This window comes from Candidatus Margulisiibacteriota bacterium (genome assembly GCA_041650635.1).
Lineage (GTDB): Bacteria > Margulisbacteria > WOR-1 > JAKLHX01 > JBAZKV01 > JBAZKV01.
The window spans coordinates 1-56,399 of the sequence record JBAZKV010000004.1 but is presented as its reverse complement, the minus strand read 5'-3'; the positions used below and the strand labels follow the sequence as shown (position 1 = coordinate 56,399).

The 56,399-nt window shown below is 49.3% G+C and carries 62 protein-coding genes and 1 pseudogene (1 of these 63 running past the window's edge); 40 read left to right on the top strand and 23 right to left on the bottom strand.

The features are described from left to right. The 5 genes from WC490_01830 to pfkA all read right to left on the bottom strand — a co-directional run. Positions 1-412: the 5' portion of a flavin reductase family protein gene (locus WC490_01830; protein ID MFA5097351.1), read on the bottom strand. The gene continues 110 nt to the left of window position 1, outside the view; 412 of the gene's 522 nt are visible here — the first part of the coding sequence; its start codon is at positions 410-412; its stop codon lies beyond the left edge, outside the window. Positions 413-446: 34 nt separating this feature from the next. After that, complete coding sequence (locus tag WC490_01825; GenBank protein MFA5097350.1) at positions 447-2,219, bottom strand: hypothetical protein; 1,773 nt, start codon at positions 2,217-2,219, stop codon at positions 447-449. Between the two features lie 119 nt (positions 2,220-2,338). Further along, on the bottom strand, positions 2,339-2,755 hold the full coding sequence (locus tag WC490_01820) for an EamA family transporter (GenBank protein MFA5097349.1): 417 nt from the start codon (positions 2,753-2,755) through the stop codon (positions 2,339-2,341). Then, positions 2,752-3,042, bottom strand: a complete 291-nt coding sequence (locus WC490_01815; GenBank protein ID MFA5097348.1) for a YunC family protein — start codon at positions 3,040-3,042, stop codon at positions 2,752-2,754. Before WC490_01815 ends, WC490_01820 begins: the two co-directional genes overlap by 4 nt. A gap of 2 nt (positions 3,043-3,044) precedes the next feature. Further along, positions 3,045-4,007, bottom strand: a complete 963-nt coding sequence (pfkA, locus tag WC490_01810; protein ID MFA5097347.1) for a 6-phosphofructokinase — start codon at positions 4,005-4,007, stop codon at positions 3,045-3,047. 48 nt (positions 4,008-4,055) lie between these two features. Here pfkA and WC490_01805 point away from each other — a divergent pair, with 48 nt between their 5' ends. Beyond that, entirely contained in the window at positions 4,056-4,259 is a 204-nt protein-coding gene (locus WC490_01805) for a 4Fe-4S binding protein (GenBank protein ID MFA5097346.1), read from the top strand. On the opposite strand, the gene WC490_01800 is transcribed toward WC490_01805, so the two are convergent. Continuing rightward, positions 4,231-5,181: a radical SAM protein gene (locus WC490_01800; protein MFA5097345.1), complete on the bottom strand. Its 951-nt coding sequence runs from the start codon at positions 5,179-5,181 to the stop codon at positions 4,231-4,233. The genes WC490_01805 and WC490_01800 overlap by 29 nt on opposite strands. Before the next feature lie 30 nt (positions 5,182-5,211). On the opposite strand from WC490_01800, the gene WC490_01795 reads away from it, so the two are divergent. Continuing rightward, positions 5,212-6,915: an NAD+ synthase gene (locus WC490_01795; protein MFA5097344.1), complete on the top strand. Its 1,704-nt coding sequence runs from the start codon at positions 5,212-5,214 to the stop codon at positions 6,913-6,915. A 1-nt stretch (position 6,916) separates the two neighbouring features. Here the strand turns inward: WC490_01795 and WC490_01790 are convergent, their stop codons facing one another. Further along, the gene (locus WC490_01790; protein MFA5097343.1) at positions 6,917-7,657 is read right to left on the bottom strand and encodes a hypothetical protein; all 741 of its coding nucleotides are present in this window, start codon (positions 7,655-7,657) and stop codon (positions 6,917-6,919) included. Positions 7,658-7,680: 23 nt separating this feature from the next. Between WC490_01790 and WC490_01785 the strand changes: the two genes are divergently transcribed. Genes WC490_01785 through WC490_01765 form a run of 5 tightly spaced genes read left to right on the top strand, consistent with a single transcriptional unit; the run spans position 7,681 to position 10,922 of the window. Beyond that, the gene (locus tag WC490_01785) at positions 7,681-9,435 is read left to right on the top strand and encodes an AMP-binding protein (GenBank protein ID MFA5097342.1); all 1,755 of its coding nucleotides are present in this window, start codon (positions 7,681-7,683) and stop codon (positions 9,433-9,435) included. A 43-nt stretch (positions 9,436-9,478) separates the two neighbouring features. Continuing rightward, positions 9,479-9,715 carry a phosphopantetheine-binding protein gene (locus WC490_01780; GenBank protein MFA5097341.1) on the top strand — a complete coding sequence of 79 codons (237 nt, stop codon included), beginning with the start codon at positions 9,479-9,481 and terminating at the stop codon, positions 9,713-9,715. Between the two features lie 3 nt (positions 9,716-9,718). Next, positions 9,719-10,450 (top strand): lysophospholipid acyltransferase family protein, encoded by a 732-nt coding sequence (locus tag WC490_01775; GenBank protein ID MFA5097340.1) that lies wholly within the window; start codon positions 9,719-9,721, stop codon positions 10,448-10,450. A 54-nt stretch (positions 10,451-10,504) separates the two neighbouring features. After that, positions 10,505-10,660 carry a DUF5668 domain-containing protein gene (locus WC490_01770; protein MFA5097339.1) on the top strand — a complete coding sequence of 52 codons (156 nt, stop codon included), beginning with the start codon at positions 10,505-10,507 and terminating at the stop codon, positions 10,658-10,660. 58 nt (positions 10,661-10,718) lie between these two features. After that, entirely contained in the window at positions 10,719-10,922 is a 204-nt protein-coding gene (locus WC490_01765) for a DUF5652 family protein (GenBank protein MFA5097338.1), read from the top strand. A 1-nt stretch (position 10,923) separates the two neighbouring features. Here WC490_01765 and WC490_01760 read toward each other — a convergent pair whose 3' ends face one another. Then, a complete protein-coding gene (locus WC490_01760) occupies positions 10,924-12,117 on the bottom strand; it encodes an MFS transporter (protein ID MFA5097337.1) in 1,194 nt (397 codons plus the stop codon). A gap of 70 nt (positions 12,118-12,187) precedes the next feature. Here WC490_01760 and WC490_01755 point away from each other — a divergent pair, with 70 nt between their 5' ends. Both WC490_01755 and WC490_01750 read left to right on the top strand, forming a co-directional pair. Next, positions 12,188-12,850: a hypothetical protein gene (locus tag WC490_01755; protein ID MFA5097336.1), complete on the top strand. Its 663-nt coding sequence runs from the start codon at positions 12,188-12,190 to the stop codon at positions 12,848-12,850. Next, a complete protein-coding gene (locus WC490_01750; protein MFA5097335.1) occupies positions 12,837-13,982 on the top strand; it encodes a hypothetical protein in 1,146 nt (381 codons plus the stop codon). Before WC490_01755 ends, WC490_01750 begins: the two co-directional genes overlap by 14 nt. Here the strand turns inward: WC490_01750 and WC490_01745 are convergent. Continuing rightward, positions 13,972-14,397, bottom strand: a complete 426-nt coding sequence (locus WC490_01745) for a hypothetical protein (GenBank protein MFA5097334.1) — start codon at positions 14,395-14,397, stop codon at positions 13,972-13,974. The two genes, WC490_01750 and WC490_01745, sit on opposite strands and share 11 nt — an antisense overlap. A gap of 77 nt (positions 14,398-14,474) precedes the next feature. Between WC490_01745 and WC490_01740 the strand changes: the two genes are divergently transcribed. Next, entirely contained in the window at positions 14,475-15,119 is a 645-nt protein-coding gene (locus WC490_01740) for a histidine phosphatase family protein (protein MFA5097333.1), read from the top strand. A 2-nt stretch (positions 15,120-15,121) separates the two neighbouring features. Here the strand turns inward: WC490_01740 and WC490_01735 are convergent, their stop codons facing one another. The 3 genes from WC490_01735 to WC490_01725 form a co-directional block, all read right to left on the bottom strand. Continuing rightward, the gene (locus WC490_01735) at positions 15,122-15,532 is read right to left on the bottom strand and encodes a hypothetical protein (GenBank protein ID MFA5097332.1); all 411 of its coding nucleotides are present in this window, start codon (positions 15,530-15,532) and stop codon (positions 15,122-15,124) included. A gap of 75 nt (positions 15,533-15,607) precedes the next feature. Continuing rightward, the gene (locus WC490_01730; GenBank protein MFA5097331.1) at positions 15,608-16,165 is read right to left on the bottom strand and encodes a GNAT family protein; all 558 of its coding nucleotides are present in this window, start codon (positions 16,163-16,165) and stop codon (positions 15,608-15,610) included. Next, positions 16,158-16,691, bottom strand: a complete 534-nt coding sequence (locus WC490_01725; GenBank protein ID MFA5097330.1) for a GNAT family protein — start codon at positions 16,689-16,691, stop codon at positions 16,158-16,160. Before WC490_01725 ends, WC490_01730 begins: the two co-directional genes overlap by 8 nt. 140 nt (positions 16,692-16,831) lie before the next feature. On the opposite strand from WC490_01725, the gene eno reads away from it, so the two are divergent. Then, on the top strand, positions 16,832-18,106 hold the full coding sequence (gene eno, locus WC490_01720) for a phosphopyruvate hydratase (GenBank protein ID MFA5097329.1): 1,275 nt from the start codon (positions 16,832-16,834) through the stop codon (positions 18,104-18,106). Positions 18,107-18,118: 12 nt separating this feature from the next. Then, a complete protein-coding gene (locus tag WC490_01715) occupies positions 18,119-20,374 on the top strand; it encodes a sodium-translocating pyrophosphatase (protein MFA5097328.1) in 2,256 nt (751 codons plus the stop codon). Positions 20,375-20,426: 52 nt separating this feature from the next. Here WC490_01715 and WC490_01710 read toward each other — a convergent pair whose 3' ends face one another. After that, the gene (locus WC490_01710; GenBank protein MFA5097327.1) at positions 20,427-21,476 is read right to left on the bottom strand and encodes a hypothetical protein; all 1,050 of its coding nucleotides are present in this window, start codon (positions 21,474-21,476) and stop codon (positions 20,427-20,429) included. 56 nt (positions 21,477-21,532) lie between these two features. On the opposite strand from WC490_01710, the gene WC490_01705 reads away from it, so the two are divergent. The 12 genes from WC490_01705 (at position 21,533) to WC490_01650 (ending at position 31,958) form a co-directional block, all read left to right on the top strand. Beyond that, positions 21,533-21,775: a hydrogenase/urease maturation nickel metallochaperone HypA gene (locus WC490_01705; protein ID MFA5097326.1), complete on the top strand. Its 243-nt coding sequence runs from the start codon at positions 21,533-21,535 to the stop codon at positions 21,773-21,775. After that, positions 21,772-22,803: a 4Fe-4S dicluster domain-containing protein gene (locus tag WC490_01700; protein ID MFA5097325.1), complete on the top strand. Its 1,032-nt coding sequence runs from the start codon at positions 21,772-21,774 to the stop codon at positions 22,801-22,803. Before WC490_01705 ends, WC490_01700 begins: the two co-directional genes overlap by 4 nt. Beyond that, positions 22,803-23,663 (top strand): FAD/NAD(P)-binding protein, encoded by an 861-nt coding sequence (locus WC490_01695; GenBank protein ID MFA5097324.1) that lies wholly within the window; start codon positions 22,803-22,805, stop codon positions 23,661-23,663. The genes WC490_01700 and WC490_01695 overlap by 1 nt, the downstream gene beginning before the upstream one ends. Continuing rightward, on the top strand, positions 23,650-24,417 hold the full coding sequence (locus tag WC490_01690) for a cytochrome B (protein ID MFA5097323.1): 768 nt from the start codon (positions 23,650-23,652) through the stop codon (positions 24,415-24,417). Before WC490_01695 ends, WC490_01690 begins: the two co-directional genes overlap by 14 nt. Next, entirely contained in the window at positions 24,398-25,771 is a 1,374-nt protein-coding gene (locus WC490_01685) for a Ni/Fe hydrogenase subunit alpha (protein ID MFA5097322.1), read from the top strand. Before WC490_01690 ends, WC490_01685 begins: the two co-directional genes overlap by 20 nt. Next, the gene (locus WC490_01680; protein MFA5097321.1) at positions 25,755-26,222 is read left to right on the top strand and encodes a hydrogenase maturation protease; all 468 of its coding nucleotides are present in this window, start codon (positions 25,755-25,757) and stop codon (positions 26,220-26,222) included. The genes WC490_01685 and WC490_01680 overlap by 17 nt, the downstream gene beginning before the upstream one ends. 75 nt (positions 26,223-26,297) lie before the next feature. Then, the gene (locus WC490_01675; GenBank protein ID MFA5097320.1) at positions 26,298-26,468 is read left to right on the top strand and encodes a 4Fe-4S binding protein; all 171 of its coding nucleotides are present in this window, start codon (positions 26,298-26,300) and stop codon (positions 26,466-26,468) included. Then, positions 26,468-26,710 carry a glutaredoxin domain-containing protein gene (locus tag WC490_01670; GenBank protein MFA5097319.1) on the top strand — a complete coding sequence of 81 codons (243 nt, stop codon included), beginning with the start codon at positions 26,468-26,470 and terminating at the stop codon, positions 26,708-26,710. The genes WC490_01675 and WC490_01670 overlap by 1 nt, the downstream gene beginning before the upstream one ends. A gap of 40 nt (positions 26,711-26,750) precedes the next feature. Next, entirely contained in the window at positions 26,751-28,523 is a 1,773-nt protein-coding gene (locus WC490_01665; GenBank protein ID MFA5097318.1) for an adenosylcobalamin-dependent ribonucleoside-diphosphate reductase, read from the top strand. A 100-nt stretch (positions 28,524-28,623) separates the two neighbouring features. Then, positions 28,624-29,070, top strand: coding sequence for a transcriptional regulator NrdR (nrdR, locus tag WC490_01660; GenBank protein ID MFA5097317.1), 447 nt, complete (start codon positions 28,624-28,626; stop codon positions 29,068-29,070). A gap of 26 nt (positions 29,071-29,096) precedes the next feature. After that, on the top strand, positions 29,097-31,424 hold the full coding sequence (locus tag WC490_01655) for a vitamin B12-dependent ribonucleotide reductase (protein MFA5097316.1): 2,328 nt from the start codon (positions 29,097-29,099) through the stop codon (positions 31,422-31,424). A 3-nt stretch (positions 31,425-31,427) separates the two neighbouring features. Continuing rightward, positions 31,428-31,958, top strand: coding sequence for a cob(I)yrinic acid a,c-diamide adenosyltransferase (locus WC490_01650; GenBank protein MFA5097315.1), 531 nt, complete (start codon positions 31,428-31,430; stop codon positions 31,956-31,958). Between the two features lie 3 nt (positions 31,959-31,961). On the opposite strand, the gene WC490_01645 is transcribed toward WC490_01650, so the two are convergent. Then, entirely contained in the window at positions 31,962-33,410 is a 1,449-nt protein-coding gene (locus WC490_01645; GenBank protein MFA5097314.1) for an alanine racemase, read from the bottom strand. 129 nt (positions 33,411-33,539) lie between these two features. On the opposite strand from WC490_01645, the gene WC490_01640 reads away from it, so the two are divergent. Continuing rightward, the gene (locus WC490_01640; protein ID MFA5097313.1) at positions 33,540-34,886 is read left to right on the top strand and encodes a sodium:alanine symporter family protein; all 1,347 of its coding nucleotides are present in this window, start codon (positions 33,540-33,542) and stop codon (positions 34,884-34,886) included. Here the strand turns inward: WC490_01640 and WC490_01635 are convergent, their stop codons facing one another. Together WC490_01635 and WC490_01630 are read right to left on the bottom strand one after the other, a co-directional pair. Further along, positions 34,887-35,312: a PPC domain-containing DNA-binding protein gene (locus tag WC490_01635; GenBank protein ID MFA5097312.1), complete on the bottom strand. Its 426-nt coding sequence runs from the start codon at positions 35,310-35,312 to the stop codon at positions 34,887-34,889. A 32-nt stretch (positions 35,313-35,344) separates the two neighbouring features. Then, positions 35,345-36,394: a hypothetical protein gene (locus WC490_01630; protein ID MFA5097311.1), complete on the bottom strand. Its 1,050-nt coding sequence runs from the start codon at positions 36,392-36,394 to the stop codon at positions 35,345-35,347. A 61-nt stretch (positions 36,395-36,455) separates the two neighbouring features. Between WC490_01630 and nth the strand changes: the two genes are divergently transcribed. The 11 genes from nth to rseP are packed head-to-tail and all read left to right on the top strand — an operon-like array spanning position 36,456 to position 46,911. Continuing rightward, a complete protein-coding gene (gene nth, locus WC490_01625) occupies positions 36,456-37,094 on the top strand; it encodes an endonuclease III (GenBank protein ID MFA5097310.1) in 639 nt (212 codons plus the stop codon). Further along, positions 37,091-37,459, top strand: coding sequence for a DNA polymerase ligase N-terminal domain-containing protein (locus WC490_01620; protein MFA5097309.1), 369 nt, complete (start codon positions 37,091-37,093; stop codon positions 37,457-37,459). Before nth ends, WC490_01620 begins: the two co-directional genes overlap by 4 nt. A gap of 42 nt (positions 37,460-37,501) precedes the next feature. After that, positions 37,502-39,289, top strand: coding sequence for a tRNA uridine-5-carboxymethylaminomethyl(34) synthesis enzyme MnmG (gene mnmG, locus WC490_01615; protein MFA5097308.1), 1,788 nt, complete (start codon positions 37,502-37,504; stop codon positions 39,287-39,289). Between the two features lie 26 nt (positions 39,290-39,315). Then, a complete protein-coding gene (locus tag WC490_01610; protein MFA5097307.1) occupies positions 39,316-39,777 on the top strand; it encodes an OmpH family outer membrane protein in 462 nt (153 codons plus the stop codon). Position 39,778: 1 nt separating this feature from the next. Then, on the top strand, positions 39,779-40,726 hold the full coding sequence (gene lpxD, locus WC490_01605; GenBank protein MFA5097306.1) for a UDP-3-O-(3-hydroxymyristoyl)glucosamine N-acyltransferase: 948 nt from the start codon (positions 39,779-39,781) through the stop codon (positions 40,724-40,726). Further along, a complete protein-coding gene (locus WC490_01600; protein ID MFA5097305.1) occupies positions 40,723-41,904 on the top strand; it encodes a glycosyltransferase in 1,182 nt (393 codons plus the stop codon). The genes lpxD and WC490_01600 overlap by 4 nt, the downstream gene beginning before the upstream one ends. Then, a complete protein-coding gene (locus WC490_01595; GenBank protein ID MFA5097304.1) occupies positions 41,901-42,638 on the top strand; it encodes a hypothetical protein in 738 nt (245 codons plus the stop codon). Before WC490_01600 ends, WC490_01595 begins: the two co-directional genes overlap by 4 nt. Continuing rightward, positions 42,639-43,433, top strand: coding sequence for a UDP-3-O-acyl-N-acetylglucosamine deacetylase (gene lpxC / locus WC490_01590; protein MFA5097303.1), 795 nt, complete (start codon positions 42,639-42,641; stop codon positions 43,431-43,433). Then, positions 43,426-44,721 (top strand): acyl-ACP--UDP-N-acetylglucosamine O-acyltransferase, encoded by a 1,296-nt coding sequence (gene lpxA, locus WC490_01585; GenBank protein MFA5097302.1) that lies wholly within the window; start codon positions 43,426-43,428, stop codon positions 44,719-44,721. The genes lpxC and lpxA overlap by 8 nt, the downstream gene beginning before the upstream one ends. 4 nt (positions 44,722-44,725) lie before the next feature. Then, on the top strand, positions 44,726-45,868 hold the full coding sequence (gene lpxB, locus WC490_01580; GenBank protein MFA5097301.1) for a lipid-A-disaccharide synthase: 1,143 nt from the start codon (positions 44,726-44,728) through the stop codon (positions 45,866-45,868). After that, on the top strand, positions 45,868-46,911 hold the full coding sequence (gene rseP, locus WC490_01575) for an RIP metalloprotease RseP (protein MFA5097300.1): 1,044 nt from the start codon (positions 45,868-45,870) through the stop codon (positions 46,909-46,911). The genes lpxB and rseP overlap by 1 nt, the downstream gene beginning before the upstream one ends. 104 nt (positions 46,912-47,015) lie before the next feature. Here rseP and folD read toward each other — a convergent pair whose 3' ends face one another. From folD to rpmH, 7 genes and pseudogenes are all read right to left on the bottom strand, one after another. Further along, on the bottom strand, positions 47,016-47,849 hold the full coding sequence (folD, locus tag WC490_01570; GenBank protein MFA5097299.1) for a bifunctional methylenetetrahydrofolate dehydrogenase/methenyltetrahydrofolate cyclohydrolase FolD: 834 nt from the start codon (positions 47,847-47,849) through the stop codon (positions 47,016-47,018). Positions 47,850-47,928: 79 nt separating this feature from the next. Further along, positions 47,929-49,296 carry a tRNA uridine-5-carboxymethylaminomethyl(34) synthesis GTPase MnmE gene (mnmE, locus tag WC490_01565; protein ID MFA5097298.1) on the bottom strand — a complete coding sequence of 456 codons (1,368 nt, stop codon included), beginning with the start codon at positions 49,294-49,296 and terminating at the stop codon, positions 47,929-47,931. Between the two features lie 4 nt (positions 49,297-49,300). Then, positions 49,301-49,933: an RNA-binding cell elongation regulator Jag/EloR gene (jag, locus tag WC490_01560; GenBank protein MFA5097297.1), complete on the bottom strand. Its 633-nt coding sequence runs from the start codon at positions 49,931-49,933 to the stop codon at positions 49,301-49,303. A 23-nt stretch (positions 49,934-49,956) separates the two neighbouring features. Then, on the bottom strand, positions 49,957-50,598 hold the full coding sequence (locus WC490_01555; GenBank protein ID MFA5097296.1) for a YidC/Oxa1 family membrane protein insertase: 642 nt from the start codon (positions 50,596-50,598) through the stop codon (positions 49,957-49,959). Between the two features lies 1 nt (position 50,599). Continuing rightward, positions 50,600-50,809, bottom strand: coding sequence for a membrane protein insertion efficiency factor YidD (yidD, locus tag WC490_01550; GenBank protein MFA5097295.1), 210 nt, complete (start codon positions 50,807-50,809; stop codon positions 50,600-50,602). Next, positions 50,806-51,120, bottom strand: a pseudogene (gene rnpA, locus WC490_01545) (ribonuclease P protein component). Before rnpA ends, yidD begins: the two are co-directional and overlap by 4 nt. Before the next feature lie 7 nt (positions 51,121-51,127). Further along, complete coding sequence (rpmH, locus tag WC490_01540; GenBank protein MFA5097294.1) at positions 51,128-51,268, bottom strand: 50S ribosomal protein L34; 141 nt, start codon at positions 51,266-51,268, stop codon at positions 51,128-51,130. A gap of 244 nt (positions 51,269-51,512) precedes the next feature. Between rpmH and dnaA the strand changes: the two genes are divergently transcribed. The 4 genes from dnaA to WC490_01520 form a co-directional block, all read left to right on the top strand. Next, complete coding sequence (gene dnaA / locus WC490_01535; protein MFA5097293.1) at positions 51,513-52,883, top strand: chromosomal replication initiator protein DnaA; 1,371 nt, start codon at positions 51,513-51,515, stop codon at positions 52,881-52,883. Positions 52,884-53,116: 233 nt separating this feature from the next. Next, a complete protein-coding gene (dnaN, locus tag WC490_01530) occupies positions 53,117-54,256 on the top strand; it encodes a DNA polymerase III subunit beta (protein ID MFA5097292.1) in 1,140 nt (379 codons plus the stop codon). Positions 54,257-54,265: 9 nt separating this feature from the next. After that, complete coding sequence (locus WC490_01525) at positions 54,266-54,580, top strand: DUF721 domain-containing protein (GenBank protein MFA5097291.1); 315 nt, start codon at positions 54,266-54,268, stop codon at positions 54,578-54,580. Beyond that, positions 54,573-56,399 (top strand): DNA topoisomerase subunit B (locus tag WC490_01520; protein ID MFA5097290.1); only part of this gene is annotated, 1,827 nt, incomplete at its 3' end. The genes WC490_01525 and WC490_01520, both read left to right, overlap by 8 nt.

Genomic DNA, 56,399 nt, shown 5'->3' with positions numbered 1-56,399 from the left:
CTTCCCCGGTTACTTCACCGATAAAGAGCGTGTGGGTGCCGGTGTCGCATTGGCTGACAACTTTTGCGCTTATTATAGCGGCCGAATGATCCATGACCGCCGGGCATCCATTTCCCAGCATCTTGTAGCCGGTATCCTTGAACTTATCCGTGTCCCTGCCGCTCTTAAAGCCAAACTTGCCAACAAAGGTCATCGGGGCATCTTGAGAGAGAATGGAAACCGAGAACGCTCCGCTTTCAGAAATATATTGGTGAGTAAGGTTCTGTTTATTTATGCATACGGCCAGCTTGGCCGGTTCTGAGGTGACCTGGAATACCGTATTGGCGATCTGCCCGTTCAGTTTGCCCGCAGAAACAGAGCTGACCACATACAGGCCGTAACTTATCCTATGGATAGCCCTGGGGTTTGCCATACAAGATTGAAATAATTATACCATGAGAGGGCAGTTAGGGACGCAGCGTTCCTGAAAGATCATCGGCAAGGTTAATTATAACCGCTCCGCCCTTTAGAATACGGTTCATGTCATGAGCAATGATCTCGAGCTGGCCTCTGACAGAGCCGATAACACCATGATCATCCATATCCCTAACGGCTTCCCCTAATAGTCTTCTAGCTTCTTCCCTAACCGCCCTGGAAAGCACTTCCCTTAAGGCCAGATCGTTTTCTAGCCCGGGACATTCGAGGCACGCCTCGTTCCAAAAAAGCGCCCAGTTCTTAAGGATGAGCCGGAACCTAACATCAGGAGCGAACTTCTGCAGATCCATTGCCCTGGTCTCATAATCAATGAACACAACTTCTCCGCTCTTTGATAGTATTATGTTCTTAGAAGTCGGGTCCCCGTGCACAAAATCCTGCATATGGGTAAGGTGCAAAAGCGCTATCGCCCTGCTGTTCTTGTGCCTGCCTTCTTCCGGCGTCATTTTGGCCCCTGCTTCGGAAGGAAGGTACATCCTGTCGATGTATTCGTAGCAGTAAAAATGGAGCCTTCTTTTGCTGTCCGGAATGGACCTTGAATATATCCTCGCATATCTTGCTCCCGGGACCCGGATGCCCGAAAGCCTCCTTATCAATCCTGCCCGGACATCAAGCTCCTCATCGCTAAGCACCTGGGGCGCCTGGGGATGATAGGCCTTAACCACAACATGTTCCCCGCTCAAGCGCTCCATTAAAAAACATCTCGCTTCTGTTCCTTCGCCTTCGGCAAGGCGACCTTCATTAAGCAGGCTCATCATCCAAAACTTGCGGCCGCCTTCCATGGGCTGTATCGGGAGAAACAGCTTGGAGCCGGAGGTTTCTTCAAAATCCTCTTGAGTAGAAAGCGACATTCGTGCTATTTTGCGGGACAGGGCGTAGTTTGCCGCCGGGTCCATCCAGTCTTGAAGGCCAAAGAACAGCATTCCTCTATTCAGCACATCGTGCAAAGCATGCTGGCCCAGTAAGGTTCCCGCGTTGAGCCTGATCAGTTTTTCTGTCTGGTCGGGGAGGGCTTCTGTGTTACTTAAACGGTACTCGTACGCAAGCTCCCCAATAAAATCCTCTGCAAATTGCTCCGGGTCAAAGGGTTCCGAGTATTTGAAGATGTTGAACATTGCCGGCTGGAGCCCCCTGGTTTTCCATCCCGCTCCTCTTAAAAAAACATGGGTATCGACCCGTGCATCAGTTGAAACAGGGCGCCCAAGGTCGTCGGTAAGAATTATGCCGGGATCATGATATGTGTCTTCCAAAAAGTCTTCCGCCCGGTCCGCGCAGCTTGTACCGCCACTCCATCTCATCATGGCAAAAAGCTCCGCGTCTTCATGGAATATCCCTATGAGTTTTTCCGCCGTCGAAGGCCCAAAAAGGATCGACTTGCTCACCAGCGCCACTTTTTCACTGCCGACCAGGCCGGCCAGTCCCCAGATAAGAGGATCATTACGGATAACATAGTAGTCCGCATCCACCGCTGTGCTCTTCCACTCCGCAAAAAATTCACTAAAAATACGCGGGGCGCTTTCAAGCCCTCTAAACTCGGCCCTTTTGATCCTGCCGAGCACCCTATCCCTAAGCTCGGTCTTGACGGGGATCCCCTTGACTTTATAACCAAAGATATCTCTGACCCCTATTCCTTGGAGATCAACCGAAAAGACTATGCTGCCGTTTTGCCGCCTAATATCGGTGATAGCTGCCCGGTAAGGACCTATCGCCCTGCCAGGGCCTACTTTTGTTGCCAGTATGTCCATCAATGGTTTCTCTATAAAAATGCGGCCGGATTTCATCCCGGCACAAAAGAATTACGAAGATCTTCCTGCCAGCCATTCCAACAAACTGGCATTAACAGGTTCTGAGGTGTATATGACCTTTACTTCAGCAGCCATATCCCGAGTATCACGCACAGGCAGCCTGCTATCTTGGCTGGGGTGATCGCTTCCCCAAGGAGGATGACGCCCAGAATAAAGGCGACCAGTGGATAGCTGCCGGAAATAGGAACGACTTTTGACACATCCCCGATCTTAAGGCTGTGGTAGAAAAGCACCTGGGCAACAAAGCTTGCCAGAAAACCGCCTGCCATTATGAGGCCGATCGATCTAAGGTCCGCACTCCGCAGTTCATGAGGCTTGATCATAAAGAAACCAAGGAATATAAGCCCGAGAAGTACCGCCAGGCTCCTGTAAAACAATCCGGTCAGCGGCTCAACCCTGGAAAGGCCAAGCTTTTCTAGTATAGGCGCAATGCCCCAGATGACCGAAGTAAGAACGGCAAGCCAGTAATAATTCATAATTTTTCAAGGGCATCCCTGCCAGTCATGCCTTCTTGAAGGCCCCCCGCCTTTGCGCAGGAATTGGCCTCCACCACCGGCGAGTCAAGGAGCCCCTGCATATCCGTTATGGGTCCTTTGGGGGATCTTACTTTGGCCGCGGGACAGCCGAATTTGTCAAAAACATTGACATCGAACAGTCCGCAGCCCACAAAGCCTTTGTCCGTCTTTGCATAGACCATGGTCACGCCAAAAAGAGGTACAACATCGCCCTGCGCGGTCTTGTTTGATAGTTTTATGTCCTGCACTGCTATATCGCCAGTATCTTGGTCAGACGGTAGCTTTCAAGGTCTATCTCTTTTTTGGACCTCAACACTTCGTCTATTGGGAAAGAAGTAATGCTGTGGCAGGTTATGGACACCATGCGGTTGAATTTCCCCTCGAGCAAAAGCTCCACTGCGTGCGCGCCAAATCTGCACGCCAGCTGCCTGCTAAAGGCCGTCGGGGCTCCGCCTCTCTGCATATGGCCCAGCACCGCTATCCTGACATCAAGGCAGGTCTTGTCCCTTATCTCCTGCGCCAGTTTGGCTTCATTTCCCGCGCCTTCGGCTTTTACAATAATGCTGCTGCACTTGCCTCTTTTGTGCCCTTTTTCTATCTCTTTTATCACTGAAGCGGCCGAATATTTGGCCTCAGGGATAAGCACCACCTCGGCTCCTGATACAAGCCCGACTTCCAAAGCTATGAATCCGTGTTCCCTTCCCATTACCTCAACTATGAATATCCTCTCGTGGGATGTGGCGGTATCACGTATCTTGTCGATAGCTTCGACCGCGGTATTCACTGCAGTATCAAAACCTATTGTATAGTCCGTTTTTGGAAGATCATTGTCTATGGTTGCCGGTATCACGACACAGGGAACTTTGAAGTCCCTGTACAGGGATACCGAAGCATTAAGAGAACCGTCGCCGCCTATTATTACCAGAGCATCTATCCCGTTGGTCCTTATGTGTTCAACGGCCCTGCGTCTGGCCGACCTTTTCCTGAACTCAGGACACCTTACAGTATGAAGAATCGTGCCTCCCCTGTTGATTATGCCGCTGACCGAATTAACTTCGAGCTCTCTTATTTCACCGTCTATCAGGCCGGCATAACCACGCTCCACTCCCATTACCTTAAGACCGTTGTAAACCGCCGTTCTCACTACAGCCCGGATGGCAGCATTCATGCCGGGAGCATCTCCGCCCGTGGTTAACACCGCTATTTTCTTTATCTTCATATTGAAAATAATTATACACCCGTTCGATGGTAAAATAAATATATGAGAAAACTGGTGGCCATAATAGAGCCCTCAAAATGCACGGGCTGCGGCATCTGCGCGGATATGTGCCCGCCAAAGATCATCAAGATAAAGGACGGCACGGCATCTATTGATGAACTGGTAAAGTGCGACGGACTCGGCGGCTGCGCCAGGCTCTGCCCTTCAAAAGCGATCACTATGGAAGAAAGGGATTTTCCCTCTTAAAGTCGGGAAGCAATTCTTTTCTTGACTCCAATTCCTGAATTAGATAGTTCTCCATTTTCAGGTCCTGTGCCGCTTTTACCGCCTCCCAGTATTCTTCCGGATGCAGAGGTCTGTTAAGTTCTTCGTACTCTCCCGCTCTGTTTTGAGGGCTATACTGGCTCATTATACTTATCCACAACTCCCTGGATATTGTGGATAAGTATTTGACGGCTTTCTTGCTGTCCGATATCCCGTTCGGCAGGACCAGATGCCGCACAAGAAGTCCTCTTACTGCAATTTCATTTTCATCAAATCTCAAATTCCCGACCTGTCTGAACATTTCCTTGATACCGGCCTTTGCTGTCTCAACATAGTTCTCCGCATTCGAATATTTCGCTGCTTTTTCATCGTCATAATATTTAAAGTCGGGCATATATACATCAATTATCCCGTCAAGGATTTTCAACAGCTCAAGACTGTCATATCCGTTGGTATTATAAACGATCGGGATCTCTAAACCTTTTTCAAAAGCGATCTTTAACTCCTGCAGTATCTGCGGCATAAAATGGGTTGGGGTAACAAGGTTAATATTGTGGCAACCTTGGGATTGGAGGTTTAACATGATTTCATGTAGGGGCAGGTCGCGACCTGCCCCTACAATATGATTGCCGCCCTGCGATATCTCCCAGTTCTGGCAATAAACACACTTCATAGTGCATTTTGAAAAAAATACTGTCCCGGAACCTTTTTCCCCGGATAGGAACGGCTCTTCGCCGTGATGAGGGCAATAAGAAGCAACTTCAATATCGGGTGCGGCCCCGCATTTTCCTATCTCTCCTTTAAGCCTGTTGACCCCGCACCGGTGCCCGCAAAGACGGCAGGAAGCCAAGATGCCGTTTGCTTCCTTCAGCCGCCTCTTTATCAGGTTTGCTTTTGACTCCACTGTTGTATATCATTATATCAACCGCAAGACATGAAAAAAGACAGCAGAAAAAAAATAAGGATAGCCCTTTGTCAGATGAACGCCCTGGCCGGCGGCATCGACAGCAACAGGGACAAGATCGGTGCGAATCTTGAAAAATGCAGGGAGGAAGGCTGCGATCTTGCGGTATTTCCCGAACTTGCCGTAACAGGGTACCCTCCCGAAGACCTGCTGCTAAAAAAGGGCTTTGTCGATGACAATCTTAAGGCCCTCAAAGACATATCGTCCAAATGCGAAAAGATAACCGCAGTTGTGGGGTTTGTCGATCACCGGAACGGGAAGCTGTTTAACTCGGCTGCTGTTGTACACAACAGAAAGGTGGTTGCGGTCTATGATAAGATCTGCCTGCCAAATTACGGCGTTTTTGACGAAAAGCGCTATTTTTCCCAAGGGAAAGCTTCCTGCATAATAGAACTTGACGGATTTTCTTTTGGGCTTCTTATCTGTGAAGACCTCTGGGACGAGAAAGGTCCGGCCAAAAAGCTGGCATCATCCGGAGCGGACCTCTTATTGTCCATAAACGCTTCCCCCTATTCTGTCGGAAAATGGTCGGAACGCGAAAAAGCAGCAAAACAGCTTTCAGTAAAAACGGGGAATTGTTTTGCTTATCTCAATCTTGTCGGGGGCCAGGACGAACTTGTTTTTGACGGACATTCCTTTATTTTGGACAGAAAAGGCAAAGTGGTCTCAAGAGGCAGACAGTTCGAGGAAGACATCCTTGTTTATGATATAGAAGCTTCGGACAATAAGACAAGGAGGGGCTCCGGAATAAAAATTGTTGGGATCAAAAGCAAGAACTTCCCTCTCAAGACCAGCATAAAAGTTTCCAACCCGGAACCGCTTCCAAGGACAGCGGAGGTCTATAAAGCGCTGTGGCTCGGACTCCGCGATTATGTCAAAAAGAACGGCTTCAAGAAAGTGGTCCTTGGCCTTTCCGGAGGTATTGATTCTGCTCTGGTTGCCGCCGTCTCAAAGGACGCACTGGGAAGCGATAATGTAAAAGCCGTATTCATGCCGTCGCAATACACCTCACAGCAGAGCGGAGAAGACGCTTTTGCAGTGGCAAAGAACCTTGGGATAGAATGCCTTGAATTGCCGATCTCAGATATTTTTGCGCAATTTATGAAGTCGCTGGCAGGCCCCTTTTCCGGCACACAGGCCAATATAGCGGAAGAGAACCTCCAGGCCAGGATAAGGGGCAGCCTGCTCATGGCCTTCTCGAACAAATTCGGATATCTGGTGCTTGCAACAGGCAATAAGAGCGAGGTCAGCACAGGATATTCGACGTTATACGGGGACATGTGCGGAGGGCTTTCTGTAATAAAAGATGTGCCAAAAACGCTGGTCTATGAGCTTGTTAATTACAGGAATTCCGTGGGAAAGGTGATACCGGAAAGCATTATAAACAGGCCTCCAACCGCAGAGTTAAAACCGGATCAAAAAGACCAGGACACGCTGCCTCCCTATGATGTGCTGGACAGGATAATCGAGGGGTATGTGGAAAAAGACATGGGCATCGAGGAGATTGTAAGGGCAGACGGCCGTCTGCCCCAACCAATCGTGAAACATACTATATCCATGATCGACCGCAGCGAATACAAACGCCGGCAGTCGGCACCGGGGATCAAGATAACCCCAAAAGCTTTCGGCAAGGACCGCAGGATGCCGATAACTAACGGGTATAACAAAGTTTAGCTCAGCGCTCGGCCAAAACCCTCGAAGCCCTTTCGAGTACCGCCCCTACTTGCGGACTTTCCAAAAGATGATCCGGGAGCATTTCTGCAACACTGATGGCTTCCCGCACATGAAAGCCTGTTCTTTGCCACCCGATCCCCTCAAGCGCCTTTGCAGCAAACTCTTCCCCGATGCAGGGAAGTCCCAGAACGGCTGCTTTTTCAAGATTATGAACATTAAGGGAACCCATGGCCTCAAGAATATTGTTTTTGTCCATTCTTTGGAACAATTCGTTTCTTAACCCCGAGGGCAGTTCTCTGCAGCCGCAGACTTTGAGCCCGAAAGGCACGGTAGAAGACACATAACCTTCCAGGACGGCATCCCAGTTCTTATCGCAACCGTAATGCCTGAAGATCCTGGATATAAGCCCCCAGGATTCTCTAAGATGAACATACGGCCTCCATCCGATCACGCCGAACACATATTTTGTTGTGTCAAAAGTACCGACAAAAGAATGAAGCAGTTCGTCCGGCAGCAGGCTTATGACCCTTCCTGCATTATCCCTTTTGCGATGTTCAAAAAAGAATTTAAGAGCGATTCCCGCAAGCTCCCTGTCGCGCAAAACACTCCCGGACAGCCTCCCCGAAAGCAGGTCCCCTGCCAGACGCGGGTCTTCAGACTCAAAGGCGCTGCGCAGCTCGTGTCTTTGCCTCGTGATCGCTGCTTGCCGGCGGTCCCTCATTATACTGATTATGTAACGCATACCGTTTCTTTGTCGACATTCTCTTGCCCGGATTTCATTTTGCCTATATAATGCTGGTCATGGACAACATCCCGACCATACCTGAAATGCTTAAAGCTTCGGCTGAAAAATTCAGGGGCCTTACGGCTCTGCAAATGAAAGACCCTAGCGGAAATTACAGAAAGATCAGCTACCTGGAATTTTATGGCTCCCTGCAAAAGATAAGTTCTTTCCTCTTTGATTCCGGGATAAAGCACGGCGGCCGTATCGCCCTGCTTTCGGAGAACCGGCCCGAATGGCCGATGGTCTATTTTGGCGTTACCAGTATAGGGGCAATAATAGTACCTCTGGACCCAAAACTGGAAAGCGAAGAGCTTTTCAGCCTTTTGTCGGATTCAGGGTCGGAAATAGTGTTCTGCTCGGGAGAACAGGCTCAAAAAATAGAAAAATTAAGACCGCGCCTGCCTTTGCTTAAAAAGGCCGTGAACTTAGATGCAGACATCGATAAAATCCTTACCTTGCCCCTTGACCCGGCTCGACTCCGCTCGCCGCAAGCTTGCCCCCTGCCCCTTGCCGCCGTTGCCCCCGACGACATCGCCGCCATCATCTATACTTCTGGAACCACCGGAAATCCTAAGGGCGTAATGCTGAGCCACAAGAACATAATGTCAAATGTCATCGGCATTGACCCGCTGTTTCATATGATCGGCCCCGGAGATAATTTCCTCTCCATCCTTCCCAACTATCATACTTTTGAAACAACTGCCGGAATGTTCTGTCCTATCTTCAAGGGAGCCTCTATAACCTATGCGGAGAGCCTAAAATCCTACCACCTGCTTAACAATATGCAGGAAACAAAGGTCACGCTTATCTGCGGCGTGCCCCTCCTTTACAAGCTTTTTCTGGACGGCATCAAAAGACAAGTCGAGGAAAAAGGCATTGCCGCCAGGGTCCTCTTCCGGGTATTTCTATGTATTTCTATGTATTTCAAAGTATTTCTGCGCATTAACATCGGCAAACATTTGTTTGGCTTCATTCAAAATAAGTTCGGCGGCCACATCAAGTTCTTTGTCAGCGGAGGCGCCCCTTTAGACCCGAAGATCATAAAGGAATTTGACCTGATGGGATTTACCATACTGCAGGGCTATGGGCTTACAGAAACTTCGCCTATACTTGCAGCCTGCACTATGGACAACAATGTTTTCGGATCGGTGGGCAGGCCTCTTCCTGGAGTAGATATCAAGATACACGCTCCCAACCGCGAGGCCGTAGGAGAGATAATGGCCAAAGGCCCCAACATAATGAAGGGTTATTACAATGATCCCGGTGCCACCTCAGAAGCCATCATGGACGGCTGGTTCCGCACAGGGGACTTGGGCAGGCTGGACGCAAAAGGCAATCTTTATATAACCGGCCGGTCAAAAGACCTGATAGTCCTGGGTTCCGGCAAAAATGTCTATCCCGATGAGGTCGAATTCGTTATCTCAAAAAGCCCTTTTATAAAAGAGATCTGCGTATTCGGGTCAAAGATAATGTCCGGTATAAGGCAGGGGATGGAAGAGGTGCATGCCGCAATTGTGCCGGACATGGACAAAATGGCCGACTGGGTCACCAAAAGAGGGCTGGAGCTGAACGACTCAACTGTCAGGACGGTTATTGGAGAAGAGGTTGAGAACTGGGGAAAACTCTTGACTCCTCACAAAAGAATTGCTAGATATTATATTGCCGAAGGCGAACTGCCGAAGACCGCAACAAAAAAAATAAAAAGGTTCGCGGTCAAGGAAAGTTATTCAAAATAGGAAAGTACGGGGTGCCGCTTGGGGCATCTCAAAAGGAGGCCTTATGAGCGACATCGAAAAGGAGATCAAAGGGCTTGTTTCCAAAGTGGTCAAGATACCGGAAGATAAGATAGACCCGAACGCCGACCTGTTCAAGGACCTGGGGGTAGACTCCCTGCTCGGGGTGGAGATCTTTGCGGCGCTCGATAACAAGTATCATATCGATATACCGGAACAAAAGCTGATCAAGATCAAGACCCTTAACGACATAATCGCCATAGCAAAAGAACAGATCAAGTAGGTCATGGGGACCTCTCAAGACACTTCTTCGCACTGGCGCAGGCTGCTAAAGCTGGATGAGCCGCTGCCCAAGGATTTCGAAAAACACCTTGCAGGATTCGGCTCATCGCTTAGGCCGCGCATCCACGGCTACCTGGGAAAAGTGGCAAAGAGGGACTTTGGCCTCAAAGGGATTGGGATAGAGAACCTCCCGGACCGGGCTCCTTTCATAATCGCTTCTAATCACTCCAGTTCGCTCGATTTCCCTGCAATATATCTGTCCCTGCCGAAGGAATTAAGAAAAGATGTAGTGGTCATGTACACTTCTTTCTTTGACAGGATCTTTCCCATAAAAATGGCCATAAAAGCACTGATAGACTCTTTTTCGGTAGAACTTGACGGCAATTTCTGGCAGGCCCTTTCCATGGCGGCAAGGGTCTTAAAATACGGAAAGATAGTCTATATTGCTCCGGAAGGTCAAAGAAGCTGGGACGGCAAACTCCTGCCTTTCAAGGTGGGTGTTGGAGCCCTTTCCGTAGAGACCGGCATCCCAGTTGTCCCCGCATATGTTAAAGGAGCCCACGAAGCTCTTCCAAGAGGCACCGTAATCCCCAAAAAGCACCCTATCAGCGTTTCTTTCGGAAAGCTTATCGATCCTTCCTCCTTTGCCGAAAAAAAGTCGGAAAGACCGGCCTATGAAGTTTACCGGGACTTTACGCAGATATTGCGCAAAGAGATAGTCGGACTTTCCCGCTGAGGCTTTACAGGCATTTGCGGCTGAGATACAATATTTGCTCAACAGGAGGTCTATATGAACAAAAGATATTTTTGGGGCGGGCTGGTTCTGCTGATAGGAGCGATCCTTCTGCTGGAGGCTATGGGTATCCTGTCAGGAAATATCTGGAGATATCTCTGGGCCATTCTGTTGATCGTGATCGGTTTCGGGATAATGTTCCCGGATAAGTAGATTATCGGTCTGGTATAGTCGGGGCGAGTAATTATTCGCCCTTACAAGGAGACTTAAGATCTTAGGATTATCAAAAGAGGTTTGGCTCTTCATTCTTATAGGCTGGTCGCTTCCCTGGAAGGGCGTGGCTTTGTGGAAGGCTGCCCGCAACGGCCAGACAGCCTGGTTCATAGCCATACTCACCATAAATACCCTGGCACTTCTGGAGATATTGTACCTGCTCTTTTTTCAGAAAAAACGCAGCTCTGACACCGAAGTTTAGGCTAACCCTTCCCATAGCGGACCGCCAGGGCAAAGGCAGGTATAAGACTGAAAAGCCCCCCTATCATCAAGGCGAACGGGGCTCCAAAGTATTGAGCTGTTATACCCGCTTGGAACCCGCCTATAGGCATCAGCCCCAGGAATGATAGCGTATAAAACCCCATTATTCTTCCGCGCATCCGGTCGGGGACCTCTTTTTGAAGTACGGTATTTACACAGGCGGCCTGCGAAACTATCCCCCAGCCAAGGACCGCAAGAAAAGCGCAGGACAGTATGAAAGATACCGACACAGAAAAGGCTATCAGGGACAGAGAGACCACTATCGTGCTGAACACAATATACTTTATGAAGTTTATCCGTGAACTGTATTGAGCCAGCATAAAAGCCGAGAGTAGTGCCCCCATGCCTCCGGCGGACATCAGCAGCCCCAGCCCCTGGGGCCCTACTTTTAGGATGTCCTTGGCAAAGACGGGCATTAAAACAGCGTAAGGCATAACAAACACTGAGGTAAAGGCCACCAGAACCATTAACAACAGCGTTTTTTTATCCCTGTAGATGTATCTTGCTCCCTCAAAAAAGGGCTCAAGCATTCCCGAAGTCCATTTTGTGGCCGGGGAAAAATCGCCCTTAATTAGCACGAGCCCTGCCATCATTATAAAAAAGGTTATTGCGTTAAGATAAAAGCAGTCTTCTATCCCAAAAGCTCCGATTATGAACCCTGCCGCTGCCGGGCCTACTATCCTTGCTGCATTAAATGCTATCGAGTTAAGCGCTATTGCATTGGGCAGAGCTTTTTTTTCGGTAAGCTCAACAACAAATGCCTGCCTTGCCGGCGAATCCACGGCATTTGCCAGCCCAACGACAAAAGTTATAAGCGCAAGAGATGCAAAACTGATCTGCTCTGTCGATATCAAAAAGCCCACCAGAAATGAGCTCATGGCAAAAACGAGCTGAGTGTACCAGAGGAGCTTTTTTTTGTTCACATGGTCCGCTATCACTCCTCCGAAAGGGGTAAGGAATAATATGGGAAGCCCTGCGATGGCATTAAGCACGCCCAGGAGCAGCTTTGAACCCGTAATTTCATACACAAGCCATCCCTGTGCCACCATCTGCATCCAGGTGCCCGCAAGGCTGAATATCTGGAACGACCAGAATATCTTGAAGTTTTTGTACCTGAAAGATTCAAATGCCCTCATGTTTTTCATGATACTCTTTTTGGCGCTTGAAATCCATTGACCTCATTTTCGATAAACACTTAGGGACTTTATGACAAGCGCACCCAGGATCAACCCGCCGACGACACAACGCTTGCTCCCTAGGGGAGAGTGCGATGCCGTATTATTAAGGGTCTTTTCCGCTGTAGAAAGAAAGCCTTTTCTCTGCTGGCAAAGACCGGACGGCACAAGGCCGGCGGCCCGTTTTTCACTACCGGAGCATCCCGAATTCCGGCTGGCGCTTCCGTTCGTGGACCTGCTGCCGGTCGATATCGGCCAGTTCGGCAGCGACATCGCTTCGGTGTTCCACGATTTCAGGACTTTTGATACGGACATATTGATGCCTCCCGATTATTCACTTGGCCGTTTTTCTCTAAAAGTATTCGATCCGTATTCCACAGGCGTTCCCGCCCTAAAGTTTGACGAGATACATTCAAGCACGGCTTTCAGGCACATTAAGCCGCGTCCTCAAAATCCTTACCGGGAATGGAATTATTGGGGAATAAGGTCGATCATTGGGACCGCCGTAGAGCTTGGGATCTCCGAGTTCTTTGCATCGACCCCCGAGACTATCGCTGACAGATACAGGCGGATCAAGATAATGGAGAACAATTTGCAGGACAACTATTTGACCCCTTTCCGTTCCGGGTGGGACCTTGTGACCATCATGGAAATGGGGAAAGAGGAAAGGGCCTGGCATTATGAGGGCAGCTAGCTATTCTTTATTAAAGGAGCGCCTGGCCAGGGCAGACTTTCTGCTTAAGGCTTCCGCAAAAGGACTGGAGGCTTCTTCCTGGATAGGATCCCGGTCCGCCTTTGTCCGGGGTCTTTCTCCCTTAGCGGAAGGTATCGGCGCCTGCCTTGAAGACCGGGGTAACAGACCCCGCTGCTTGGCAATGCTTGACGGTTTCGAGTGCCTGGTTTCGTTTTTTGGCGCCCTTGCTCAAGGCCCCGGCGGGGAGCAGATATCCCATCTGTCAGGCGTGCAATTTGGCGAGCGCTCAAGAGCGTTTTCCTCTTTTTCGGTGATCACTGATGCAAATGAGTATCCTGTCAACATATCTATTAAGACCGGCTTTGCGGCGCCTAAGGCAACTGTCACTTTTTATTCTTCGGAGGATACCGGCAGAGCTTTTGGCCTGGCCAAATACCGGATAGGCTCCGACAATTCTAATTTACGCCTTCATATGGACGCCAGCCTTTTCTCAAGAGAGTACGGGTTCAGAAAATGGCTGGGGCATCTCGATCTTTCAGGCGCCTGGTCTAGCAGGAAAGGCTTTGCCGAAGATTTCCTTGCCGACCTGATAGTCAGGTTGTCGCTGTTTGACAGGGAAAGCGGGCAGCCGCCGGACCTTGAGCCAGCCTGGAGGATGGCCCTTTCATGCTGCGACAGAAGGAGCGGAGGACAGGACTGGGAAGCCGCTGCGGAAAGATTGAAAGAGCAGGACCCCGACACTCACGCGCTTTTCAGGTATAATCTTGCATCTCTTTTGTCGCGCGCCGCCGGAAGGATCCTTAAAGGAATCAAGAGCATATGGCTTATCGGCACCGTTGCAGGAAGCAGCCCTGTGTGTTCAAGGGATGACATTGACCTGCTGATCGAAACATACGGGCCGGATTATGACGCGGAAGTCGCAGATTTTTTCGAAGAAGCCGACGGTATCTGCGTAAACCTGTTCAATGAACTGATGAGCGGCACCGGGGTATCAAGGGGCCGTTTCATTGACACTGCCGGCAGGATTCTGACACAGAAAGAACTTGAAACCCGGCTGGGCGTAGCCTCTATCCCGTTTTCAAGCGATATCCCCCACTACAGGCTCTACCCTCCGCCGGGTTTCAGAAACTGAGGAATCTGGGCCTGCCGGAAGCGGCATCCCTGGATGGCGTGCGCGGGACCGATGTTTTTACCGCCGCGGACTTCTGCAATAGCATGGGCTGGATCTGCGGTTTTTGTGCATCGGCGCTCTTTTTGTCCGCAAAATAGATGATATCGTTGTCCCTTACGAATTCCTTGACCTTTATCCCAACCCCTTCCCCCTTCTTTGCCTTTTGCACGCTTTCATGTTCTATCTGTATGGAGCCCACGGGCTGTACAAAATCAGTTGTGTGCCCTTTTATGTGTATAATGTCCCCGACCTTTATGGGTGCTTTAAGTGTAGTTGTTATGACTTTGATCTTGTCAAAATAGTGGTCGATCTTTCCCGCTATTTTTTCTTTCTTTGGTTTTTTTGCTTCAGATTTTTTTGCGGCCTTTGCCGGCATTGCCTTGCTCCCTTCATTTTGCTGGGACTATTATAGACCCGGAAAATCTCAAAGACAAGGCGTGTTATACTGGGCTCATGACAACTCTGATACTATGCAGGCACGGGGAAACCGGCAGCAACGCGGCCCAGATATACCAAGGGCAGGGCGACGGCAAACTGACGGGAAAAGGCATAAAACAAGCGAAAACGCTTGCAAAAACGCTTTCAAAGATAAAGATAGACTCCGTCTACTGTTCGGACCTCTCCAGGTCTTTTGTAACTGCATCCATAGTTGCCCGCTCACAAAAAAAGCCGGTCATAAAGGACCCCAGACTTAAAGAAAGGTTCTACGGGAAATGGGAAGGCATGAGGTTTGACGAGATAGAAAAAGAATACTCGAGTATCTACAAGATCTGGATGAAACATCCCGACAGGGCCAGGATACCGGGCGTTGAGCCTCTTAAGGCGCTTCAAAAAAGGGGGGTCTCGGCCATAAATTCCATACTATCAAAGAACAAAGGCAAAACCGTTCTGATAGTCGCCCACGGCGGGATAAACAGAACGATTTTGTTCCATTTTCTCGGGATAGAGCTTAACTATTTTTGGAGGATAAAACAGGACAATTGCTGCATAAACGCGGTCCAGATCGAGGAAAAGACAAATACCCCGAAGGTTTTGTTCGTCAATTACACGCCGCTTGAAGGAAAAATATTGAAAAGGCTAAGAGGCGACATCTATTAAGCCTACTTCTTGCCGCCGCCCCCGCTGTTCTGGGTTTTTATGCTTTCTATAAGGCTGTCCCACTCTTCGTGAGTTATCTTGTTGTCGCTTCCGGCATATCTGGCAAAGAGCCTGGGGTCCAACCCGAACATTTCCCATTCATCCCTGGTCAATATCCCGTCGTGGTCTGAATCGATGGCATGAAAGTCCGATTTGCGCCAGCCATTGCCCGATTGCCTGCTTTTTATGCTGTCGCGGATTTGCAGCGTCGTCTCGAATTCCTCTCTCCTTACATCCCCGCTCAGATTGGCATCCCAGGCAGAAGCATTTTGTCCCGTTGTGCTGCAAAATCTCTCGAGCTCGTTATCATCAAGGATCCCGTTGCTGTCGCGGTCAAACACATCAAAAGTTTGCGCCGTTATGCTGGCAACCATATGATCTCCTTAATGGAATTGTCTCGCTCATTAATATATCGGAGTGAGAGGGATTAAACTTGCACCCAACTGGTATCAGTATTTTGAAATGGCCTTGAGAAATCTTGGATAGTCTCGGTCAAAAAACGCGTATAGGGTGGCTCCGTACCTTTTCTCCCCTCTTTTCACAAAATCCTTAAAATATCCTTCTTTGATCGCGCCAAAACCCTCCAATAGAGCGCTCATTCTGGCATTAAAATCATACACATACCCCGATATCTTGTGCATCCCCAGTTCATTGAACGCAAAATCCAGCATTAAATGGATGAATTTGAGCCCATATATCTTGTTCTTATAATCCTCTTCTCCAATGACCGTAGACTCATGCAGGTTCCGGCTTCTCCAGTTTATCCTGGAATACAGTATCATCCCGACCGGCTTTTCCGGTGTTTCGGCTATCATAACGATAGCGTCCGAAGGATCGCTTGTGCTTTTTTCCACCATGGCTATCACCCTGGCTTTGAGCTTTTTCGGGTCTTTAGTCTCAAGGTCATATAAGTTTGCCACAAAATCCTGCGACGATGCCCAGCCGCAGATCCTTTCCACATCGCCGAGATCGGCCTTTCTCAAGGCAATTTTGATCTTTTCAAGCATTGTCCTGCCCTTTTGGGGAAAAAACATATACAAGCACGGACCTGAGCTGCCCTTTAAAGAATATCTGTTCCTTCATTTCGGCCTCAATGCAAAACCCCGTTTTTTCAAGCGCCTTTTTCGCAAAATCCTCGACATCCATCACATTCGAGTAGATGCGATTAAGATCGAATTTCTTTACCGCTTCACTAATTATCTGCTTCAAGACTTCCGACATCCCGTTAGCGTCCAAAGGCGCCCCCTCAACTGGAATGATGTGCATAAAGATGGAGTCATTTTCTTTGCCGAATTGGTTGAACACTATGATGGCCGTTATTCTTCTTGTGTCTGTGTCAGCAGCTGCAAATGCGGCAGTCTCTTTTTCGCCATAGAAAATCGTTCTGCGGAAGAGATCATAAGAGTGGGGAGTGGTGCCGCAAAGCATAAAATAACAGGAACCGAACATGCTGTACAGTTTTGGGTGTTTATCCAGAAAATCTTGAGTAAGCCTGTTTACCGCGTACATGCGGACATTATAACATCTGAGCATTCTCAAAGACCGTACGGGAACACAGGGATATTTTTTGTGATAAAATGGTGCTGTTTGATACGCAATTTTCCCGAAAGGAGCCATAGATGTTCGAGGATATCGCAAAAAGGTTCTGCAAAAAGAATTCGAGGTCCGAAGGGATGAAGATAGAAAAGGTCATCGGAAGGGAGGTCCTTGATTCAAGAGGCAATCCCACCGTAGAGGTCGATGTCATTACAAAGAACGGCACACTGGGAAGGGCTATTGTACCCTCCGGCGCCTCCACAGGGATACACGAGGCACTGGAGTTAAGGGACGGGAACAAAGGCCGGTATCTCGGCAAAGGGGTCCAAAAAGCCGTTGCCAATGTTTCAAAGATCGAGGTTAAAATTAAAGGTCTGCCGGTAACCTCCCAATTCGAAATTGATGCGGCCATGCTTGAACTGGACGGGACCGAAAACAAATCAAATCTAGGCGCCAATGCCATCCTTGCCGTGTCTCTTGCCGCGGCACACGCGGCCGCGAACGGTCTGGGGATCTCGCTTTTCTCCTATATCGGCGGCAAAAAAGCTGCAGTGCTTCCCACCCCCATGATGAATGTGCTCAACGGCGGCGCTCATGCCGGATGGAACACGGAGTTCCAAGAATACATGATAGCCCCGACCGGAGCAAAGTCTTTTAAAGAGGCGCTGAGAATGTGTGCGGAAGTCTATCACACCCTTAAAGGTGTCGTAAAAGCAAAGGGGCAGCCCACGACCGTAGGAGATGAGGGCGGTTTTGCTCCCGCGTTGGGGACCAATGAAGGGGCGCTTAAGGCAATAGTAGAGGCCGTGGAAAAAGCCGGATACAAACCGGGAGAACAAATAAACATCTGTCTGGACCCCGCTTCTTCAGAATTCTATAAGAACGGGAAATATGAATTGAAGAGCGAAGGAAGAGCTCTTTCATCAGAGGAAATGGTCGATCTCTACGAAAAACTTGCTTCCGACTACCCGATAATCTCTATCGAGGACGGGCTTGCCCAGGAGGACTGGGAAGGCTGGAAGCTGTTGACCAAAAGGCTCGGCAAAAAGATACAGCTGGTAGGCGACGACCTTTTTGTTACAAATGTCAAACTTCTTTCAAAGGGTATACAGGAAAAGGCCGGGAATTCAATACTTATCAAGCTCAATCAGATAGGCTCCCTGTCCGAGACCCTTGCCGCGATGGAAATGGCAAGAAAGGCAAAATACACTTCTGTCGTGTCCCACAGGAGCGGCGAATCCGAGGACACCACTATAGCCGACCTGGTGGTCGCCACAAATTCGGGAATGATAAAAACGGGGGCTCCCGCCAGAACGGACCGTGTCTGCAAATACAACCAATTGCTCAGGATCGAAGAGGAACTCGGCACAGAGGCAAAATACCTCGGGCTCGAGGCCTTCGCAAATAAATAGAAAGGAAGAAAAATGTCAGAAGCATCCATAGTTCTGCCCGCTCTGCGTCCGCTTGAATCCGGTCTTCTTTGGCTGGTGCTCGCTTCCGCGCTTGTTGCCCTGTTGTACGGAGCTTACATGGCCTGGAAGGTCCTCCGGGCGCCCCAAGGCTCTAAGGAAATGATCGAGGTGGCAAAAGCCATACAGGAAGGCTCTGCCGCTTATCTTACAAGGCAGTTCAAAGTGATGGGCATATTCATAGCGCTTATCACTGTGGGACTGTATTTCATGTATGTCCCCGTATTTCCTGATAACCCCGTGCTTCCCTTTGGCATAGCCATTGCCTTCCTTTTGGGGGCTTTTGCTTCGGCCGGGGCTGGCTTTGTGGGAATGAACCTTGCGGTAAGGGCAAATGTCAGAGTGGCAAATGCCGCTCTTACCAGCTTTAAGAAAGCCCTTGAGGTCGCTTTTGAGGCCGGTACCGTATCGGGCATGTTCACCGTGGGGCTTGGGCTGCTCGGCGCCACGCTCATATTCCTGATCTTTAAACAGGATGCCATGAAGGTCCTGGTTGGTTTTGGTTTTGGCGGATGCCTTGTTGCGCTGTTCATGAGGATAGGCGGCGGCATTTACACCAAAGCGGCTGATGTCGGCGCGGACCTGGTAGGAAAAGTGGAAAAGAACATACCGGAGGACGATCCCAGGAACGCGGCGGTCATAGCCGACAATGTCGGGGACAATGTCGGGGACTGCGCCGGAATGGCAGCGGATGTTTTTGAAAGCTACGAGGTGACCCTTGTCGCTGCCCTTATATTGGGAGCGGCAACGCTTGCGGACAAAGGCTTTCAGGCGCTTTTTGGCGGAATGGCAGCCCTTATGGCGCTGAAGCTTGTCATGTACCCGCTTCTTGTCAGAGCAGTCGGAGTGTTCGCTTCCATCATAGGCACATGGTCCGTCAGAGGCAAAGACACAGAAGAGATCGGGGACCCGATGAAGCCGATCAATTTTGGTTTTTGGGTAGCCTCTATAACTTCGATAATCGGTTTTGTCGCTATCTGTTATCTCTATCTTAACTATCCGATACCGGGCGCAGAATGGTGGAGGTTTGCTCTTGCCACCTTTGTCGGAATAGTGCTGGCAGTGGTAATAGAGATGCTGACCAATTATTTTACCCACACAGAGAACAATCCCATTAAAGAGACCGTTGAGTCCGCCAAGTCCGGGCCGGCAACATTGATCCTTTCCGGTTTTGCTCTGGCGCAGGAATCCTCGGTCTGGTCTATTGTCGCAATATCAGCCACCATTTTTGCCTCCATGGCCATCTTCGGGGGCAATATGGCACTGTCGGCGTACGGGGTCGCCCTTGCGGGACTGGGACTGTTGACAACGACCGGTTTTATCCTGGCAATGGACACTTACGGGCCGATCGCCGACAACGCTAACGGGATCTTTGAAATGTCCGGTACTTACAGAGGCCAGGGAAGCAAGGCCGAAAAGATCGTCTCCAAACTTGATGCCGTTGGCAACACCACAAAGGCTCTTACCAAAGGTTTTGCGATAGCGACCGCTGTCATTGCTGCGATAGCCCTGTTCAGGTCTTTCGTGGAAGAAGGCGGCCTGCTTGAGACCGGTATTCAATTGAACATGTCCGATGTGTTCATCGGCCTTCTTATCGGGGGCGCCGTAACCTTCCTGTTCTCGTCATTCCTTATCAAGGCTGTGGGAAGGGCTGCCCAGATGGTCGTGGAAGAAGTAAGGCGGCAGTTCAGGGAAATACCCGGAATAATGGAAAAGAAGAACAAGCCGGAATATTTTAAGTGCGTTGACATAGTAACATCTGCCGCACAAAAGGAGTTGATCGGCCCGGCACTGCTTGCAATATTCACTCCGATAGCTGTCGGCTTTGCCCTTGGCACGGCTGCGCTGGGCGGTTTTCTTGCAGGAGCAATTCTGGTCGGACAGCTTTTGGCCGTGCTCCTTGCCAATTCAGGCGGCATTTGGGACAACGCTAAAAAAGCCATTGAGATGGGGATGCTGGGAGGAAAAGGTTCTGACGCCCACAAAGCCGCGGTCATCGGCGATACTGTCGGGGATCCGTTCAAAGACACCGCAGGCCCTGCCCTTAACCCTCTGATCAAGGTCATGAACCTTGTGGCGCTTTTGATAGTGCCGCTCATATTTCACGGGGTTTCTCCGGCGGTTAAGACCGTGATCATTACAGTGTCCGTGCTGCTGGTCATTCTTGCGGTCTATATGAACAAGAGGGGGAACGCAAAAAAGCAGTTGTAACCCTTGGTCAGTTCACTATTTAAGGCGGCCTTTAGGCCGCCTTTTTTTATGGTTAAAGGGTCTTTGCCCATAGGGCTACGGGATCAAATATTGAACTAAAGACCTCCGGCCTGGTCCATTCAGGACCTTCTATAATTAGGCCTGCTGCCTCTTCCAGTCTTTTTATTAGAGCCCTGCTTTTGTCGTCAACATATTTCTTGTATAGATTGTCTACTCTTTTTGATATATCTGCCGCGCCCGGGTCCTGTACCATTTCAAAGGCAAGCGGCACCATAAAGACATGGGAAAGATAATGGAACGGGATCATCCATTTGTCCCGAGCCTGCATGACCTGAAGCCTTCTCCTGAAAATACCGATCGAAATTTCCACATAACCCTCGGCCGAACCCCTAAAGCCGTTCATAAGCTGGAAGCGGACAACTTTATTGTCTTCGAATGCGTTTATAAGAGTGGCCAGAACCTCTCTTTCGAAAGGACCTCTAGAAAACCGGCCGTTAAGTCCGATTATGTCCTCCTCAGAAATAAAGCCTGCCGCAATGTGACCTGCCTCGTGCCGTAAAGCCATTCCCAACATCTCGTCATCCGTTACAGGCCATTCCTGGGCAAGCCCCATAAGGTATCCCGGGCAAGGCAATGTGTCAAGTCCGTGTTCTACTGCCATCTGGAATGGAAGAAAGCAGATCCTCAGCAAATCGAAAATATGACTTTTTTCTGATGTGCCGGCATTAATTCTTATATCCGCAGCCTTGCGGACGCTTCCCAGCCCTTGAAGCATATTTCCCGCTCTGTCTACATACCCTTTATCAACAAGCTGGGCAAATAATTCCGGATTAGCGGTTTTGAAAGTATCGTAAGCATTAACAGCCCCGGTCCATATGCCTCCGTAGATCTCCCGGACCCTTGTCCTGACATCATGGAACAGGCTCAACCTTGCGTCGCCGTTCACTTTTGGCGCCAGCATTCCCTGAAGCTCTCTGTCCGAACACATGAGGCGCGAGACCTGTCTGCCAAGGCGTACCGAGAATGGGCCGCTTGTAAGCCATGCCGTATGCGAGAGGAATTGCGGGGTCTGGCCTGTGATCTTTTTGCCCATATCTACCATTTATCGGCCTGTTTGCATTTTAATTTCATTTATTTGCTATAATATCTACACTCATCATGCACGAGGCGCACTTGTTCCAAAATTTGATAAGGTACCTTGAGGAAGAAGAAAAAGCTTCGGACAAGAAGATCAGAAAGATATCCGTTAACCTTTCCAGATTTTCCGGCTTGAGCAGGGAACACTTTTTGTCCCATTTTGAGCAGGCCGCCCTAAATTCGGGAGGCAAAGACATAGAGATAGATTTTAAAGAAGTCCCCTATGGCCCTGAATTTGAGATAACCGAACTGGAATACGCATGAAATACGCGTTGGTCAAAAAAACGGACCTTGAAAAATGGATCCGCCACCTTCAGAAAAAGGCCCGCTTTTATGCCCCCAAAAAGAAAGAAAATCTCTATGTTTTCAGACCCATAAAGGATGTGAGCGAGATCTGCCTGGACTATATCCCTACGATCCTTCCGCCAAAAAAGTATTATTTTCCGCAGAAAGAGAAGCTGGCAAAGTTCGACACAAAGACCCTTAAGGAAGAAAGGGACCTCAAGGAACCCGAAGAGTTCATCCTTTTCGCGGTACACACCTGCGACATAGCCGGCATACAGTGCATGGATGCCGTTTTTAGGGAGCAGCCGGCCGACCCGTATTACCTTAGCAGAAAAGACAGGATGACCATCATAGGCTTCGAGTGCATGAAATACTGCGACAGCCACGCCTCATGCGCCTCTATGGGCAATCATCTGCCAAGGGGCGGTTACGATCTGATGCTTACTGATATAGGGGACAGCTACATTATCCATGTTAATTCCGAAAAGGGGGAAGCTCTTATAAAAGGACTCTCCTATATCAAGAAGGCAGATAGCTCAAACATGAAAGCGCTGGACAGCGCCAGAGAAGAAAAGAACCGGGTCTTCAAAGAGGAATTGGACGCTCCCGTCTCCAAAGTGTATGAGGCCTTTGATAAAGGTTTTAACGCCAAGGTATGGGAGGATACTGGGAGAAGATGCGTGGGCTGCGGCAATTGCACTTCGGTCTGCCCTACCTGCTACTGCTTTAATGTCGAGGACGAATTGTCGCTTGACCTTGGCAGCGGCACAAGGTACAGGATCTGGGATTCCTGCCAAATGGAGGATTTTGCAAAAGTCGCCGGGGGCCATGATTTTAGAAAAGGCCGCGACTTAAGGCAAAGACACAGATATTATAGAAAATTTAAATACCCTGCGGACAAATTCAACAGGTATTTCTGCACGGGCTGCGGAAGATGCACCAGGGCCTGCATGGCCGGTATCGACCTTAAAGAGACCGTGAACGCGCTGCTGAAAGAGGTTGCGTGATGGACAGAAAAGAGCTTTTAGAAAAAATGGGCTCCTTTCCCTATGGCCAGATGAAGGGAAAGATCGTTGAAACCCGGATGGAGGGAGAGCAGGAAAAACTTTTCCGCATAGAGTTGGAAGGAAAAAGGGAGCTTGGACATATGCCGGGCCAGTTCGTAATGGTCTCGGTCTTCGGTTTTGGAGAAGCTCCTATTTCTGTTTGCTCATCCCCTACCGACAAAGGTTATTTTGAGCTGACGGTCCGTGCAGTGGGTTCGCTCACCAGGCAGCTTCACAGGCTCGAAAAAGGCGATCTGGTGGGGATACGGGGCCCTTACGGCAAAGGATTCCCCGTGGACAGCATGTCGGGCTTTGATCTTTTGATCATAGGGGGCGGGCTTGGGCTTGTTCCCTTGAGATCCCTTATCAGATATGTCACTGCCCAGAGGAATGAGTTTGGAAATGTGCAGATACTTCTGGGATGCAAAACCCCTAAAGAGATCCTTTTTGGCAGGGAGACCAGCGAGTGGATGAAAAGGTCCGAGATAAAGTTCAGCTGCACCGTGGACAAACCTGACGATGAATGGGCAGGCAATGTAGGGCTGATAACGACCCTGATACCGGGAGTGGATATCATTCCCGAAAGAACTTACGGAGTGGTAGTAGGCCCTCCGGTAATGTATAAATTTGTGATAGTGCATCTTTTGGAGAAAAAGATACCGGACCACCAGATACTGGTCTCTCTTGAGCGCAGGATGAAATGCGGGCTCGGTAAGTGCGGCCACTGCCAGATAGAAGGAACTTATGTGTGCCAGAGCGGACCGGTTTTTACCTATGAGCAGATAAAGCAATTTAAGGGGGAATGCCTTGAAAAAGCCTGAAAGAAAACCGAAACTGGCGTTCTTTGATTTTTCGGACTGCGAGGGCTGCCAGCTGCAGTTCGCCAATATAGGCTCTACCCTTTTGGAGCTTTTGGAACTGGTGGATATCGTTAACTTCAGGGAGATCATGTCGGAGAACGGCCAGGATTATGACATTGCCTTTGTAGAAGGCAGTATTACCACAGAGAACGACATAAAAAGGATAAAAACCATTAGGGAAAAAGCCAAGGTGGTCGTTGCCCTGGGTGCCTGCGCCACTATAGGCGGCATAAACGGGATGAAGAACAGAAAACCGCTTGAAGAAGCAAAAAGAACGGTATACGGGGACAAGGCAGGAGGGGTCAACACTGTAAAGACCATGCCTGTCCACGAGGTGGTGTCTGTTGATTACTTCATTAACGGCTGTCCGGTCTATGTTCCGGAAGTGATCTCCGTTATCAAGTGCATCCTGCTGGGAAAGCCCTATGCTGTTCCCGATCATCCGGTTTGCATTGAGTGTAAAATGAACGAGAATGTCTGCCGCTACGAAAAGGGGGAAGATTGTCTGGGCCCGGTCACCAGGGCGGGCTGCAATTCCTGGTGCATAAACAATGGCAACAAGTGCTACGGCTGCAGGGGGCTCCTGAGCGACCCTGCATCCTCGGCCCAGAAGGACATTTTACTCAAATACGGCCTTACAGTAGAAGACATACTTAATAAGTTCACGCTTTATAATGACTCCACCGGAGCAAAATATGACAACGAGTTCAAATAGCGCAAAGAACGTTAAGATAGATGTCCACTACCTTACAAGGGTGGAGGGCCATGGCAGCATAGTCGTGGATGTTAAGAACGGCGCTTTGGAAAAATGCCAATTCCAGGTCATAGAATCCCCCAGATTCTTTGAGTCCATGCTTGTAGGGCGCTCTATCTGGGAAGCCCAGCATATTACCAGCAGGATCTGCGGCATATGCGCCTGCGGACACACCTTGGCCTCTGTTAAGGCAGGAGAAGATGTCCTGGGAATAGTCCCTTCAGCCCAGACCGTAATGCTCAGAAAGCTGCTCCTTAACACAGAAATACTGGACAGCCATATCCTTCATATCTACATCCTTGTTGCCCCCGACCTTCTGGGAGTCAAAAGCATTTTCCCTCTTATCAAGACGCACAAGTCCATGATAGAGCGCGCTCTCCGCATGAAAAAAATGAGCGATTTTGCCGGCGAGGTCCTGGCGGGAAGACACATTCACCCCATTACTTATGTGATAGGCGGCCTTACCAAGCTCCCTTCCAGGGAGAATCTTGAGAAGTTGTATTCTATGATGCTGGAAGCCCGCGGCGACGCCGAGGAAACCTTAAAGGTGTTCAAGACCCTTGAGTTCCCCGAATATGAGAGGCCGACACAGTATCTTTCGCTTAAAGCTGATAAGGAATACGCGCTATACGAAGGCTCTCTTGCAGTTAACGGGCAACGCAAGGCCACGGACAAAGACTACAGGGCCCTTTTGAGTGAAACAGTGCTTGATTATTCAAGGGCAAAGGTCGCCCACATAGGAGGCAAACCTTATGCGGTCGGAGCTCTTTCAAGGTTTAACAACAATTTTGCCCAGTTGAATAAAAGGGGCAAGGATACAGCCAAAGAACTCGGATTAAAGGCCCCCTGCAGCAATCCGTATTTGAACACGGCCGCTCAGCTGGTTGAATGGGTGCACTGTCTTGAGGAATCTATCAAGATACTTAAAAAAGTCCTTAGCGAAGGACTTGATGAGTCCAAATCTATCGTAAGCTCTTGGCCAAAGAAGGATCAGACCCCTTCCTACAGGCCCAATACTGGCGTTGGCTGCGCCGAGGTCCCCAGAGGCACCCTGTTCCATGAATACACGATAGATGAAAAAGGGCTGATTACAGCCGCAAATTGCGTGATACCAACCAACCAGAACATGGCTAATCTTGAGGAAGATATGAGAAAATTGGTGCCGGAATTAATTAATGGTGCGGGCGTGGCAGGTAGAAACGTCCTGCAGGGCGTCTCTACAGAAGACATTACATTAAACCTGGAAATGCTTGCCAGAGCATATGACCCCTGCATCTCCTGCTCCACCCACATGCTCGATGTCAAATTCATCTGACCGGACCGCCGTAATAGGCATAGGCAACCCGTTGAGAAAAGACGACGGCATCGGGATAGCCGTACTTGATAGGCTGCGCAAGCGCGATGACGGCAGATTCGATTATTTTGACCTGGGGACCTCCGCTATAGACCTTATAAACAGGCTGTCAGGATATAAAAGAGCCCTTATCATTGACGGCATCAATGCTGGCCTGCGCCCGGGACAGTTGAAGATCTTCGGGCTCAAAGAAATAGAAGCGCAAAACATCAAAGAGGACCTGTCTTCTACCCACCAGATAGACCTTGGCCAGCTACTGGCCCTGTCAAAAAGCCTTGAGCTTAAAACGGAGATCATTGCGGCAGGCATACAGGTTGAGGATGTGTCCTTTGGCGGCGGGCTTTCGCAAAGGCTGGCCGAAAAACTTGAAAGCTACGCGGACGATATCATTAAACATCTGGATCATTTATAAGGCGCCTGCCCCTATTGTCAGAAAATCACCCATGGTGTAGAATGGTCTTTGTTGAAATTTTAGGGAGGTATTATCATGTCACACAAAATACAGGATTCCTGCATAGCCTGCGGAAGCTGCGAGCCGGAGTGCCCCGTACAGGCGATCGCTTCCGGTGACCCTATTTATACTATAGACCCGGCCAAGTGCACCGACTGCGGAAAGTGCGTTGAGGCCTGCCCGGTGAATGCCATCATAAAAGAATAGTGCCGATCCGCATATATTCTTCCCCCCTGTGCCCGTTCTGCCAGCAGGCAAAACGGTTCTTTAATGAAAAAGGGCTGGATTTTGAGGAATTCAATGTTCTTGAGGACAACACTGCCGCAAAGCGCCTTATAGAGATGACGGGACAGACAGGGGTCCCGGTCATAGATATAGACGGAAAATTGATCCTGGGCTTTGACAGGACAAAGATAGCGCAGGCGCTGTCCGGCGATCTTTCCTTGTAATTTTCGGCCTCTTTGTGCTACAATCCCATCAACTTTCGGCATGAAGAAACTATCCAAAAGCGCCGAAGCGCTGCTGAAGAACAGATATCTCCTCAGGGATAAGAACGGGAAAGTGTGCGAAACCCCTCAGCAGTTGTTCCAAAGAGCGGCTAAAGCGGCTGCGGGAGCCGAAGCCCTCTACTGCCAGGCCTTACAACGAAAACAGCTCGAGCGCCGCTTTGCCGAACTTATGTGCGACGGGCTGTTCCTGCCCAATTCTCCTGCTCTTATGAATGCCGGCACGGACATTGGACAGCTGATGGCTTGTTTTGTCCTTCCCGTAGAAGATAGCCTCTCCTCGATATTTGACTGCCTAAGGAGCGCCGCGCTGATACACCAGAGCGGGGGAGGCACGGGCTTCAACTTCGGCGGGCTCAGGAAAAAAGGCGATATAGTAAAACGCACTCACGGGGTGTCCTCGGGCCCGGTATCCTTTATGCGGCTTTTTGATGCCGCCGCAGACACCGTTAGGCAGGGCGGCAGGCGCAGAGGCGCTAATATGGGCATTCTTCCATTCGACCATCCGGACATCATTGAATTTATCGAGGCCAAAAAAGGCCGCGCCTCTTTGACCAACTTTAATCTGTCGGTGCTCATAAGCGACAAGTTCATGGCTTCCCTTAAAAAGGGCGGCAGCTATCCGGTAATTGACCCGAGGACAAAAAAGCCCTGCGCAAGAAAGGACGCTCACGAACTGTTCCTTAAGCTGGTAGAAAATGCCTGGGAAAGCGGCGACCCGGGGGTGCTTTTTGCCGACAGGATAAACCGGGACAATCCTCTGCCTAAACTGGGGAGGATAGAAGCCACCAATCCATGCGGCGAACAGCCCCTGCTTCCTTACGAGGCCTGTGTTCTTGGCTCGATAGCTATCTGCGAGTTTGCCAAAGGGGACGGCGTTGATTTCAAAAAACTCGGGGACACCGTTCATCTGGCGGTAAGATTCCTCGATGACCTCATTGATGCCTCAAAATATCCCCTGCCCCAAATAGAAGAAGCGACAAAAGCCTCTAGAAAGATAGGCCTGGGGATAATGGGGTTTGCCGACCTGCTGATAAAACTGGGGCTCCCCTATTCTTCACAGAAAGCGGTCGCTCTTGCCGAAAAGATAATGAAGTTCGTCCAGGAAGAAGGCCGTTCCGCTTCCGAAGAACTAGGAAAGATCAGGGGCTCATTCCCCGCATTCAAGGAAAGCATATACAGGAACAAATTCAAGGCGCTGCGCAACGCTTCTGTCGCCACTGTTGCGCCAACCGGGGCGCTCAGCATCATCGCGGGGTGCTCCAGCGGAATAGAGCCCATCTTTGCCGTGGCCTGGGCAAGGCAATTGGGAGGTAAAGAAGAAGTGACCGAGCATAATACCATGTTCGAACAGGCCGCAAAAAAGGGCGGATTTTGGAGCAGCGACACCATCAAGTCCATACTCTTGAACGAAGGAAGCGTTTCCTGCCTTGAGGGTATGTCTGACAATATCAAAGCTCTCTTCGCAAGGGGTCTCGATATCCCGGCGCACTGGCATGTGAGCATGGCAGCAGCCTTCCAAAAATACACCGACGGCGGAGTGTCAAAGACGGTCAACCTTTTACCTGGCGCGACAAAAGAAGATGTACGGGACATTTTTTTGCTTTCCCACAAATTGAAATGCAAGGGCATTACCGTTTTTAGAAGCGGATGCAAAAAGGAAAAGGAGCTCTGTATTAAGCCGGAAGACACTGGAAGAGTTGTGGTTGAGAGCGACTTTTCCGGAGGATCTGCCGCCGGTTATTGCTGCGCCTGACAGGCTTTTTCAAGTTGTAAAAACCCCTATTGACACCCCACATATGTGGTGTGATATACTTCAATTCCGCGCTAAATAAAGGGTTTTGGGAGGTTAAAGGATGAAATGCCCCGCCTGCGGAAAAGATGAAGATAAAGTAATTGAATCAAGGACCATAGGCGAGGGCTCCTCGGTCAGAAGAAGAAGAGAATGCCTGTCCTGCAGGGCCAGATTCACATCCTACGAAAGAGTGGAAGAAAGGCCTCTTTATGTAATGAAAAAGGATGGGACCCGCCAGCCCTATGACAGAGAAAAGCTGGCCTCCGGGATCTTGAAAGCCTGCGAAAAAAGGCCCGTAAGAATGGAAGATGTGGAACAGATCGCGGACGAGGTCGAGAAGTATCTGTATTCGGAATACGGAAGAGAAGTGTCAACGGTCAACATAGGCGGGATAGTGATGGACAAACTTCAAAAGCTTGACAAAGTGGCTTATGTCAGATTTGCCTCGGTCTACCGCCAGTTCGAAAGCGTCTCGGATTTTGTTAAAGAGATAAAAACACTGTCTTGATCCCCAAATAAAGGAGGAAGGCTGCAATGCCAAAAGAAGAGCTGAACCTGTCCGAAAATTCGATAAAGGTGCTGGAAAAAAGGTATCTTAAGCGCGATAAAAAGGGCAATATCGTGGAAAAACCGGGAGATCTTTTCAAGAGGGTTGCGGAAAATATTTCTTCCGCGGAGGCAAAGTTCTCCTCCTCCATCGAAGCCAAAAGGTACGAAGAGGAATTCTTCAGGATGATGACCGCCCTTGAGTTTTTACCGAACTCCCCGACGCTCATGAACGCCGGCAGGGAGCTCCAGCAGCTCTCCGCCTGTTTTGTTCTCCCAATAAAGGACTCGCTTGAAGACATCTTTGAAACAGTAAAAGAGACGGCCCTTATACACAAGAGCGGCGGCGGCACAGGCTTTTCTTTTTCCAGCCTCAGGCCAAAAGACGATATGGTGATGACCACAAAGGGGATCTCTTCCGGCCCTGTGTCCTTTATGACCGTTTTTGACGCCGCGACCGAAGCCGTAAAACAGGGAGGGACCCGCAGGGGCGCAAACATGGGTATTTTGAGGGTCGACCATCCCGACATCCTTGATTTTATAACCTGCAAAAGGGACAACAGCAAAATAAACAACTTCAATATCTCAGTCGCCGTAACTGACGAGTTCATGGACGCGGTAGAGGACGGCAGGATGTATGACCTTATCAACCCCAGAACAAAAGAAAAAGTGAAGCAGCTCAGCGCAAGAGAGGTGTTCGACCTTATAACAGAAATGGCCTGGAAGAACGGGGACCCCGGCATAGTCTTTATAGACCGTCTTAACGCTTTCAACCCGACCCCATTGGTCGGAGAGATAGAGGCCACGAATCCTTGCGGGGAGCAGCCCTTGCTTTCTTATGAATCCTGCAATTTGGGCTCCATCAACCTTAGCAAAATGGTGCGCTTTCATGAAGCCGGCCATGCGGATATAGACTGGGACAAGCTGAGAAGGACCATCCATCTTGCGACCCGCTTTCTTGACAATGTGATAGAAATGAACAAATATCCGCTTAAAAAGATCGAAGAAACCACAAAGTCCAACCGAAAGATCGGTCTGGGCGTGATGGGCTTTGCCGACATGCTAATTATGCTCAAGATCCCTTACAACACCAAAAAAGCGGTGGCTATCGGCGAGAAAGTGATGAAGTTCATACAGGAAGAAAGCAAAAAGGTGTCATCAAAACTTGCCGAAGAAAGGGGCGTGTTCGCCAACTTCAAGGGCAGCATTTACGATATACAGAACGGCCCCAAATACAGGAATGCCACCACAACAACAATTGCCCCTGCCGGCACCATAAGCATTATTGCCAACTGTTCTTCGGGAGTAGAGCCCTTGTTCGCTATTTCCTACATAAGAAGGGTCATGGACAACACGGAAATGGTAGAAGTAAATCCGCACTTCAAAAAAGTTGCGATAGAAAGAGGATTTTACAGTGAAGAATTGATGAAAAAGATCGCCGAAAAAGGCGGCGTACACGACATTGACGAGGTGCCTGACGATGTTAAAAGGGTCTTTGTCACCGCCCACGACATTTCTGCGGAATGGCACATCCGCATGCAGGCGGCATTCCAAAAATATGTAGATAACGCCGTGTCCAAAACCGTCAATTTTTGCCAGTCGGCAACAGTGGACGATGTCAAGAACTCCTACCTGTTCTCCTATAAGGAGGGCTGCAAAGGGATCACCATATACCGCGACAAGAGCAGGGAAGCCCAGGTCCTGAACATTGAAAGCGCCAAGATCAAAGAAAAGAAAATGGACGGGATCATTCCCCGCGAGCGGCCCAACGAAACCATAGGAAAAACTATCCGGGTCGGCACCGGCTGCGGAAATCTTTATATAACCGTCAATGAGGACGGGGCCGGGCTCTGCGAGATCTTTGCAAAGATGGGCAAATCCGGCGGCTGTGCGGCCTCCCAGTCCGAAGCTATCAGCCGGCTTATTTCACTTTGCCTCAGGTGCGGGATAGAGCGGGAGGCAATTGTAAAACAGATAAAAGGGATCCGCTGTCCGTCACCCCTATGGGTTAACGGCGGCATGGTTTTGTCCTGCCCTGATGCCATAGGAAAGACGATAGAAAAATACCTTCACAACGGCAACGGCAAGCACTGCGATGCTTCCGAATCCGAGCCCGCCCTTTTGGTAGACCCGGTTGTGGCAACAGCTGCGTTAGAGACTGAGCCAATTGCTTACGCCGGAGCCGCAATGCCGATAAACGACGGCAGGGACAAGAACCCGGGCATGTGTCCCGAGTGCCCCGAATGCGGCAACATGGTCGAATTCAGCGAAGGCTGTATAATCTGCAGGGCCTGCGGCTATTCTAAATGCTGGTAATAGATGATCCTAGCCTTTATAGGTGACGGCGAAGGAAAGACCTCTGCGGCGGTTGGACATGCGCTCCGCGCCGCGGGGCACAGCAAAAAAGTCGCGGTCCTGCAATTTTTGAAGGGCAGCGACAAAACCGGGGAATATAAATATTTGTCCGGTTCAAATATAGACATCCGCCTGGTCGGCGACAAAACCTTTGTATTTGACAGGGCGCCCAAAGATATTCACATAAAAAAGGCCAAAGAAGGCCTTGCCATGGCAAACCAGATGATCGCCTCCGGAAAATATTTTCTGATAGTGCTGGACGAGATATTAGATGCCGTTGCGGCCGGGTTGTTGCCGATGGGGGATATAATTGATCTGGTTGGGGCACGCGGCCGCGTGCCCGTACCGGGATCGCGCGCCGTCCCCCATTTAATATTGACCGGCCGCATCCTGCCCCCGGAAATATCAACAAAAGTCGACCTCATCACCAGGATGCAGAAAATAAAACATTATTACGACAAGGGGGAAAAAGGGATTGAGGGGTTGGATTGGTAGATATCAGGAAAAGATTTGCTCGAACTTATCCCTATGCTTCATCACAACCTTCGTCCCGTCCTCTTTAACAAGCACCCTCGCGGGCCGCGGGAATGAATTGCTGTTGGCGGACATAAGAGAAGAAGAATAGGCACCCGTGTCATAAATGATGAGAACATCCCCTCTTTTAGGCTTTCTTTCCAAAAAGACCTTATATTTTGAGATCATATCCCCGGAAAAGCAGAGGTTGCCTCCGATAAAGGCCTCAAAAGGCCTATCGTCATTGCTAAAGGACTTATCCGCTAGCTCCCACTTTCGCACAGGCTTTTCAAGCAAAGATTCGCAGTGGCTGGTAACGCCTAATTCTATGGTCACCAGATCGTGCTCATATGCGACTTTTCGCACAATGCTGACTTTCGCAAGGGTGATCCCCGCATCTTCAACAACGGCTCGGCCCGGCTCAATAGTCAGCATCGGGCTTCCGATATCCTGCAGGGCTTTGACCGCATTTACTGTCTTGCCGTTTACCTTGACCTGCCCTTTAAGCACGGCTTCCAGCATCTTTTCTTTGGGATAAGGAGTATAAAACCGCTCGCCAGTCCATTTTTCAAGATGTATTTTTGCGTTGGTCTCGGTGGTAAACCCCGCGAGCCCGTCGTGCCAGACAAAAACATGTTTGGGGTCGCCTGCTTCCGCATCCAGATATCCCTTCCGTATCCTTTGAACAATATGATCCCAAGTGTCTTTTTCAACATATCTTACAGGGAAACCACCGCCAAGATTAAGGACTTTACATTGTATGCCGGACGAGTTCATAAGTCCGCACATTTCTATCATCTTGCCAAGGACTGCCAAAAAAGGCTCCAACTGGGCGATCTGGGAGCCTATATGCGTGTGGAACCCCGCAAATTCTATCTGAGGATAGTTCTTAAGCCTTCCGATAAAGGCGGGGATATCGCGCAGAGGCACCCCGAATTTTGTCCACAAACCGGAAGTAAAATAGCTGTCCGCTGTTATATCGTCCAGTTCGTATCCGCTTATCCTGAGCAAGACTCTGGGCGTTTTGCCTAGAGTCTTGGCTATTGCACAGATGTTCTCAAACTCTTCCAGGCTGTCGGCAACGATGTTCATCCCCCTGTTTATTGCATCTTTAATAAGAAAGTCTTCCTTGCAGTTGCCGTTAAGGTCCAGCATTTCGGGCGGGATCCCGGCCTCAAGCGCGCACCTTGTCTCGTTATAGGAGGCCACATCGGCCCCGCAGCCTTCTTCATTGACTATTCTCAGGGTTTCCTGATGTGTACATGCTTTTGCGGCAAAACAGACCCGACCCTTTGGGTAGTTATCGGCAAAAATATTCTTGAATGCTTTGAGATTTCTTCTTATTTGCGCGGCGCTGTATATGTGGAGCGGCAGTTCATATTCTTTTTCCCATAAAGGAACCGGCTGCCCCATCACATTGGCTTGGTCGTTCATAGATAAACTGATAATACTTTATCCGGGATTGGGATTCAATAACCCTAACCCCTCTCCCTCTTGGAGAGGGGCAGGGGGGAAGGGCTGAACAGTTATAAATATTATGGTAGTATTTGAAAGTTATCCGCTATGCCAAATATTGAAGCGTTCCTTTCCTATTTTAACGGCCTCGTCTGGGGGCCTCCCATGCTGGCGCTTCTTCTCGGCACGCATATCTTTTTGACGCTCCGCCTAAAGTTTGTCCAGAGGCATGTCGGCAAAGGTATCCGGCTCTCCGTTTCAAAAAAAGATGAAAAAGCCAGGGGCGATGTCAGCCCGATGGGGTCCTTGATGACCGCCCTAGCGGCAACTATCGGCACCGGCAATATCATCGGTGTTGCCACGGCTGTTTCTATCGGGGGTCCCGGGGCTGTCTTTTGGCTATGGATAACGGGGATCTTTGGAATGGCCACAAAATATTCCGAGGCCCTTCTTTCCGTCAAATACAGGACCGTATCAAAGACCGGGGAAATGGCGGGCGGGCCTATGTATGTGCTTGAGCGCGGCCTTAAAATGAAATGGCTTGCCGTTATCTTTGCTGTTCTGACCTCGGCAGCTGCTTTTGGTATCGGCTGTACGGTCCAGGCAAATTCTATTGCCTGTCTTATGAAAGACACATTTTCTGTTGCCCCGGAGGTCTCGGGTCTTGTCCTGGCTGTTTTGACCGCGGCCGTTATTTTGGGAGGGATAAAAAGCATCGCAAAAGTGTGCACTTTTCTTGTCCCGTTCATGGCCATCTTTTACATTTCCGGCTGTCTTATTATTCTTGCTGTCGGCATAACATCTATTCCTGAAACGATACGGCTGATCATTACCAGCGCTTTCACGGCGCACGGGGTTGCAGGAGGGTTTGCAGGGGCTTCTTGGCTTATGGCCATGAGATACGGCGTTGCCAGGGGGCTGTTCTCCAACGAATCAGGAATGGGAAGCGCTCCTATCGCAGCCGCAGCTTCTAGAGCAAGGAACCCTGTTAGACAGGCGCTGGTATCTTCTACCGGGACTTTTTGGGATACCGTTGTCGTCTGTCTTTTGACGGGTCTTGTTTTGGTGAACACGGGTGTGTGGCAGAAAGGCCTTGCGGCACCCCTTCTTACCAGCGCGGCTTTTGGAAGTGTGCTCGGCATAGGCCCCGTTGTGTTGACCTTTGCTTTGCTTACTTTTGTCTATTCAACTCTTATAGGGTGGTCCTATTACGGGGAAAAAGCTATTGAATATCTGGGCGGGCATAAATTGATATTCCCGTACAGGGCTCTTTGGTGCGTTATGGTTTATTTCGGTTCGGTATTTTCGCTTTCTTTCGTGTGGGACGCGGCTGATATAGCCAACGGCCTCATGGCTCTTCCTAACCTGGTCTCTTTACTGCTTCTTAGCGGGGTAATAGTCAAAGAAACCAGACATTATCTTTGGAAAAACCGCCTCGACGAAGAAGTCTCCTGATCAGCCCCAGAGCGGCAATCCTGTTTTTTCATCTTTGACCCTGTTAAGTTCTCCGCCCGTCAATTCTTGAATAAAATATTCTGCCGCAAAGATCTCTGTACCCGGCATTAAGTGCCCGCCAAAAGCTTTTCCTTCAAAATCCGCGAGCGTGATGTGCGCATGGACCAATATTTCTCCGTCCTTTAATGAAATATTCCCTGTACAGTTGGAAATTTCAAGCTTCTTGTCGATAGAAGCGCAATCAGTGTATTTCTTTGTTGATTGCTCATAATATCCCAGCTTTACATTCCTGACGGCGCCGATAACATTAAAAACTCCGAGACGGATGTTCTCTTTTTTGCAAAACGAGGTCAATGCTTCGAGAAGGTTTTCCCCCGATTCAAATCTTCCGATAAAAAGGCGGCCGGGTTTGGGTTTTATGTGCATTAAAACATTATAATTTATATTTCGGCGGGATTCTACGGAGCTCCATACAGGCCGGCTCTGCTCATCTTCTCTGCAAACAAAGATACGATCGGGCTGTCAATGGTCACTATGGGGGCTTTAAAAGCGCCCTTGACAACACCAAACAGGTCCATAAAAGGATTTGTTATTGCCCCGGTATTCAGTCCTTTGAAATATTGGCGGACCATATCATTGGCATATATTGCGGCCTCTGCGTCAGTAAGTCCATATTGCTTAATGTATTCCAGCCACTTGTCTATGGCATAAAGCAGGTCCATCGCCTGGTGCGCCAGGATTTGCGGGAATGTCATATTATCCCTATAGTCCATTACATACCCCATGTCATGAACAACAACAAAACGATTCAGGCTTGAAAGATTCCCCATGTGCATCGAATGTTTTACAAATCCGTTATTATGAAGGGCCTCGAGAGAAGCCACTATCTTGCTTGTGCTAGGGCAGCCTCTTCTCACGGTCCAATTCCATGAGCTGAGCGCAATAAAACCCAAAGGCTTTTCAACTCCAAAACGGTCAATAAAAGGAAAGTCGGGCCATATCTGCCCCCATGCTAAAGGATATTTTGTTGTGACAACTGTTTCGGCCCGGTTGCTACGCGCCAAAGCCCGATTCAGGTCCCATGTTTTGACAAATTCATTGACAGCCTCGTAAAGAGCGTCTCCTCCCTGCGGCATACCCGCGTCCTGGTATCTGTGAAACATCCCGGAGCTGTCGGCTTTCATATTGAACGGGACATCTCCGTCTCCAGTATGTATAGTTATAGGTTGTGTTGCGTCAAACATATGCCCTTTTATCCAGGAACCTTCAAACCATGCTTTAGCGGGCTCCAAAGGCAACCACTGCGCTCTCACATTATCTGCAACTTCATGATTGATCGATACTGTTTGTTCGATAGCCCTTATGTCTCTTTTCCCCAGATATGGCAGGGCTTCTCTGTTTATCCAAAGATCAACTTTTCTCTCCCCTCCCTTGGTCTCCATCCTCTCGCACAGCCTCTCCGCATACTTAATAAACGGAGTTTCGGCTCGTGTCAGTATTTTTGCCATTCTGTCAGTTCGTCGGATGTTTTTGCCCCCAATTTCACAGGGGTGCTATAATCTATCAACAATGGTTCTGTATTCAAGGCCCAGGGCAAATAAACTCATCGCAATTTTTATAAAAACCTATCCCAAGGCAACAATAGCTCTTGAATACAAAACCCCTTTTCAGCTTTTGGTGGTCACGATCCTTTCCGCCCAGTCAACCGACAAGCAGGTCAATAAGATCTCCCCTGCCCTTTTTAGCAGATATAGGACAATAAAGGACCTGGCACAGGCAAAACTTCCGGAACTGGAAAAATATGTTCATTCAACCGGTTTTTACCGCAACAAAGCAAAAAATATTAAGGGGGCGGCGCAGAGGATCCTTGAAAACTTCAAAGGAAAAGTGCCGAAGACTATGGAAGAGCTCAAAACCCTCCCCGGTGTTGCCAGAAAGACGGCAAATATTGTTCTTTCAAACGGATACGGAATAAATGTCGGCATCGCAGTGGACACCCATGTGCTTCGGCTTTCAAAAAGGCTCGGCTTCTCAAAACATAGCGACCCTGTAAAGGTTGAAAATGACCTCATGGAGCTTTTTCCAAAAAACCTGTGGGGAAAGATAAACCATCTTCTGGTCCGCCACGGCAGAACCGTCTGCGACGCGAAAAAACCAAAGTGTGAGATCTGTCCGGTATGCAAATTATGTCCTAGCTGTAATTTATGAAAACCCTGATCTATGTAATTCAAAAACACCACGCCTCTCATCTTCACTATGACCTTCGCCTGGAACATAACGGCGTCTTAAAAAGCTGGGCGGTCCCTAAAGAGCCTCCTCTCTCAGCCGGGACAAAGAGGCTGGCGGTTGAGGTAGAAGATCACGAACTTGGCTATGAGAACTTCGAAGGCATCATTCCGGAAGGAAATTACGGGGCGGGAAAGGTCGAAATATGGGATAAAGGTTCCTACGAGGCGGAAAAGTTCGAAAAGGACCGCATTGTGGTGGACATAAAAGGGGAAAGGTTGTCCGGCAGATATGTTCTTGTAAGGCTAAAGGGGCAAAAAAAGAACTGGCTGTTCTTCAAGGGCTGACCTCATCTAAAACCTTACGACTGTGCTAAACTTTAGAGTAAGATGACTAGGGCGGTCAAACATAATGAACCATATGATGTCATTGTTATCGGAGCAGGGCATGCCGGCTGCGAAGCCGCCCTGGCCGCGGCACGGCTTAAATGCGACACACTCCTTTTGACCATAAATCTTGACACGATAGCCAATATGCCGTGCAATCCTGCCGTCGGAGGCCCGGCCAAAAGCCAGTTGGTGCGCGAAGTTGACGCTCTCGGCGGCGAAATAGGAATAGCCACCGACAGAACTTACCTGCAGATGAAAATGCTTAACACCGCCAAAGGGCCGGCAGTGCAGGCCCTCCGCGCCCAGTCGGACAAACTCCTTTATCATTCCCAGATGAAAAGCACCATTGAAAGACAGAAAAACCTTGAACTCAAGCAGGGCATCGTCACAGAAATCCTGGTAAAGCGCGGCAGGGTCGAGGGCGTTAAGACCAATATGCAGGTCATCTATACGGCCCCTTGCGTTATTCTGGCCACCGGCACTTTTTTGAACGGCATTATTCATGTCGGCATGCGCCATATGGAAGCGGGCAGGGCAGGGGAATTTGCGTCAAAAGGTCTGTCCGAAAATCTGATGTCCCTGGGGCTAAAGCTTGGGCGTCTCAAGACGGGGACTACCCCAAGGCTTGACGGAAGGACCATAGATTATTCAAAAATGGCCGTTCAGCCCGGGGATAAGCGGACCGAAATGTTCTCCTTTATCTGGGAATACGGACAATACGGCCTTGCCGTCCCAAAAAATCCTCAGGCAAAACTGAAACAGCTGCCCTGCTACCTTACCCACACTAACCGGGAAACCCACAGCATCATAAATAAGAACCTCGACCGCTCTCCTCTGTTCTCCGGAAAGATCCAAGGGACCGGACCAAGGTACTGCCCGTCAATAGAAGATAAAGTTGTGAGGTTCCCTGATAAGGAGCGCCATCAAGCCTTTATCGAACCGGAGGGCAGATCAACGCTTGAAATGTACACACAGGGAATGGCCACAAGCCTTCCCGAAGATGTCCAGCTCGCCTTCATAAGAACAATGAAAGGACTGGAAAAGGCTAAGATAATGCGGCCGGGCTATGCCGTAGAATACGATTTTGTCCCCCCTTCTCAAATACAGCATTCCCTTGAGACAAAGGGCATCAAAGGTCTTTTTCTGGCAGGCCAGATAAACGGCACTTCCGGTTACGAAGAGGCCGCGGCTCAGGGTCTCATTGCCGGCATCAACGCGTCAAGAACGGTCAAAAGGAAAAAGCCGCTCATACTTGGAAGAGAAGAAAGCTACATCGGCACACTGATAGATGACCTTGCCACAAAAGAGATAAACGAGCCTTACAGGATGCTGACCTCACGCTCAGAATACCGGCTCCTCCTAAGACAGGACAATGCCGACCTTCGGCTTTCGGAAAAGGGCCGCAAGATCGGGCTGTTGTCAAAAGAAAGATATGCCTGTTTCCTAAAGAAAAAAACCGCTGTTGAAAAAAGGGCCTCGGGGCTTTCCTCTCAGGTGGCGGCTCAGATAGACATACAGGACAAATACCGCGGCTATATAGAGCGCCAGCTGCGGCAGGTGGAAAAGTTCAAAAAGATAGAGAAGCTTGCCATCCCCGAAGATATAGATTTTTTGTCCCTTAAGGGCTTTTCAAGGGAAGCTCAGCAAAAACTGAGCAGATTGAGACCGGTATCCGTTGGCCAGGCTTCCCGGATCGCCGGAATATCGCCCGCCGATATTTCGGTGCTGATGATCCATCTTAAGGCTGCAGGCCGTTTGCCTCGACTATCAAAAAATTACATGGTATAATACTTAACAAAAAGGGAGGGTATTAAATGAAAAAAGGATTTGCTTTATTGATCTGTCTGTCCGTGTTAGTTCTGTCTTCCCCGGTGTTTGCTGCCCCGGCCAGCATAGGCTTTATAGACGTACAAAAGGTCTTCAAGGGATATTCGGAAACCAACAAGGCTCAATCCCAACTCTCCAAAGAAGAGGGGGAATTCAAGAAAGAGTTCGAAGCAAGCCAGAAAAAGCTTGAAGATGCCAAGAACTCAAAGAAATCCGAAAAAGAAATAGAATCGCTGACAAAAAAGCTTGAGGAAGATCTGGCTCCTAAAAGAGAAAAACTGATGAAGCTGAATGACGAACTGACATCTAAGCTGCAGCAGAACATACTTACCGCGGTCAAAGCCGTAAAAAAGAACCTCGGACTTGACCTGGTTCTTGACAAGCAGGTCATCATTGACGGCGGGATGGATATCAGCGACATGGTGATAAACAAGCTGAACAGCAAATAAGGTGAAAACGCTCGGAGACATCGCTCTTCTTGTCGAAGGCGAGCTGGCGGGAGACGCGTCTATCGTGATCTCCGGGGTAGCCGCTCTGGAGGACGCAAAAGAGGGCGATCTTGCTTTTGTCCTTGAGATAAACAAGCTTCTTGCCGCAGAGGCCTCTTCCGCTTCGGCGCTCGTAGTACCAAAAGAAGTCAGGTCTTCTAAAAAACCGCTTATAAGGGTGGACCACACACGGATGGCGCTCGCAAAGATACTTGGGCTGTTCTCTCCTATTGAAGAGGTCAGCCCCGGGGTGCATTCTCTTGCCTTTGTCGGAAAAAATGTAAAACTCGGCAAACGCGTACTAGTGTATCCTTTGGCTTATATCGGGGACAACTGCGAAATAGGCGACGACACTATCATACATCCCAACACCACTCTATACCCGAGGACCAGGATTGGGAAAAGGTGCATTATACATTCTGGCTGCGTCATAGGGGTAGACGGGTTCGGGTTTGTCCAGGTCGGGGGGAAATTCGTCAAGGTCCCTCAAATAGGCAGGGTGGTTATCGAGGACGATGTCGAGATATACGCCAATAATTGCATTGCCCGGGGAGCCATCGGGTCAACGGTTATCAAGCGCGGCACCAAGATAGACAACCTGAACCATATAGCACACAATGTCGTGATAGGTCAGAACTGCGCCATCACTTCTCAAAATGTGTTCGGGGGAAGTTCTTCGGTTGGAGACCGGGTCCAGATGTCCGGCCAGTGCGGAGTGGCCCCTCATGTGCATGTAGGAGATGACAGCATACTGATGGGCAGAGCGGGCGTGACAAAGAACACCCCCCAAAAGTCGGTGCTTTTGGGATATCCCGCCCAGGACCATGCCAAAGAACACCGCATTCTGGCACTTATAAGAAAACTGCCGGAGCTTTTCGAGCGCATCAAGAAACTCGAAAAGGAAAAATGAAGATCGCGGTCTTTTCCGAATCTTACAAGCCGTATATCAGCGGTGTTACCAGGTCGATCGAGATATTTGAAAAAGAATTACTGGCCCTGGGCCATGAGGTCTACATCTTTGCTCCGGATTATCCCGGCCACAAGGACAACAACAGCAGGATAATAAGATTCCCCTCTCTTCCGACAAAATATCCGGGTTTCAGGATCGCTGTTCCTCTGTCCCGCCTTATCCCTGATCTTGGCTTTGACATAGTCCATTCAAACTCTATCTTCCAGCTTGGGATACTTGCGATGCGTTACGCAAGAAAAAAGAACATACCTTTTGTGTTTACTTTCCACACCATGTTCACGGAATACCTTCATAATGTTCCGCTGCCCAGGGCTCTTTCGGTAAAAGCCGTTTCATTCTTGATAAGGTCTTTTTGCAACAGGTGCGCCCGGGTGATCGTTCCGACGGCCGTTACAAAAAAATATCTCGAGGGCTTTGGGGTAAGCTCCCCTATTGATGTCCTTGCCTCCGGAATAGACATGGAACTGGCGGGAAAGGCCTCTGCCTGCGGGATAAGGAAAGAGTTGGGCATATCAGAAAATTCTCCTGTCCTGGTATATGTCGGGCGGCTTTCCAAAGAAAAGAATATTCCTTTTTTGTTTGAGGCATTTAAAATTGTATTGTGTGCGTTTGATCCTGTAGGGGCGTATCGCGATACGCCCCTACTATTGATCGTCGCCGGCGGCCCCCTGGAAAAAGAATACAAACAAATGGCGGAAGGCTTGGGCATTTCAAAAAATGTTGTCTTTGCCGGACAGAAGCCGTATCCGGAGGTTCTAGATTATTACAAAGCGTCCGATCTTTTTGTCTTTGCCTCAACTACCGAGACGCAGGGGCTTGTAGTTGCGGAGGCAAAGGCCTGCGGGCTTCCTGCGGTCGCACTTGATGCTCAGGGTATCTCAGAGTGCATTCATGACGGGCAGGACGGATACCTGGTCAGCACAGCGGCCTCCGGCAACAGGGACGCCCTTCTTAAAGAGTTCTCGGACAGGATACTGTTGCTCTTAAAAGACAAAAACCTGCGCAAGGCCTTTTCGCTTAACGCTTCAAAGAACGCTTTGGCAGAGTTCTCATCCGGAGTCCTTGCAAAAAAACTCGAGCTAATATATAATCTGGTATCTGAAAGGAGAAAACAGTGAAACAAGTATTTGTAGCAGTTTGTGCCTGTCTGATCCTTACCGGCTCTTCTTCTTTTGCCTCGCAAACCACTTCTCTAACGGGCTCAACCGGCCTTATAAGGATGCCTTCCGGAGATGTGCTCAAGGCAAAGGACTGGGACCTTGGGATAGACTATATTTTTGATAATTCATCCGCTACGGCAATAACCTCCGGCACCGATCTGCGCGGCAGCTGGTCATATAAGGCCAACTTTGGGGCCGATATGGGACCGAACAACGGCCTGGAATTAGGATTCGTCGGAAGGACCGAAAAGGTGACCAACAGGTTCAAAGAAGGCGTTTTTATCAACATCAAATACGGGATGGCAAGCTCAAACGACAGGGATGCGCTTCATATGGCCATAGGAGTTGAAAACCTGACTTCCTCACTGGAATCCGATGTCTATATGGTAGCGACCAAGTATTTTAACAGCGGCCTAGGCCTTCACTTTGGAGCAATGTTCGACTTCCCGGACTACAACAGGTTTAGGCCCCTTGGCATGCTGGGCATTACTTCTCCTGTCGGAGCAAAAAACCTGATAGCCATGGCCGAAGCTTTTGCGGGAGAGAGCGTGTTCCAGTTGAACGCCGGCCTACGGTACGACCTGGCAAGGTCTTTTTCGATCAATGTCAGAGGGTTGAACGTCACAAACAGCCCCAACGCCAAAGAGACCCAGAGCTTTAGCGCAGGTATCTGCTTGACCAGCCCGTTCTAGATGCTCCAAAAAACCATCAGAGGCCCTGTTTCCCGCAAGGGGACGGGGCTTCACAGTGGAAAAGAGTCCCTGATCGAGCTGCTCCCGGCAAAAGAAAACAGCGGGATCTGTTTTATTTCCAAAACCGGCCGCGTTCCCGCACTTGTTCCTTCCGTAACTGGTACACAAAGAGGGACCTCCCTTGGCGCCTTTATTACGGTAGAGCATCTTTTATCCGCCGCTTACGGACTCGGCATTACTAATTTGGATGTCAAGCTTGAGGGGGCAGAGCCGCCCGCTTTTGACGGCAGCGCGCTTGAATATGTGAGAATGATAAAAGAGGCCGGCATTCTGGAGCAGGAGATAAGCGCCCCTTTTGTTGAAATAAAGAAGGAGTTCCGCATTGAAGAGAAAGGCGCATCTATAACCGCCGCTCCTTACGAAGGGCTAATAATTGAGTGCGGGCTTGACTTCCCGGGTTCTTTTGTGGGAAAACAATCGGCCAGCTTCGATGCCCTATCGGACGATTTTGAAAAAGAGATCGCCCCTGCCAGGACTTTTGGCTTTCTGGAAGAGGCCGACAGGCTCAGAGAGGCCGGCCTTGCTCTCGGGGCATCTTTTGATAATGCTGTCGTGATCTTAAAGGACGGGTATTCCTGCCCGCTCCGGTTCCCGAACGAGTTGGCAAGGCACAAAATTCTGGATATAATGGGAGATATGGCCCTGTCAGGGAAAAGAATAAAGGGCAAGATAGTCTCTGAAAAGGCCGGGCACAGGCTTAACGCAAAGCTTGCAGAAAGGATACTTAATGCCTGAAGTTAACATAGACACCGTTGAGATAATGAAGACGCTTCCCCACCGCCATCCGTTCCTGCTCGTAGACAAGATAATAGAGCATGAGCCTAGAAAAAGGGCGGTTGGCATCAAGAATGTTACTTTTGACGAAAGTTTCTTTGCGGGGCATTTCCCGGGCCTTCCAGTGATGCCGGGAGTGCTTATCGTGGAGGCCCTTGCGCAGGTCGGGGCCTGGGCGGTGCTGCTCCAGCCGGAGAACAAAGGGAAGGTCGCGCTCTTTGCCGGAATAGACAGTGTCAGGTTCAGAAAGCCGGTTGTTCCTGGCGACCAGTTGAGGCTGGAAGTCGAACTGTTAAAGGGAAGGGCAAATCTGCTAAAGATGAAAGGCGTTGCGCTGGTAAACGGCGCACCTGTCTGCGAAGGAGAGCTTATGTGTTCCATAATCTCTCCGGCACAGCAGCAGGAAGGCTCGATCGAAATTGACGGGACCGCCGTGGTCCACCCAACTGCAAAGCTCGGCAAAGGGGTCAGGATCGGGGCCTATAGCATAATAGGCGAAGATGTCGAGATCGGCGACAATACCATGATAGGCACCAGTGTGGTCGTATCCAGGTGGACCAAGATAGGCAAGGACTGCAGGATCAGCCACGGCACCACGATAGGGACCCCTCCGCAGGACCACAAATACAGGGGCGAAAAGAGCTGGGTTGTCATTGGGGACAGGTGTCAAATAAGGGAGTTCGTTACCATACATCTGCCAACTGGAGAAGGCAATACTACCCGTATCGGCAATGATGTAATGATCCAGATCTATTCCCACATCCCTCACAACGCAAATATAGGGAACAATGTGGTCATAGCCGGCTATGTGGCCATGGCGGGCCATGCGCAGATAGATGATTACGCTATCATCGGAGGCATGACCACCATACATCAGTTCGTTAGGATAGGTAAAATGGCAATGATAGGAGGAAATTCCAGGATAGCCAAGGACATTCCGCCCTTCATGCTGGCAGAAGGCAACCCAATGCAGGTCAGGGCCCTTAATTCGGTTGGACTGATGCGCCGGGGGGTCAGCGCAGAATCACAGAACGAACTTAAAAAGGCTTTTAAAATATTGTTCAAGTCGGGGCTCAATCTGACCCAGGCAATTTTTGAATTGAAGAAAAAACTCAATGTGTCTTATCCGGAGATCTCCTATCTTATAGAGTTCCTTGAGCAGGAAACCGACCGCGGCATCCTTAAGAAAATGGAGGCCTCGGACAACGACGACCTGCTTTTGCCGGACCTGCCCGAACTGGGAATTTAGGACCATGATCAAGGTCATGCTCAGCACCGGAGAGGTGTCCGGTGACATTCACGCCTCTTTTCTGGCCGCGGAGCTTCTTAAGCTCAATCCTTCCGTAAAACTGTTCGGGATGGCCGGGGAAAGATGCCGCGCCGCCGGAGTAGAAACACTCCTGGACCTGAGTTCAAAAGGCACCGTAGGCATAACCGAAGTGATCCGGTTCCTTCCTTCCATAATACTGGCTTATTTTAAGATGAGGGCGGTCCTGAAAAGGGAAAGGCCCGATCTTTTGCTTCTGGTGGACTATCAGGGCTTTAACATGCTGCTTGCAAAATACGCGAAAAAAATGGGGGTAAGGACCATCTACTATATTGCCCCTCAGGAATGGCTCTGGGGGACCTCAAAAGGGGTCAAGAGCGTTGCATCAACTCTGGACCGGATCCTTGCTATCTTTGAGCGGGAGGCGGAGGAATATAGGAAAGCGGGGGCTGTTGTGGACTATATAGGGAATCCTAATCTTGACACCATTAAGCTGTCCCTGGACAAAGCCGATTTTTGCAGGGCGTTTTCGCTTAATCCCAATTTCCCTATAATAGGCCTGTTCCCGGGAAGCCGGCTGCATGAGATCAGAGGACTGCTCCCGGTGTTTCTTAAAGCTTGTGAGATCATAAGGTCTAGGGTGCCGAACGCCCAATTCGTTCTATCTGTATCAAGCGGCCAGTTCTCAAAAGAGATAAAAAAACTTGTCTGGCTCTCCGGGCTCCGCCTGGTGCAGGGCAAAAGCCATGACATATTAAGCGCGGCAAATGTATCGCTGGCGGCATCAGGGACAATTACAATGGAAGGGACCATCCTTGGAGCTCCCTTGGTAATGGCTTATAAAATATCCGCCGTTTCCGAGTTCATCGGCAAAAAGATCTTAAAGGTACGCCTCCCCTACTATTCTATGACCAATCTGCTTGTCGGCTCCGAGGTTATCCCCGAATTTGTTCAGGACAGGGCCACCCCTCAAAACCTTGCGGCAAAGGCTGTCGAGCTGCTTACCGACAAGGAAAGCGCCGCAAAGATGCGGGCTGGGTATGCAAAGGCGCTGAAAAAATTCGGTTCTCCGGGGGCGGTCAAGCTTGCTGCACAGATAATAAACAACGAATTAAAGGGGAAGATCTGATGATAATATCCGTCCTGGCCTTCTGTTTCGTTTTCATTATTGTTGCGCTGGCGCACGAGGCAGGACATTTCTTGTGGGCAAAACGGGCAGGCATAAGAGTGCTTGAGCTCGGGATAGGATTTGGGCCGCGCCTGTTCTCCTTCAAAAGAAAAGATACCGTCTATTCCGTGAATCTTGTCCCGGTACTTGCTTTTGTGCGGCTTGCCGGTATAGACGAAGAAAGCCCCGAAGAAAAAGATTGCCCTCCCGAAGAAAGATATTCATCGAAGCCTCCGCTGGAAAAATTCAAATCTATCTGCGCGGGCCCCATAGCTAATCTCGTGCTTGGAGTGCTCATTTTTGCTTTTCTTTCCAATGTATACGGCCTTCCCGAAACATCCCCAAGAATAGCCTCCGTATCAGCCGGCTCCCCTGCCGCAGCAGCCGGGATAAGGCCCGGGGATATACTGTTGTCCGCGGACGGGCTCAGGGACAGCAACCCTCTTGCGATGGTGAATGTTATACATAAAAGCGCGGGTAAAAATATCGGGATCGAGGTCTTGAGGAACGGCGATCCTGTGATGCTTGCGGCTACCCCCGAATATGACGAGAGATATAAGGTTGGCCTGCTCGGGTTCGCGCTGGAAGTAGAAAGGAATAAGACCGGATTTGTGTCTTCTTTCTGGGCAGGGGCCAAAAAAACTTACGAGATCTCTGCCGGGATCCTGTTCATACTGGGGCAGTTGATAACCGGAAAAATGTCCGTTGCCGGGCTGGCCGGTCCGCTCGGGATCGCTCAGTTCAGCGGGCAGGCGGCCTCGCAGGGGGTCTATTCATTAATGTTCTTCATAGGGCTTATCAGCGTCAATCTGGGCATTTTTAATCTGCTGCCGCTGCCGGCGCTTGACGGGGGCAGGCTGGTCTTTATACTTATCGAAGCTGTCAGGGGGAGGCCTATTCCAATTGAGCAGGAGAACAAGATCCATCAGTGGGGCTTGATCGCTCTTCTAGCCCTGGCCGCTGTAGTATCTGTGAACGATCTTTTCAGGATACTTAAGCATTAATCCTCTGTCCGCAGCAGAAATACGGTTAAAATACCGTATAATTTTTGCGCTTATTTGCACAAATATATCTGTTCTGAGAATTTCTATCGTATTTCCATGAATTTCTACTGTATTTCCATGCTTCTAATACAGTTCTTCATAAGCATTGCCACGGTCATCAGGCCAATACCTCCCGGCACGGGAGTAATAAAGGAGCATTTATCCTTTACGCCTTCAAAGTCAACATCCCCTACCAGCCCTGATTCAAGCCTGTTCATGCCCACATCAAAAACAGCAGCGCCTTCCTTTACCATATCCGCTGTCAGGAATTTGGGCTTTCCTATGGCAACAACAACAATGTCGGCTGTTTTTGTAAAGGACTTAATGTCCCTTGTCCTTGAATGACATATCGTAACAGTAGCATGCTCCTTCATCAGCATCTGGGCTATGGGCTTGCCAACAATATTGCTGCGGCCAATAACCGCCGCGTTCTTACCTTTAAGATCGATCTTTGAGGAATGGATCATTTCCATGATGCCCGAAGGAGTACAGGGATAGAAATAGGGCTCCTGACCCAAAAGTAGTTTTCCCATGTTCAAAGGATGCAGCCCATCAACATCTTTTTTTGGTGATATTTGAGCCAAAATTCTATCTGCATCAATATGTCGCGGCAATGGGAGCTGGACCAATATCCCGTTTATTCCTCTATCTTCGTTCAATTCTTTTACGAGAGCGGCTAGCTCCTGCTCTGTCGTGCCGCCTGGCAGCTTTTTAACAACAGACCGGATCCCCACCTCAGCCGCCGATCGCTCCTTGGACCCAACATAAACTTTTGACGCGGGGTCATCCCCTACCAGGACTACCGCCAGTGATGGTTTTTTGCCTATTTTAGCCAATTTATTGCGGAGGCCTCCCCTAATATCTCCCGCTAACTCCTTGCCGTTTATTATGCTTACCATTAATGTTCTCCTTGGCTTGTTATAGAATGTTTCACGTGAAACATTCCGACTATCTAAAAATGTTTCACGTGAAACATTTTTATTTCCCTATACAAAACCTGCTAAAGATCTCTTCTGCTATCTGGCTGCTTACCCCCTCGCCTGTCATGTTCCTTAGGCTGGAGATGGCCTCCTTGACATCGATACCGGCCAGCTCCGGGCAAAAATCATTGCTAATGGCCGAAAAGCCTCTTTTTAAAGCGTCTCTTGCCTCCATTGCAGAACCTTTCTGTCTGGTGCTTATAAGCAGCGCGTCCTTGGGGTCGATGCGCTTTGATGTTATCACATTGAGAAGTGTTTTCTCAAGAGCCTTGAGACCTTTTCCTGTGAGAGCCGAAATATGGACTGTCTCGAAACCTTTCAGTTCTCTCTTGTTTATCTTCCTGCCGATGTCGCTCTTGTTAAGGGCTACAATAGCCGCTCCCCGGGCTTCTTTTGCCTGTTGCAGAATATCTTTATCATGTTTTGATAGAGCTTTTGCTCCGTCAACAACAACTATAACAATATCCGCTCTTTCAATGGCCTCCCTTGTTCGGACAATACCCTTTGCCTCAACCTCTCCCCTGCCCTTTCTGATCCCGGCCGTGTCTATCAATTTAATGGCTATTCCTTTTATATTGATCGCCTCTTCAATGGTATCGGTCGTTGTTCCGGGAATGCCTGTTACTATAGCTCTCTCAAATTTGAGCAGCGCGTTCAATAGACTGGATTTGCCCGCGTTCGGCGCTCCGGCTATCACACAGTCAACTCCAGCTGTTAATATTCTTCCCTGGTCGGCCGTATTCAAGAGCTCGTCAAGAGCCTTAATTTGCTGTGACATCATTTTTCTTATTGACCTTATGTTGGGTTTTCCCATTTCTTCTGGAAAGTCAAGATGGGCCTCGATAAGCGCAAGAATAGCCGTTAATCGGCCGGTTATCTCGCCGATTTTCTTTGAAAGGATGCCGCCTAACTGGCTTGCGGCAGCATTCGCTCCCTCCTGTGTTCTAGAGCCAATTATTGCCGCTATCGCTTCCGCCTTGATCAGGTCAATTTTCCCGTTCAAGAACGCTCTTTTAGAAAACTCTCCCCTCTCCGCTTGTCTGGCGCCCAAACCTATCAGACAGTCCATTATAGCGGTCATTACAGCGATGCCGCCGTGGCAATATATCTCTGCCATATCTTCCCCCGTAAACGATGCCGGCGCTTTTAGGTATACCGCCATTACTTCATCAATAAGGTGGCTGCGCTTTGGGTGAGATGCCTGTGCAAATTTGATCATATTTGGGATAAAGCTTCCCTTCTTTGCGGAACAAAGGCTCTTGAGCAATGACAATGATCTTGGGCCGCTTATCCTTATTATCCCGATCGCGGCACTTGAAGGAGCCGATGAAATGGAGGCGATAGTGTCGTCATCAGAAATGGGCATTTCTCTACTTATTTGGGGCTATGACCACCCTTCTTTCGCCCTTTTCTCCGGTACTATATGAAGTTAGTTTGCTGTTCTGTTTGACCGCAAGATGGATTATCCTTCTTTCTCTGGCGGTCATGGCTGGCAGGATGACTTCTTTTCCTGATATCAGGGCCTCCTCGATGGACTCCTTGGCGATCTTTTCGGTACGGCTTTCCTGCTTCTTTCTATAGCCTCCGGCCTCCACTAAAACTCTTTTCCTTTGTTCCTTGCCCTTGTTGGCAATAATTGATGTAATATACTGTAGCGCGTCCAAGGTTTGCCCTTCTTTCCCAATCATTCTTGGGATCTCGTCCCCTTTTATCTCAAGACATATGGTATCCTCGGCATTCTTTGTGTCTTCAACATAAACATTTGCGATAAAGCCTGCTTTGTCCAAAATATCCTGGAGCACTCCTTTTGCCTCTTCTTCCGGGGTCAGGCGCTGAAAAACCTCCACCTCGGCCTCTTTCCCGCCAAATACGCCTAAAACGCCGGCTTCTCCTTCGGATATTATCCTGATTTCGACATCATCCCTTGATGCTTTCAACACCTCCAGCGCGGCTTTAACGGCCTCCTCCGTGGTGCGTCCCTTCATCCGTACTTTCCCTGCCATCTTCGTCTCCTTTTCGGTTATATTTATACCTTACCGTGCTTCGAGGTTATGTACATCTGCTGGGCAACGGTCAGGATATTCTGAACGATCCAATATAGCTGCACCCCTGCCGCAAATTCTATGCTGATAAAGGCTATAAAGAAAGGCATTATTAGCATGACATGCTTCATCTGGTCCTGTCCGGCACTCTGCGGCATTGTCTTTTGCGACCAATATGTAGTAAGGCCTATCAAGACCGGGAAAATAAATGTTGGGTCTTTAACAGAAATATCGCTCAACCACAAGAAAGAGGCAGCCCCCTGGGAAACAGCAAGCATATCCTTAAAATTTTGGCTTGTTAAAGCCATAAATAAAGCTATGAACACCGGCATTTGAAGCAGAAGTGGCAGGCAGCCTCCTAGGGGATTGACGCCGTGCTTTTTATAGAGCTCCATCGTTTCTTTTTGGAATTTATCCGGGCTGTCCTTATGCTTCTTCTTGAGCTCTTCAAATTTTGGTTGAAGCTTTTGCATCGCAGCCATCTGCTTTGTTGATTGAAGCGTAAGAGGGTAGAGCGCGACTTTGATGGCTATCGTCAAAAGTATGATCGCAACACCATAATTGTGGAACCCAATGGCATAAAAGAATCCCAGAGTTTTTAGCGTAATATCAATAAATATTTGCATGCTATTTTACCGGGTCAAAGCCTCCTTTAAAGAATTGATTGCACCTCAGCAAACGGCCAGTGCCCATAATTATTCCCCTAATTAGGCCATATTTTGTTATTGCGCAGATACAATAGTCCGAGCATGTGGGATAGAACCTGCATGCGGGCGGGGATAGGGGAGAGACCGCCTTTTGATAAAGCCTGATCAATATAATAATTATTCTTTTCAAGTATAGGTCTTAAGAAATATCTGTCTTATGAATTCTACTGCCTGCCCGTAATTCGCGGCTATGGCCTTATCGGTTGGAAAGATCACCGCATCGGCAGGCTTATTAATATTGAGATATTCTTCTCTAAAGGCCTCTTTGAACAGTCTTCTTATCCTGTTCCTTTTAACGGCGCAGCAAAGAGTCTTTTTAGGCGCCACTCCCAGCCTGGGAAAGCCGTCCCTTTTGAACAGGACCCGCGCAGAAGCGATCTTTCCGGTTATACGGGAGCCTTTTCTCAGCACTGCGGCAAAATCCGCCTCTGTCTTAAGGGTGGTCGGTTTATTTGACCGCGATCCTGTGGCGGCCTTTCCTCCTTCGGGATTTAAGAACCCTTTTCCCGAAGTGGCTCGAGTTCCTTTTTCTGAAGCCGTGGACATTCTTTCTGTGCCTTTTGCTCGGCTTATATGTTCTCTTGGTCATGATTAAATTATACCGTTTTAAGTTCTTCCTGTCAATTTATAGCCGTTGCTTTGAGCTCTTCGTCGTGCTATCATAATTTATGAAATGATTTGTTTTCCACAATTGGAAATGATTTGTGGATAATGTTGTTGATAAGTCCAAATTTTGTTGTCAATATATGCTAAAATCATTGCTGTCCGGGGTGTTTGCGGCAGTTCCTTTGCGTTATATAATATAGGCGCTTCTGTGGATAAGGTGTTAAACAATGATAGAAATCCCTGATGTCGGCTCGTACTGGAAAGACATACTTGGAACGCTGGAAAAAACACTAAGCAAGCCGATATTTGAGACGATCTCAACTTCCACAAGGCCGGTCGCTATAGAGAGCGGGACGCTGGTCCTTGCCGTTCCCAATGTTTTTTCCCAGGACTGGCTGTACGAAAAAAAATGCGATGCCTCTATCCTGTCCGCCATCAAAAGTTCCGGCAATTCCAAGATACAGGCTATTAAGTTCATAGTAATTCCCAGGGAAAAAGAGGACATCCCCGAAGAAAGAGAGAGAGAAAAAAAGCTGGCTGCAGCCAGCTCCTCGCGCCCGGAGGCGTCTTTCCTTAACCCAAGGTATACCTTTGACAATTTTGTCGTGGGACATGGCAACAGATTCGCGCACGCCGCCTCTCTTGCTGTTTCCGAAGCGCCGGGCAAGGCGTACAATCCGCTTTTCCTCTACGGAGGGGTGGGGCTGGGCAAGACCCATCTTATGCAAGCGATAGGGCACCACATACTAAAGACCCGCCCAAAGACCAAGGTCGTGTATGTCACTTCGGAAAAGTTCACTAACGAGGTCATCGATTCCATCAGGTTCGACAAAATGGACTCCTTCAGGAACAAATACAGAAGCGCGGACCTGATCATGGTCGATGATATCCAGTTCATTTCGGGGAAAGAAAGGACCACCGAGGAATTTTTTCACACTTTTAATGCGCTGTACGAATCATCCAAACAGATCATAATAAGCAACGACAGGCCCCCGAAAGAGATCCCGGACATAGAAGAAAGGCTGAGAAACCGTTTTGAATGGGGGCTTATAGCCGATGTACAGCCTCCGGACTTTGAGACCCGCATAGCCATACTCAAGAAAAAGGCCGAGATAGAGGAGGTGTCGGTCCCGGACGAGGTTCTTTCGCTGGTAGCCACCAAAATAACCACCAACATCAGGGAGCTCGAAGGGGCGCTCACCAGGCTTCTTGCCCACAGCGCGATAGAAAGCCGCGAGCTCACGCCTGCGGTAGCCGAAGAAGTTTTAAGGAACATTTTTTCGCCGTCGCGATCAAAACCGCAGATAACTATTGATGCCATAAAAAGGGCAACGGCGCTATATTATTCCCTTAAACTTGAGGACATGTCGGCAAAAACCAGGACCAAGGAGATCGCAACTGCGCGGCAGGTAGCCATGTACCTTTCAAAAGAGCTGACCAGCTCTTCTCTTAATAAGATCGGGGGCGCTTTTGGCGGCAGGGACCACACGACCGTTATCCATGCATGCGAAAAGATCAAAGAATTGATCAAAGAAGACAAAGAGATCTCTTCGGCGGTAAGTACGATCTCATCAAAGATCAAGGCCGGCGTTGATTAGGTGTGTTTTGCCTGTTGACGGCATGTTGAAAAGTGACCGGTCGGGTTTTTATTGCGGGGATAAAAAAAGATATGCACAGGATATCAAGATTGGGCCAAGGTGTTTCAATTGTTCCGGCCATTTTAATTTGCCGTGCTTTTAGGAAAAACGGGATTATCAACAAATCAACAAGTCCTATTATCACTACTAGTTTTTTAAATATAGAGATATAATAAGAAAGGAAGGGGACAAAAATGGAAATCAACTGTGTCAAGGAAGATCTCTCTGCAGGGGTTACAGCCGTTGAAAGGATAGTTCTTACAAGAAGTACACTGCCGATAATCGGGAATGTGCTATTTGAGGCTATGAAAGACGGCCTGCGTCTGTCGGCCAACAACCTGGAAATGGGCCTCGAAGTAACCATCCCGGCAAAAGTTAAAGAGGAGGGCTCCATCCTTATCCCGGCAAAAACACTGGGAGGAATAGTTTCCAAGCTCCCCAGCGAGGCCATCAGCATAAAAGCGAGCGAAAAAGGCGTGGTAAAGATAGCTTATAAACAGTCCAATGTGAACATTAACGGGCTTCCTTCCGAAGAATTCCCGGTGCTTCCCAAGATCAAAGAGGCCAAAACAATAACCATAGAAACAAGAACCTTTGTTGACATGGTCAAACAGACGGTGTTCTCTGTATCTCAAAGCGAGGACAAATATGTCCTTAATGGTGTTTTATTTGAAACGGGAAAAAGCTCACAGGAAAAAGATGACAGCAACATAAGGCTGGTGGCAACGGACGGTTACAGATTGGCCAAAAGGGGAGAAAAAATAGGCGGAAACCCGGAAAAGAACTCGGTGATAGTGCCGGCCAAAGCCCTTGTCGAGGTCAGCCGGATACTGCAAGGCAAAGAAAGCGGAGACCTTAAGATCAGCATCTCTAACGAACAAATAGCCTTTAAATTTAAAGATGTTTATATGATCTCAAGGCTGATACAAGGGCAATTCCCGGATTATAAACAAGTTATCCCCAAGAGCAGCGAAGTTAAGATAGAGGCGGACACAGGGCTCTTTTTGGATGCCGCCGAAAGGACCGCGGTAATTGCAAGCGGAAGCTCAAACATTGTTAAGATCAACACCAAAGACGGGAAACTGCACATACTTGCGAACACACCTGATGTGGGAAGCGCCGACGAAGTGGTGGAGGCGCAGATAAAAGGCGAGGCAAAGGCCCCGATAGCTTTCAATGTCAGACTTCTCACGGATGTGCTTAAGGTTATTGATACGGACAAGATAAGCCTGGAATTTTCGGGGCCCGTTAATCCGGGAATAATCAGGCCGATGAACGGCGCCGACTATCTGTACATTATTATGCCAATCAGAACAGCTGATACGACCGCGTAATAAGACCACATGGAAAACGCCGGGCAGATACTGAAGGGGCTGATAGAAAACCTTCCGGCAGCCAGAGACATGATAGAGGGAAACAGGCTGCTGGAAATGTGGAACGAAGTTGCCGACAGGAACGATTTGAGCTGGCCGGTAAAGTTTTCTTCGGGGATCTTGTTCGTTGCCTCCGAAGACCCGTCTTTTGCGCAGGAACTTAGGATGAAAAGAATGCAGTTCGTCGAAGAATTCAATAGAAGGGCAAGAAAAAATATAGTTAAAGATGTCAAGATAACGGTCTGCGGCAGAAGCAAACGCCCCCAAGGAGAAAAAGATGGCTAAATCAAAATCCGGCTATGACGCATCCAACATCAAAATACTCGGCGGGATAGAAGCAGTTAGAAAAAGGCCGAGCATGTACATTGGATCCACCGGGAAAACCGGCCTCCATCATTTGATCTACGAGGTGGTCGACAACAGCGTCGACGAAGCTCTGGCCGGGCACTGCGACAAAATAGAGGTTGCGATCCACAAGGACAACATTATCTCTGTTAACGACAACGGCAGGGGTATACCTATCGATATCCACAAGGACACCAAGAGGCCCGCGGCAGAGGTGGTGCTTACGACGCTTCATGCTGGAGGCAAGTTCGGAGCGGGCGGTTACAAGGTCTCGGGAGGCCTGCACGGCGTAGGGGTGTCCTGTGTTAACGCGCTGTCGGAGTGGATGGAGGTCGAGGTCTCAAGGGACGGGGAGATTTACCGGCAGAAATTTGAAAGAGGCAACCCGAAGCCGGAAAAAAGGACCAAGTCAAAGGATGCCGAAGAGAACACGGGGACAAAAATAACCTTTCTGGCCGACAAAGAGATCTTTGACGAGGTAGATTATGATTTTGAGACGGTCGGACGCAGACTGCAGGAGCTGGCCTATCTTAACAAAGGACTTGCCATAAAATTTTCGGATGAGAGAGGGAAAGGCAGGAGCGAAACATATAAATATGACGGCGGGGTAATAGAATATGTAGAGCACCTTAACAAGGGAAAGGACCCGCTTTACAAGCCCCCGATATTTGCCACGGCCGAAAAAGACAACATCTTTGTTGAGGTGGCCATCCAGCACAGCAAGGACTATTATGACGAGAACCTGTTCTCTTTTGTTAACTGCATCAAGACCAAAGAGGGCGGCACGCATGTGGTGGGTTTCAAGTCCGCGTTCACAAGGTCTGTTAATAACTTTGCAAAAAGGTACGGGCTTCTTAAGAACGAAAGCGAGACCCTTTCCGGAGACGATGTCAGGGAAGGGCTTAGCGGGGTCATAAATTTAAGGATCCCGAACCCCCAATTTGAGGGCCAGACCAAGACCAAGCTGGGCAACGGAGAGGTTAAAGGGATAGTCGATTCCATTGTGGACGAAGGCATCACCAATTATCTGGAAAAGAACCCGGCCGCGGGTAGAGCGATCGTAGAAAAATCCCTTATTGCCATGAGGGTAAGAGAAGCTGCGCGCAAGGCGCAGGAGCTGGAGAGAAAGAAAAGCGCGCTTGATACGGCAACTCTGCCGGGAAAACTCGCGGACTGCACCGAAAGGGACCCGGCCAAGTGCGAACTCTTCATAGTTGAGGGGGATTCAGCCGGAGGCTCGGCAAAACAGGGAAGGGACAGGATGTTCCAGGCCATTCTCCCGTTAAAGGGCAAGATCCTAAATGTGGAAAAGGCCAGGCTTGACAAAATACTGAACAACGACGAGATCCGGGCGATGATAACGGTTATTGGAAGCGGGGTAATAACCGGGATAAAAGGCAACGGCAACGGGAACCCGGAGGAGGAAAAGGACGGAGACCTTTCCGAAGCAGAGTTTTTGAAAAGACTGCAATATCACAAGATAGTTATCATGACGGATGCGGACGTGGACGGAGCCCACATCAGGACACTGCTGCTTACCTTCTTCTTCAGGTACGCCAGACAGATAGTAGAGAACGGGCATTTGTACATAGCCCAACCGCCGCTTTATCTTCTAAAAAAGGGCAAGACCCAGAAATGGATCTATTCCGATAAAGAACTTTCCGACACCATGAAGGCGCTCGGGAAAGAGGGCTCTTCCATACAAAGGTACAAAGGCCTTGGCGAAATGAACCCGGAACAGCTCTGGGAGACAACGATG

Bases quoted from the DNA above. Each gene is read 5' to 3' on its own strand.
- WC490_01630 (MFA5097311.1), bottom strand. From the start codon at position 36,394: ATGGCAAAAATACTGACACGAGCCGAAACTCCGTTTATTAAGTATGCG.
- rpmH (MFA5097294.1), bottom strand. From the start codon at position 51,268: ATGACCAAGAGAACATATAAGCCGAGCAAAAGGCACAGAAAGAATGTC.
- WC490_01640 (MFA5097313.1), top strand. From the start codon at position 33,540: ATGCCAAATATTGAAGCGTTCCTTTCCTATTTTAACGGCCTCGTCTGG.
- WC490_01745 (MFA5097334.1), bottom strand. From the start codon at position 14,397: ATGCCGGCAAAGGCCGCAAAAAAATCTGAAGCAAAAAAACCAAAGAAA.
- WC490_01695 (MFA5097324.1), top strand. From the start codon at position 22,803: ATGGACAGAAAAGAGCTTTTAGAAAAAATGGGCTCCTTTCCCTATGGC.
- dnaN (MFA5097292.1), top strand. From the start codon at position 53,117: ATGGAAATCAACTGTGTCAAGGAAGATCTCTCTGCAGGGGTTACAGCC.
- WC490_01715 (MFA5097328.1), top strand. From the start codon at position 18,119: ATGTCAGAAGCATCCATAGTTCTGCCCGCTCTGCGTCCGCTTGAATCC.
- WC490_01735 (MFA5097332.1), bottom strand. From the start codon at position 15,532: ATGGTTGCCAGCATAACGGCGCAAACTTTTGATGTGTTTGACCGCGAC.
- WC490_01805 (MFA5097346.1), top strand. From the start codon at position 4,056: ATGAGAAAACTGGTGGCCATAATAGAGCCCTCAAAATGCACGGGCTGC.
- WC490_01750 (MFA5097335.1), top strand. From the start codon at position 12,837: ATGAGGGCAGCTAGCTATTCTTTATTAAAGGAGCGCCTGGCCAGGGCA.
- WC490_01820 (MFA5097349.1), bottom strand. From the start codon at position 2,755: ATGAATTATTACTGGCTTGCCGTTCTTACTTCGGTCATCTGGGGCATT.
- mnmE (MFA5097298.1), bottom strand. From the start codon at position 49,296: ATGCCCATTTCTGATGACGACACTATCGCCTCCATTTCATCGGCTCCT.
- WC490_01620 (MFA5097309.1), top strand. From the start codon at position 37,091: ATGAAAACCCTGATCTATGTAATTCAAAAACACCACGCCTCTCATCTT.
- WC490_01725 (MFA5097330.1), bottom strand. From the start codon at position 16,691: ATGCTCAGATGTTATAATGTCCGCATGTACGCGGTAAACAGGCTTACT.
- lpxA (MFA5097302.1), top strand. From the start codon at position 43,426: ATGCCTGAAGTTAACATAGACACCGTTGAGATAATGAAGACGCTTCCC.
- WC490_01755 (MFA5097336.1), top strand. From the start codon at position 12,188: ATGACAAGCGCACCCAGGATCAACCCGCCGACGACACAACGCTTGCTC.
- WC490_01795 (MFA5097344.1), top strand. From the start codon at position 5,212: ATGAAAAAAGACAGCAGAAAAAAAATAAGGATAGCCCTTTGTCAGATG.
- WC490_01685 (MFA5097322.1), top strand. From the start codon at position 24,398: ATGACAACGAGTTCAAATAGCGCAAAGAACGTTAAGATAGATGTCCAC.
- WC490_01705 (MFA5097326.1), top strand. From the start codon at position 21,533: ATGCACGAGGCGCACTTGTTCCAAAATTTGATAAGGTACCTTGAGGAA.
- WC490_01680 (MFA5097321.1), top strand. From the start codon at position 25,755: ATGTCAAATTCATCTGACCGGACCGCCGTAATAGGCATAGGCAACCCG.
- WC490_01600 (MFA5097305.1), top strand. From the start codon at position 40,723: ATGAAGATCGCGGTCTTTTCCGAATCTTACAAGCCGTATATCAGCGGT.
- WC490_01645 (MFA5097314.1), bottom strand. From the start codon at position 33,410: ATGAACGACCAAGCCAATGTGATGGGGCAGCCGGTTCCTTTATGGGAA.
- WC490_01780 (MFA5097341.1), top strand. From the start codon at position 9,479: ATGAGCGACATCGAAAAGGAGATCAAAGGGCTTGTTTCCAAAGTGGTC.
- WC490_01730 (MFA5097331.1), bottom strand. From the start codon at position 16,165: ATGCTTGAAAAGATCAAAATTGCCTTGAGAAAGGCCGATCTCGGCGAT.
- WC490_01655 (MFA5097316.1), top strand. From the start codon at position 29,097: ATGCCAAAAGAAGAGCTGAACCTGTCCGAAAATTCGATAAAGGTGCTG.
- WC490_01675 (MFA5097320.1), top strand. From the start codon at position 26,298: ATGTCACACAAAATACAGGATTCCTGCATAGCCTGCGGAAGCTGCGAG.
- lpxB (MFA5097301.1), top strand. From the start codon at position 44,726: ATGATCAAGGTCATGCTCAGCACCGGAGAGGTGTCCGGTGACATTCAC.
- lpxC (MFA5097303.1), top strand. From the start codon at position 42,639: ATGCTCCAAAAAACCATCAGAGGCCCTGTTTCCCGCAAGGGGACGGGG.
- WC490_01710 (MFA5097327.1), bottom strand. From the start codon at position 21,476: ATGGTAGATATGGGCAAAAAGATCACAGGCCAGACCCCGCAATTCCTC.
- mnmG (MFA5097308.1), top strand. From the start codon at position 37,502: ATGACTAGGGCGGTCAAACATAATGAACCATATGATGTCATTGTTATC.
- WC490_01770 (MFA5097339.1), top strand. From the start codon at position 10,505: ATGAACAAAAGATATTTTTGGGGCGGGCTGGTTCTGCTGATAGGAGCG.
- WC490_01825 (MFA5097350.1), bottom strand. From the start codon at position 2,219: ATGGACATACTGGCAACAAAAGTAGGCCCTGGCAGGGCGATAGGTCCT.
- WC490_01740 (MFA5097333.1), top strand. From the start codon at position 14,475: ATGACAACTCTGATACTATGCAGGCACGGGGAAACCGGCAGCAACGCG.
- jag (MFA5097297.1), bottom strand. From the start codon at position 49,933: ATGGCAGGGAAAGTACGGATGAAGGGACGCACCACGGAGGAGGCCGTT.
- WC490_01700 (MFA5097325.1), top strand. From the start codon at position 21,772: ATGAAATACGCGTTGGTCAAAAAAACGGACCTTGAAAAATGGATCCGC.
- WC490_01790 (MFA5097343.1), bottom strand. From the start codon at position 7,657: ATGCGTTACATAATCAGTATAATGAGGGACCGCCGGCAAGCAGCGATC.
- eno (MFA5097329.1), top strand. From the start codon at position 16,832: ATGAAGATAGAAAAGGTCATCGGAAGGGAGGTCCTTGATTCAAGAGGC.
- WC490_01665 (MFA5097318.1), top strand. From the start codon at position 26,751: ATGAAGAAACTATCCAAAAGCGCCGAAGCGCTGCTGAAGAACAGATAT.
- WC490_01775 (MFA5097340.1), top strand. From the start codon at position 9,719: ATGGGGACCTCTCAAGACACTTCTTCGCACTGGCGCAGGCTGCTAAAG.
- WC490_01555 (MFA5097296.1), bottom strand. From the start codon at position 50,598: ATGCAAATATTTATTGATATTACGCTAAAAACTCTGGGATTCTTTTAT.
- nth (MFA5097310.1), top strand. From the start codon at position 36,456: ATGGTTCTGTATTCAAGGCCCAGGGCAAATAAACTCATCGCAATTTTT.
- rseP (MFA5097300.1), top strand. From the start codon at position 45,868: ATGATAATATCCGTCCTGGCCTTCTGTTTCGTTTTCATTATTGTTGCG.
- nrdR (MFA5097317.1), top strand. From the start codon at position 28,624: ATGAAATGCCCCGCCTGCGGAAAAGATGAAGATAAAGTAATTGAATCA.
- folD (MFA5097299.1), bottom strand. From the start codon at position 47,849: ATGGTAAGCATAATAAACGGCAAGGAGTTAGCGGGAGATATTAGGGGA.
- dnaA (MFA5097293.1), top strand. From the start codon at position 51,513: ATGATAGAAATCCCTGATGTCGGCTCGTACTGGAAAGACATACTTGGA.
- WC490_01635 (MFA5097312.1), bottom strand. From the start codon at position 35,312: ATGCACATAAAACCCAAACCCGGCCGCCTTTTTATCGGAAGATTTGAA.
- WC490_01610 (MFA5097307.1), top strand. From the start codon at position 39,316: ATGAAAAAAGGATTTGCTTTATTGATCTGTCTGTCCGTGTTAGTTCTG.
- WC490_01525 (MFA5097291.1), top strand. From the start codon at position 54,266: ATGGAAAACGCCGGGCAGATACTGAAGGGGCTGATAGAAAACCTTCCG.
- WC490_01760 (MFA5097337.1), bottom strand. From the start codon at position 12,117: ATGAGGGCATTTGAATCTTTCAGGTACAAAAACTTCAAGATATTCTGG.
- WC490_01650 (MFA5097315.1), top strand. From the start codon at position 31,428: ATGATCCTAGCCTTTATAGGTGACGGCGAAGGAAAGACCTCTGCGGCG.